Origin of the sequence: Rhizobium rhizogenes NBRC 13257 (genome assembly GCF_000696095.1) — a bacterium.
Taxonomy (GTDB): domain Bacteria; phylum Pseudomonadota; class Alphaproteobacteria; order Rhizobiales; family Rhizobiaceae; genus Rhizobium; species Rhizobium rhizogenes.
This window is the reverse complement of record NZ_BAYX01000009.1, coordinates 167,122-222,131: the sequence shown is the minus strand read 5'-3', so window position 1 is coordinate 222,131 and position 55,010 is coordinate 167,122. Positions and strand designations below refer to the sequence as shown.

Here is a 55,010-nt window from a genome sequence, read left to right as displayed (position 1 = left end):
CTTGGTGGAGATGGCGCCGATGGCGCCGGCAAAGGTGATCAGGCCCGACTGGAACGGATTGAGCCCAAAGCCGAGCTGTAGCATCAACGGCGTCAGGAACGGCATGGCGCCGATGCAGATGCGAAACAGCGTGCCGCCGGTAACGGAGGCGCGGAAGGTGGCGTTCTTCAACAGCGTCAGGTCAAGGATCGGCGCCGGGTGACGGCGCGCATGGCCGACATAGAGGAAGCCGCAGACGAAGCCGATAGTGACGGCCGAAATGCCGATTGCCGGCGGCAGTGCCGGCAGGCTGATGACCGACATGCCGAAGACGACGCCAGCGGCCGCGAAGGATGTCAGCAGGAAGCCGATGAAATCGAGCTTCGGCGGCTTCGTCGCCTCGACCTCCGGCAGGTAGATCGACGACAGGATAATGCCGAGGATGCCGACGGGAACGTTGATCAGGAAGATCCAGTGCCAGGACGCGTAGGTGGTGATGAAGCCGCCGAGCGGCGGGCCGGCCAGTGGCCCGACAAGGGCAGGGATGGACAGCAGCGCCATGGCGGAGACCAGGTCGCTCTTCCGTGTTGTACGCACCAGAACCAGACGCCCGACCGGCGTCATCATCGATCCGCCGACACCCTGCAGGAAGCGGGCGGCAACGAATTCCAGAAGGCCACCGGAGACGGCGCACAGGATCGAGCCGACGACGAAGACACCGATGGCAATCCGGAAGATGTTCTTCGCCCCGAAGCGATCCGCCATCCAGCCGCTGATCGGGATGAACACCGCCAGCGACACCATGTAGGAGGTCAGCGCCAGCTTGAGCGTGATTGGACCGACATGGAGATCATTCGCAATCGCCGGCAGCGCGGTTGCGATCACCGTGGAATCCATCTGTTCCATGAACAGCGCAACGGCAAGGATCAGGGGAACGATGCGATTCATAGGCAGATGCCTTGATGGGTGGTGTCTTCGGGAAAGGGCGCCGCTTGCGGCGGGCACTCGCTCTGTAGTCCTATGTACTGTCTCTGCCAATCCCCGAATCTACCGCGTGGCCTCCCGGGCATCACGTCTTCGTGATGCCTGATATGGCCCGGTATAGGTTACCAGGTTTGACATATGCTAAGCGCATGTAAATGCTAAACGCATAAAACGTCATTCGGTCTATTAGCGGATTTGGCTGGATATGTCATGGCCAAATTGCCAGCCGTGAAAGATCGTGTTTCAGCCTGCAACGACCGATGACGATGACAGGCGCGGCTTACGTTGCTACCATTGGAGAGAATGAGATCATGAGTGTTGTTCTGCCGCCCGAAACCCATCGGTTCAAGCTGGGGTCCTGCACCGTCACCGTCGTCAAGGATGGCGCAAACGTCATGGACAATCCCTGGGAAACCTTCGGTTCGAACCAGACGCCGGATACGGTGCGCAAGCTCCTGGCGCAGAACTTCCTGCCGACCGAGAAATTCGTCAACAGCTATGCGCCCGCCATCATCGACACCGGCTCCGACCTCATCGTCGTCGATACCGGCTTCGGTGCCGCCGGCCGCGCCCGCGGCTTGGGTCGGTTCCGTGAAGGCCTGAAGGCCGCTGGTTATACGCCGGAGCAGGTGACTGTGGTCGCCCTAACGCATCTGCATGGCGACCATATCAACGGGCTGCTGGAGGACGGTGCTCCGGCCTTTCCGAATGCGCGCTATGTCACCGGCGAGATCGAATACGGATTCTGGACCAACAAGGCCCGCGAGGGAACACCGGCAGAGGGCGGCCACAAGGCGGTGCTTGCCAATGTCGTACCCTTTGCCGAGAAGATGACCTTCCTCAAGGAGGGCGACCAGATCGTCAGCGGCATGACCGCGATGCTTGCTCCGGGCCACACGCCCGGCCATCTCGTCTTCCATCTCGAATCGGAGGGCAAGCAGCTAGTCATGACCGGCGATACGGCCAACCACTATATTCTGTCGCTCGGGCGCCCGGATTGGGAAGTTCGCTTCGATACGGACAAGGCGCAGGCCGCCAGGACCCGCCGCCGCGTCTTCGACATGATCGCTACCGACCGCATCCCTTTCCTCGGCTTTCACATGCCGTTCCCGGCTGTCGGTTTTGTCGAGAAGCAGCCGGAAGGTTTCCGCTATGTGCCGAAGACCTATCAGTTCGATCTGTGAGGATGGTCAGCGTAAAGATGCCGGGAAAAGCGTCCTGAGATTGGCTATGCATTTGCGCTCGGGCTGGCCTGCGGCTGCCCAGCGCATTTTACTATTCCCTTCCTGTCATAGACGTGTTACCAGCCCTCGCCAACTTCCAAGCAACACTTGCAAGATCGCCCGGTAGACGATTCGTTCCGGAGCTGTCCTGTTTTTTAAAGACGAAGGAATTGGCCATGGCTCGCATTATTGAAACGTCAACCGGGTTAGACGCCCTTACCTTCGACGACGTGCTCCTGCAGCCGGGACACTCCGAGGTCATGCCCGGCCAGACGAATATCGCCACCCGCATCGCCCAGGATATCGAGCTCAACCTGCCGATCATGTCGGCCGCCATGGATACGGTGACGGAAGGCCGTCTTGCCATCGCCATGGCCCAGGCCGGCGGCCTGGGTGTTATCCACCGCAATCTGACCCCTGTGCAGCAGGCCGAAGAGGTCCGCCAGGTCAAGAAGTTCGAAAGCGGCATGGTGGTCAATCCGGTGACGATCGGCCCCGACGCGACGCTCGCCGACGCGCTCGGCCTGATGAAGGCCCACGGCATTTCCGGCATTCCTGTCGTTGAGAAGTCGCAGCGCCTGGTCGGCATCCTCACCAACCGTGACGTCCGCTTCGCCTCCAATCCGGAGCAGAAGATCCACGAGTTGATGACCCACGAAAACCTGATCACGGTTGCCGACGGCGTGCAGCAGCAGGAAGCCAAGCGCCTGCTGCATACGCACCGCATCGAGAAGCTGCTGGTTGTCGACGGCGAAGGTCGCCTCATCGGTCTGATCACCGTCAAGGACATCGAAAAGTCGCAGCTTAATCCGAATGCCTCCAAGGACGCGCAGGGCCGCCTTCGCGCCGCCGCCGCCATCAGCGTCGGTGACGACGGCTTCGAGCGTGCCGAACGCCTGATCGATGCTGGCGTCGACCTGCTGGTCGTCGATACCGCCCATGGCCATTCGCAGCGCGTCCTCGATGCCGTCACTCGCGTCAAGAAGCTCACCAATTCGGTTCGCATCATGGCCGGCAACGTCGCCACCTATGACGGCACGCGAGCGCTGATCGATGCCGGCGCGGACGCCGTCAAGGTCGGCATCGGCCCCGGCTCCATCTGCACGACCCGTATCGTCGCCGGCGTCGGCGTGCCGCAGCTCGCGGCCATCATGTCGGCGGTCCAGGCCGCGCAGGATCAGAACATCCCTGTTATCGCCGATGGCGGCATCAAGTACTCTGGTGACCTGGCCAAGGCGATTGCCGCCGGCGCATCCGCCGCCATGGTCGGCTCGCTGCTGGCCGGCACCGATGAAAGCCCGGGCGAGGTCTATCTTTACCAGGGTCGCTCGTTCAAGGCGTATCGCGGCATGGGTTCCGTCGGAGCCATGGCACGCGGCTCTGCCGATCGCTACTTCCAGGCGGAAGTGCGCGACACGCTGAAGCTGGTGCCGGAAGGCATCGAAGGTCAGGTGCCCTACAAGGGCCCGGTCTCGGGCGTGCTGCACCAGCTCGCCGGCGGCCTCAAGGCTGCCATGGGTTATGTCGGCGGCGCCGATCTCAAGGACTTCCAGGAGCGCGCCACCTTCGTACGCATCTCCGGCGCGGGCCTGCGCGAAAGCCACGCCCATGACGTCACCATCACCCGCGAAAGCCCGAACTATCCGGGTTCCGGCGGCTGATCGATGCCGAATGGCGCTGAAGACAATGTCAGGTCCCTCCAGGGCCTGACGGCGATCCTTGCGGCCCTGTCGCTGGCGCTGTTTGCCTGGATCTATGCGGGCTTCGTCACCGCCTTCCGCAATGCATCGGCGGGCCAGCAGATGCTGGACGCGCGCATCGGCGGCTACGAGGCCGAAGATGTCGTTGCCATGGTGCGTTACCTCAAGGATCACTCCGATCCGGCTGATATCCTGCATTCCATGTATCTTGGGCCTGAATTGATCTTCCCGCTGGTGCTCGGCGGGTTCCTCTTCTGCCTGCTGCGGCTGGTCGGGCCGCGCGGAACCTTCTTCGGCCGGTCAATTCCATCGGCGGCGATTACCGCGATCTTTTGCCTGCCGATCGTCTATGGCGTGATGGATTATGCGGAGAATATCGCCGGGCTGCTGCTCTATCCGCCGGCCACGCCGTCGGACGGCACTGTGGCACTGCTCTCGGGCCTGTTGCCGATCATCGTGCGGCTGAAGTTCCTGTCGCTTGTCATCACCATCATTCTGCTGGCCCGTTTCTCGATTTTTCGTTACCTGTCTCCCGGCGGATCCAAGCCGTCCTGAGCGGTCGCTTCAGCCGCTTTGAAATCGTAAAGGAGTTGGAGGCGTGACCGGCTATGAAATGTTGTGGCCCATGGTGGCCCATGCGGGGCTTGTCTATATTCTCTACGGGCTATTGGGCCTGCGCCGCCGCGACCTCGTCAAGGCGGGTAAGATCCGGCTATCGCAGTTTCGTGAGAACCATGCCGCCAACGAGGCGGCGGAGAGCCTGGTAGTGCGCAACAGCATCGCCAACCAATTCGAGCTCCCCGTCCTTTTCCATGCCTGCTGTATCACGCTGTTCATCGCACAGGCGGATAATCTGCCGGCCGTAATCCTCGCCTGGGTCTTTGTCGCCACGCGCTACGCCCACGCCTATGTGCATGTCACCAGCAACAATCTGCGCTATCGCAGCCCGCTCTTCGCCCTTGGCTATATCGTCCTTGCCGGCATGTGGGCCTGGCTTGCCGTCTGGCTCGCCGTTACGCAGGCCATGCCGGCCTGAGCCGCCCGCAGCGTCGCTTTCACGCGAATACAAAGGCCGGAGCACACTTCGGCCTTTGTCGACTCGGCGGGAGTGCGCTATTACATATTGCATGTAAAATTGGACTTTTCCCCTTTACGTCCATTGAGTATGCCAGAGGCATAGCTTGCCCGCGTCTTCGGGCGTCGCTTTTGTGACAATGAAACGGGAAATGCATGAGCCCGGAAAAACCAGCCCGCATCGAATTCCGCAAGCAGCCGAAACAGGAGCGTAGCATCCAGCGCGTCGATGTCATCCTGGCGGCGGCGGCACAGCTTATCGCGGAAAAAGGCGTCAGCACCATGAAGATGACGGAGCTTGCTGCCGTGGCCGGCGTGCCGATTGGTTCCGTCTACCAATATTTTCCTGAAAAGGCGGCGATCGTCACGGCGCTGTTCGACCGCCACGCGGTTCTCGTTCAGCAGAAGACGAAGGAAGTCTTCGCCACCGTAACGTCACTCGACCATGCCGTCGATCTGGTTTGCGGCATGGTCGACTGGTACTACCGCGAATTTCGTGGCGATCCGACCTATATGGGCGTGTGGCTCGGGACGGAAATGGACGGGGATCTGCTGAAGCTCAACATCCAGCATAGCAATCGCGTCGCCGAGATCTTTCTCAAGGGTATCGAACCCTTCCTCCCGGCCGATAGCTCCATCGATCTGCAGGCTCGCACCCAGCTCTTCAGCCATCTGATCGGCGCCTCCGTCCGCCTCGCCATCATGAGCGACAAGGCGCTGGCGGTCCGCATGCTCAACGAATGGAAGCAGGTAATCCGGGCGACGCTGTTTGCGGAGCCAACGGCAGGCAATAGGCAGTAGGGTTTTAGCTACTGCCTATAATTCTCACCAACCCGGGAGAATATGTCCGGCGCGCAGACGCGGATAGGCGCGCGGAAAGGTCTTCACCTCGCCATCGAGATCGTCGTCGATCGCCGCCGGCGTGATGTTGTCGAGGCAGGCGGAGATATGGGCGGTGATGGCATTCATCAACGACACCGAAAGGCCCGGCCGCTTCATGATGCCGATCTGAACCGGCGGCAAAGGCGGGAAGCCGTCGGCCTGGGTCAGTACCTTCATGCCCGTGCGCAGCGCCGATTCCGGCATCACCGATACCGCCATGCCGGCAAGGACGGCAGATGCGACAACGGTGCAGGACCAGCTTGTGAACAGGACCTGATAGTCACGGCCGCCGGCGTCAAGCGCTGAGCAGGCAAGCTGACGCCACGGGCAGTCGCGTCGTCCGACGGCGAGCGGAATGGGCGCGTCGTCACGGAGCGGATGATTGGCCGATCCGACCCAGCACAGCGGCTCGGTCCGCACCACATCCGACATTCTCTCACGCGGATTATGGGTGACCAGCGCGATATCGAGTTCGCCGCGATGCATGCGCTCGGCGAGATCGACGGAGGGTTCGCAGACGATATAGAGCTCGACATTCGGATGCGTCTTGGCGAAGCGGCCGATGATCTCCGGCATGTAGCGGTCGGCATAATCGTCGGGCGTGCCGATGCGCAGCGTGCCCTCGAGCCGGTTGTCGTCGAAGGCGGCGATCGCCTCATTGTTCAGGCGGATGATGCGGCGGGCATAGTTGAGCAGCTTTTCGCCTTCGGCGGTCAGCCGGTTGCCGCGGCCGTCCTTGATGAAAAGCTGCTTGCCGACGCGCTCTTCCAGCCGGCGCATCTGCATGGACACCGCCGACTGCGTCTTGAACACACGGTCGGCCGCCTTGGTGAAGCTGCCGGAATCCACGATGGCGATGAAGGTCTGCAACTGATCGTTATCAAGCGGCGCGGACATGATCTCACCTATAAAAGAGTTTGATGCTTACCATTAGAAACATTCGTTGGACTGATCAATAGGTGTTTGGCATCTTCCTAATGCAAATCAGCATACCAATCGACAGACTTCCTGCTGAATTCCTCCCAGCCAACCCCTTTCCCGCACCACCGGGAAGGGGCTCGGCTAGCGCGTGCCTGAAGGAAAGGACCTTGAAATGAGCACGACAGACCGGACACTACATCTCGGCCACGCAAGGCCGTCGCTGCCCCTGACGGCACGCCTGACGCTTGCTTTCGATAAGATGGCAAAGGTCTGGCGCACATTCCGCAACCGCCGCGAGATCAATTATCTGCATGAGCTGAACGACAGCCAGCTAATGGATATCGGCCTGACACGCCAGGACCTGATGTCAGCGCTGACGACCTCAACCTTCTTCGAGGATCCGTCCTGTCAGTTGAGCAATTCGGCGCGTCACCGCGCGCGCCTCTTCGGCCTCGACAGCATTCGCCGCTGATGCCGGCCAGCCGTTTCCCCGCAGGGTGATAGCCAATAAGCCCTGCTTCTTGCCCGGTGTCCGGCCTCAGTGCCGACACCGGGTTTTTTCTTTTCAAAGAGCCGTGTCCTCAGCTTTCTCGACACTATCGAGGTAGGCTTGAACTGAAAATGGTTGTCGCTTAAATTATCGGCATCCGTCATTCCAACAGGATGTGTGCCGCAATGGATTTCAACCCGATCACAATGCCTTCCAGCCTTGTTACCGGGGAATTCCATATCCATGCCTGCATCCATCACACTTTCCAATCTTTCGTGGTCCACGCCTGACGGCCGGCCGCTTTTTTCCAATCTCGATCTGAGTTTCGGCGCCGAGCGCACCGGCCTTGTCGGCCGCAACGGCGTCGGAAAGACGACGCTCTTGAAGCTCATTGCCGGCGAGCAGCCCCCGCAATCCGGGGCTATATCCTTTGCGGGCAGCATCGGTGTGCTCCGCCAGAGCGTTCAGGTTGAGCCTGACGAAACCATCGCCGATCTCTTCCAGATACGGGACGCACTAGCGGTTCTTCACCGCGCCGAAGCGGGTGAAGCGACGACTGATGAGCTATCGTCGGCGGATTGGCTGCTGGAAACGCGTCTGGCTTCTGCTCTCGACCGCGCCGGCCTCGATGCGGAACCTTGGACGCGTCTTGCGGCGCTGTCGGGTGGCCAGCGCACGCGCGCCGGCCTTGCCGCACTGATTTTCACCAACCCCGATTTTCTTATTCTCGACGAACCGACCAATAATCTGGACCGTGAGGGCAGGGAGGCTGTGGTCGCGTTGCTCGCAAGCTGGCGCGGCGGCGCGATCGTCGTCAGCCATGACCGGGCATTGCTCGACACGGTAGACGCCATCGTCGAGCTGACGTCGCTCGGCGCCACGCGCTATGGCGGCAACTGGAGCCACTACCGCGAGCGCAAGGCACTCGAACTCGCAGCGGCGGAACACGACCTTGCCGATGCCGAAAGGCGCGTCGCCGAGGTTGTCCGCGCCGCGCAGGCGACGGTGGAGCGGCAGGCGCGAAAAGATCGTATGGGCAAAAAGAAGGCCGCCAAGGGTGGCATTCCGCGTATCCTGCTGGGCGGGATGAAGGAACGGAGCGAAATGACGGGCGGCGAGAATGCACGCCTTGCCGAACGCCAGCGGACGGAAGCGCTTGAGGAGGCCACTGCCGCCCGCCGTCGTATCGAAATCCTCCAGCCTTTGTCCGTCAGGCTTCCGCCGACCGGGCTGCCGGCCAACAAGATCGTCCTGAAGATCGACAGTGTAACCGCCGGCTATCGGCCGGACCAACCGATCATCCGCGATCTCTCCTTTGATATCACAGGCCCGGAGCGGATCGCCGTCACCGGCGCGAATGGTTCGGGCAAGACGACATTGCTGGCGCTGATCTCCGGAGAGCTTAACCCCTGGACGGGGAAGGTGCGTGTCATGACGACGTTTTCCATGCTCGACCAGCGGGTCAGCCTGCTCGATCCGTCTCTCTCGATCCGCGATAACTTCCGGCGGATAAACCCGCAATCGGATGAAAACGCCTGCCGCGCCGCCCTTGCCCGCTTCATGTTCAGGGCAGATGCCGCACTTCAACTTGTCTCCACGCTCAGCGGCGGGCAATTGCTGCGCGCTGGCCTAGCCTGCGTTCTCGGCGGCTCGACACCGCCTTCGCTGCTGATCCTCGACGAACCCACAAACCATCTCGATATCGATTCCATCGCCGCCGTCGAGGCGGGATTGCGAGCTTATGATGGCGCTCTTCTGGTGGTCAGTCACGATGAGGTTTTTCTGGAGAATATCGGGATCTCGCGTCGATTGGAGCTGTCGGCGCGGTCTAATTCAGGCTCTTGCGGAAATATGCATGTGTGAACGAGCCGGAATAGATGTAGCAAATCTTCTCCGGCTTATCCGCCATGAATTCGTCACAGGCTTTTTTGACGCCGGGCAAATGGTTCCAGCCATCCGGGTTGATGCTTGGATCGCAGTAATCGTCAATAAGACAAACGGCTCCTCTGGACAGGCGAGGATACACATACTTCAAGCTGACCAATATTGAATCGTAGAGATCGCCATCCAGATACGCAAAGCATATCTTATCCGGCAGGCCCTGTGAGAGCGTGTCCTCAAACCATCCTTTGTGGATGACGGGCGGCTCCAGGCCATGTGCGGCAAAATTATTGATCAGCACATCCTGAGATGTTGCCAGATCGCCTTTCTTGTAGGAGTTTCCGTCTTCGCTTCGTGCGGACGGAAGCCCCTCGAAGCTATCATAAACATGCAGTTTCTTATCGGAACTGAAGCTGTTTATGACTTTTGTGATGAGCACGGATGATTGGCCCTCATTGCAGCCAACCTCGACCAGATCTCCATCTATGTCATAGGCAAGTGCCTGTGAAACCAGATGGTACATGTTCATTCTCTGCTCCACATTCGTGGAAATTCCCGAACGGGTCGGCGAAAATTTAAGGCCGGTAAATTTGTAGATCGATCGGTCGATCATCTCGGCGGTGTTGGCGTTAAATCCGAACCGCCTGGTGAGCAAATTAAGAAACCTGTCGATATTGGACGATCGCCGTATCTGCCAGTCGAAGTCTCTCGTAATGAAGAAATTGTCCATATTGCCCTCCAATTTCATGGTTAAAAATCCATTACCTGACACAGGTGGAAAGGCGACCGTCAGTATGTTGGAGTATATTTCCCTGTCCTCATCAATATTGTTGTCTGCGCAGGGAAAAAGTCAAGAGTTTTGCACGAAAACTAGTATCGTTGCTTTATCTTGTGCTCTTCTTGCGTAAATCATATGCAAATCCGTGAAGCCGGAATTTCGGCTGACGGCATACGCAACCGCACGGCTGCAACCGCCATAAGGGAGCGGCATGTTGGCCATCGGCTTACTTCGTTTGATACCGATGACGGAACTCCAACGGCGGCACGCGGAGGCAATTGAGGAAAATTTATAAGCTTCGGACGGACTCAATCAACTTGCCAGGACGGAGGCCAATCATCGAAGCTCTCAACCGGCACTGAGTCACATAGGAGCGTATACAGTGGTTCTGCAGGAAAATCGTTCGGCCGGATAACCAGCGTTCCTTCGTGTGGATCAGCAGCCGTATAGACGAATTCCGCATCATCCCTCTTTTTCCAACGAAGATTGCGTTGCAGAAAAAACTTTGTGATCATGTCTTCCCCCGCGAGATCGGCCAAACGTCACGTCTATTTCGGCGCGGGCTTACCTTCCGCCGGCTTGTAGCTGTCGAAGATCGCTTCCATGTTCTTCTGATAGTTTTTCTGCACTTCCAGACCACTGTCGAACATGGCGTTGAACATCTCGGTATAGGCGGCCATGTCGACGCCGGGGGCGGCGGCCTTGGCTTTGGGCTCTTCCTTCGGCGGCTCCTGGGCCGTCGAGACGTTGCGCATCATGTCCTGAAACGCCTTGGCGAAGGGATTGTCGAGAAAGGGATTGGTAGCCGCCGGCTTTTCGCGCTCGACCGCCTGCGCGCCGAACATCAGTTCCATCGCCTGGGTAAAGGGATTGTCGAAGATGCTCGCCTGCGGCGTCGGCTGCTGCTTGGGCGCAAAGCCGATGCTCTGCAGCCAGTTCTGCATCATTTCGCCCATCGCCGTATTGAGGAATGGATTGGCCATCTGAGGCATCTGGCCGCTGGTTTCCTTGAACAGGCCGCCCATCAGCGCGTCGGCCATGACGGGCAACATGCGCTTGTAGATGTCCTGGCCGATGCCGGTCATCTGCGCGGCTTGCGCGGCCACGGCACGGGATACTTCCTTGGAACCGAACAAGCGCCCCAGCACATTATTGCCGTCGGCAATGCCCTGCGGCGTGAACGCCTTGCTCATGTCCTCAAAATATTTGGCATAGTTGCCGGAGGTGATGTCCTGCATCACGCCCATGAAGTTGTAGGGGTCGGTCGCGCTACGCTTGAAGCCGGAGGAAAAGGCGGGCATCAGCGCCGCCATTGCCTTGGTCGCCTGCTCCTGCGCAAGGTTGAATTGCTTGGCCATCGCCTCGGTGGCTGCGCCGTTCTGTGCTTGCATCATCATGTCGAAGAGTGGCAGCATCGAAGTTCCTTCCCCCGCAATGAGGCCGCTTCTGAATCAGGCGGCGCTTGATTCAGATAGTATAGCGGGAAAAAAGAGGGCGCATACCGGTTTCTATCGACCGGTCACCGCAGAATTGGAGCGGTCCTCAGTATTGATATTCCTCGAAGACCGGTTCGACCGACTGGTTCCAGCGACCGTGATAGAGCATCAGCAGATCGTCGGAAAGCGTGCCCTTCTTGGCGAGCACTTCTTCGAGTGGCGCCAGGAACACGCTTTCGTCCTGGCCGTCGCCGTTCAGCCGCGCGCGGCTCTTCAGGCCGCTGCGGGAAATGCCGATGACATCGCGGGCCACGTCGAACAGGCCATGGCCCTTGATCGCGGCCTTCAGCCCCTGCACGGGCACGATATCGCGCAGCGCGTTGACCTCTTCGAAGGTCCAGTCCTTGGTCAGTTCGTCGGCGGCGGCAAGAGCCGCGTCGTCATAAAGCAGGCCGACCCAGAAGGCCGGCAGGGCACAGATGCGCCGCCACGGGCCGCCGTCGGCACCGCGCATTTCCAGGAAGCGCTTGAGACGCACGTCGGGGAACAGCGTGGAGAGATGGTTGGTCCAGTCGCCCATGGTCGGTTCCCACTCGGCGATCTCGCCCTTCAACGCGCCGTTCATGAACTGGCGGAAGGTGACGTGGGTGCAGTCATGATAGCGACCGTCGCGAACGACGAAATACATGGGAACGTCGAGCGCCCATTCGACATAGTCATGGAAGCCGAAGTCGTCGCGGAAGGTGAAGTCGAGCAGGCCGCCGCGGCGGTTGTCGGTATCGCGCCAGATCTCGCCGCGCCAGGAAGAAAGGCCGTTCGGCTTGCCCTCGGTGAAGGGCGAGGAGGCAAACAGCGCCGTCGCCAGCGATTGCAGCTTCATCGATACGCGCATCTTGCGGCGCATGTCCTCTTCCGAGGAGAAGTCGAGGTTCACCTGGATCGTGCAGGTGCGGTACATCATGTCGAGGCCTTCAGTGCCGACCTTCGGCATGTAGCGGCTCATGATGTCGTAACGCGATTTCGGCATGCGCGGCGTCTCGGCGAGTGTCCATTTCGGACTGCCGCCGATGCCGAGGAAGCGGATGCCCATCGGCTCTGCGATCTCGCGCAGCGTCGCCAGATGCTGGTTCGATTCCTTACAGGTCTGGTGAATGGTTTCGAGCGGCGCGCCCGAGAGTTCGAACTGGCCGCCAGGCTCGATCGAGATGGCGCCCATGCCTGTGGGTTCAGCGAGTCCAATGATGTTGTCACGGTCTAGGATCGGATCCCAGCCGGACTTCGCCTGCAAGCCCTTCAGGAGCGCAGAAATGCTGGCGTCGCCGGCATAGGGCACAGGGCTGTTGTCGGCGCGGAAGAACACGAATTTCTCGTGCTCCGTGCCGATGCGGAACTGCTCCTTGGGCTTGTTGCCGTCGGCCAGATAGGCCGTCATGTCCGAGACCGAGGAGAGCGGGGTCTGGTCGGTGGTATCGCGCGCCATGGTATTACCTTGATCTCGGAAAGAAGCCCGCGCAAGACGCGGGCCGATTGGAAGGGTGATTGCAGCGAATTGAGGTACGGTGCAAGTGAATTTCTTTCAAGAGCCGTTCAAAAAAATAGGATCGTGCGTCCGCCAGGCACGCGGGGAGCGTAACTGCTGATGCCGGACGTGCTTGCACAAGCGTTCAAGACGCCTGCGGTCATTCAAGGATAGTCTTGCCTTTTCATTGATGGAAAGGGCACATCGATGTTTGAACAGGCTGGATCTTATCCGATCCTGACATTGCTTCTGGCATCTCTGGTCATTATGGGCAGTCCAGGTCCATCCACCATCAGTGCCACCGCGGTCGGCGCAGCCTACGGTTTCCGCCGGTCGTCCAGCTATGTGTTCGGTCTAATCGCCGGGACGATCGTCGTGTTGCTGGCGGTAGCGGTCGGCGTCGTCACGGTTCTACTGTCGGTGCCGCATGGCGCCTTGGCGCTTACCGTCGTTTCCACCCTTTACATTGCCTATCTGGCCTTCAGGATCGCGACAGCGCCGCCTCTTAGGCGCGGCAGCGACCAGGTCGCCAGACCCGCATTCACTGGCGGCTTTCTGCTGGCGGTCGCCAACCCCAAGGCATATTTCGCGATCGCCGCAGTCTTCGCCGGGGTAAGCCTTTTCAAGGACCAGGGCATGCTTGATGCGGCGATCAAGATCATCCTGCTCAGCTTGATGATCGTCATCATTCATCTGTGCTGGCTCCTCGTCGGATCTTCACTGTCTCGTTTCCTTCAGAACCCGGTCATTTCACGTATCGTGAACATCTCGTTGGCCGGAGTGCTGATTATCACGACCGCTCTCGCATTATCGGGCTGAAAACCAGTGCGGACCGGATAGCGGCCCTGTTTGCATGAACCTAATTCCAGTCCCCGATCGCCGCCTGGATAACCGCCATGGCTGCCACCGCCGCCGTGTCGGCGCGCAAGATGCGCGGGCCGAGCGGAATGGCGGTCACGAAATCGAGGCTGCGCAGCAGCGCGCGTTCCTCTTCCGAGAAGCCACCCTCCGGGCCGACCAGCAATGCCAGATGCTTCTCCGTGATCTTTGCCAGAAGCGGCAGTGGGTTTTGCCCGGCGTCGCCCTCGTCGCAATAGATGATGCGGCGCTCCCTCGGCCAGCGCTCGAGGAGATCGGCAAGTTTGACCGGTTCGGCGACATCGGGAATGTCGAGAATGCCGCATTGCTCGGCCGCCTCGATGACATTGGCCCTGACCTTGTCGAGATTGGTGATCTTGCCCTGTACATGCTGAGTCATGACCGGTTGCAGGAGGCCGGCGCCCATCTCCACCGCTTTCTGCACGAGATAGTCGAGCCTTCCGACCTTCAGAGGCGCGAAGAGATAGTGGAGGTCGGAAGGGGCAGGCTGCAGCCGTGTCTCCTCGATCGGCGTCATCAGGATACGCTTGCGCGAGGGAAAGGAGATGCGTGCTTTCCACTCGCCGTCGCGGCCGTTGAAGATCAACAGCTCCGCGCCGTCCTCCATGCGCAGCACATTGGCGAGATAGTTGAATTGTTCCTGATCGGCTTCGATGCCGGCATTTGCCTTGATATCCGAAACCACGAACAGCCGCTGCATGCGGAAATTGGCGCGCATGGGTAACCTCTTAAATGAAGAGCGCGACCATAGCCCAATATACCGTGGCTGCAAGCAGGGCCGAAACCGGCACGGTAATGGCCCAGGCGGCGATGATGGTCATGAAATGTGAGCGGCGCACGAGGCGCCGGCGATGGATTTCGTCGGGATTATGTTCGTCGGCCTCTTCCATGTCGCTCCAGACAATTCCGGAGGCTTCGGCCTTCTGTCGCATGTAGTCCAGTCGCCGTCTCGAGCGGCTGGTGTACCATTCGCGGAAGAAGCCCACGCCGAAGACCGCGCCGACGGCAATATGGGTAGAGCTGACGGGCAGGCCGAACCAGGAGGCGACGATGACGGTGAGCGCCGCCGACAGTGCCACGCAATAGGCGCGCATCGGGTTGAGCTTGGTGATCTGCGAGCCGATGAGGCGGATCAGGCGCGGGCCGTAAAGCAGGATACCGACGGAAATGCCGCAGCCGCCGATCAGCACGACCCAGAAGGGCACGGTCTGGCCGGTGGCGCCGGCGACGATGCTGAGGTTGTCGCCCTGGCGGACGCTGCGCACGATCGCCGCCAACGGGCCGATGGCGTTGGCAATGTCATTGGCTCCATGCGCAAAGGACATCAGCGCCGCCGAACAGATCAGCGGCAGACGGAAAAGCTTGCGCAATGCGCTGTTCTTGTTTTCCAGCCCGACGGACTGCGCTGCTACCAACGGTCTTGCGCCAAACCACGTCATCAGACCGACGCCGATGCCGATCGCAAGCGTCGGAAGGCCGGCGACCGTGTCCCTGGGCGCGAGCTGCAGGACAAGATAGGCGGTAAAGGCGCCGGCCATCAGGCCGATGAGAATGGGGATCCAGTACTTCGCCGCCGCGATCTTGTCGCTGCGATAGATGATGAAGGTCTTGATGAAGAACAGCATGCCGGCGGCGATCGTGCCACCCAGAAAGGGTGTCACCACCCAGCCGGCCGAGATCGCCGCCAGCACATGCCAGTTGACCATATCAGGCCCGACGGCGGCGGTACCCGCGCCCACCACGGCACCGACAATGGCATGCGTGGTCGATACCGGTGCTTTCAGCCAGGTGGCGAAATTGATCCAGAGCGCGGCCGATAGCAGCGCCGCCATCATCAGCCAGGCGAGCTTGCCGCTATTGATGATCCGGTCGGTATCGACGATATGGGTCGAAACGGTTTTGATAACGGGGCCGCCGGCGATCGTGGCGCCGAGAATTTCGAAGATGGCGGCCATGACCAGGGCCTGCGTCATGGTGATGGCGCGGGCACCGACCGCCGCGCCGACATTGTTGGCGACGTCCTTCGCGCCGATATTCATGGCCATGTAGCCGGCTAGTGCCACGGCGGCGATGACCAGCGTTGCGCCGGGCCGGTCCAGCACATAAATGCCGGCAACGAACATGGCGAGGCCAAGGAAGATCAGGCCAAGACCGGGAGCAATCAGCCGCTTCGTGACATGGTTTGCCGCATCCTCGACATAGGTGAGTTTGTCGAGATCCTTGTCTAGCGTCCGTTTTGTCAGTGTTACCGGTCGGTCTTCGGGCATGCCATTCTCTGAATCGAAACGTGTAGTTTTACGCTGCACAGCGCGTCGGGCAATGCCCAACGATCGTTCCGGCACAATTTATGTGTTGGGAATATCTAGCAGCTTACTTTGACTGCGCTGTGGCAGGCATTGCCGTCATCCGTTGCTGGAAAGCAAGGATGATGTCGCGCAGTTCCGGTTCGCGGACGCGCTTGGCAGCTTCATCGCAGGACGCCCACTCGATCGAGCGCTCGCCCTTTTCCTTGAAGTTCTTGGCGAGGTTGCTGACCTCAAGCGCATAGACCTGAACCCGGCAGGCCACCTGGATGCCGTCCTTCAGAACCTTGTCGTAGTTGAATGCGCCCAGCGGTTCGGTTTCCACAGTTCCATGCACGCCGGCCTCTTCGTAGGCCTCGCGGGCCGCCACTTCATGCGACAGCTTGCCCGGCATCGGCCAGCCCTTGGGAATGACCCAGCGGCCGGTGTCGCGGCTGGTCAGCAACAGCACTTCCAGCTCGCCCGTCTTCTTCTTCACCCGATAGCAGAGCGCGGCATATTGCTGTCGCGGCGGGCGCCGAAACATGAGCTGCACATCATTTGCAATACGGGTAAGAATGGCCAAGGGTCGGATCACCATAAAGAGCTTGAGTTGAGAATCGAATACATATTAGCATTGTGTGGAAAAATTATGCATTGCCTATGAATTCATATGGTGCTTCCCCACACCTTTATTGAGTGTTCAGTAGAAAAAAACGAACTGATTCGGCCTCTGATATTCGCCAGTGACTGTGCTGTAAGCGACATCGGATGCAGTTTACATGCCGCAGATGGTGCAATTGCTCGTCGGCTCTTCCTATCATGCTGAGAAACAAGATAAATCTTCGTTATGTTCGAACACTCCTCGCCACAACGCCTTCCGCCGCTGAACGCGCTACGCGCCTTCGATGCCGTTGCTCGTCGTGGTAGCATATTGCAGGCGGCGGACGAACTCGGTGTCGTGCGCGGTGCCGTGCGTCAACAGCTTGCCATCTTGGAGAGCCATTTCGGCGTTGCCTTGTTCCAGCGTGATGGTCGCCGCCTGGTGCTGACGGAGAAGGGCAGGGCCTTTGCCGAGTCCGTCGGCGTCGCCTTCGGTATTCTGACGCGGGCTTCGAGCGCGCTGACGGCGGATGATCGGCGCACCATTCGTCTTGGCGTCCCTTCCGCCTTCGCCGTCTGGTGGCTGATGCCGCGTGTCGCCGATCTGCAGGCGTCCCTTCCCTATGTGGATATAGACATCATCCCGATGACGACGGTTGAGCCGCTGGCGCGCCATCCCGGTCTCGACGCGGTGATCATGGGCGGCGAATATCGGCCGGCGCCGGACATCACCGCCATTCGTTTCATGGAGGATGAGTTCGGCCCGGTGGCGACGCCCGACCTTGCCGCACACATCAGTCTCGCGGCTGGCGCGGAAGCCCTTGCCGGCGCTGTCGCCCTGACAAGCCGTTCTACGCCGCGTCTCTGGGACGATTGGTTTGCCGAAAGCGGCCGGGCACCCATCCGTTTCGCCCGTAATCGTGAGTTCGAAGACCTGCTTCTGGCGATCGGTGCCGCCCGCTCCGGTGTCGGTGTTGCCATCGCCCCACGCACGGCCGTTGGCGAGGATATCGATCGTGGTAGTCTGATAGCACCCTATGGCTTTATCCGTAGACCGGCGGGATACAGCCTCAGCATCCGAAGCAGCGATGCGAAAGATGCGGCGCTTGTGGGATTGGTGGAATGGCTGGTGAGGCAGGGGCTGTCCGTGCCTGACGGTCCCGGCGAGACCTAAGAATACCGGCAAACGAGCATGGCAGATTTTCTGCCCTATCGTTCATTCCAATGTCCATCGACAGTCTGCCATTCTCCGTGAGAGATCGAAACACGACAGACCGGTGCCAGGAGCGCATGATGGACCAGCCTTCCTCTCTTTCCCGTATCGACTGGGTTGGCCGGAGCTGCCGGCTGCTTGCGGCCACGGCGGCGGAATTCCGCGAGACTCGACCTTTCGCCGGCCTGACGATCGGGACCGGCATTCATCTCGAGCCGAAGACGGTGGCATTGTTGATGACATTGCGCGCCGGCGGCGCCCGCCTTGTCTGCACCGGTAATCTCAACAGCACCCAGCCGGAAACCGTGGGCTATCTCCGTGCGCAGGGCGTGACCGTCTTTGCCACCCAGACCACCGACGCGGACGAGCATGGTGCCAGCCTCGACGCCATTCTCGCGGAGAAGCCGGACCTGCTGCTCGACAATGGCGGCGATCTCTTCGCGCGCGCCGCCGAGCGCCCCTATGCGAACCTCTTAGGGGGTACCGAGGAGACAACATCGGGTCGGACGCGACTGCTGCCGATGCGCGACAAGCTGGCCATGCCGATCCTTGTCATCAATGACAGCCCGATCAAGCAATTCGCCGAAAACAAGCATGGCGTCGGCCAGAGCCTGTTCGAGAGCTATCTGCGCTTCACCAACCGTTCGACCAACGGCAAGCGCGTCGCCGTCTTCGGCTACGGCGCTTGCGGCAAGGGAACGGCCGCCTGCTTCCGCAATGCATTTTCCGCTGTCAGCGTGGTCGATATCGACCCGGTGACGACACTCGAGGCGCATCTCGATGGCTTTGGCACGCCGCTGCGTGACGAGGGGATCCGCTCCGCCGATATCCTGATCACCGTCACGGGCTATCCTGCGATCATAACCGCAACCGATCTGCCGCTGATCAAGGACGGCGCGATCCTGATGAATGGCGGCCATTTCCCGCTCGAGATCGATGTCGAAGCTTTCCGGAACAGCCCGGAGGTTGCCGGCGTCGATCGCTACGAGGTCGAGCATATCGAGACCATTCGCATGCGGGACGGACGCGCTTTCCACATCCTCGGTGCCGGCCACATGGCCAACCTCGCCGGCCCGCGTCCCCTGGGGAATACCGTCGAATCCATGGATCTCGGCTTTGCGCTACAAGCCCGCTGCCTGGAGCGGGTCGGGAAGGGTGGGCTTGGCAAGGAAGCCTGCGTCATCCCCGTGCCGGCCGACATCGACGCCATGGTGGCGTCGGCCTTTCTCGACTTGGCGCGGTAGCGGAACCCTATCGCTCCCAATAGGGCACCGGCCCATAAAGTTCCGCCAGGAAATCGATGAAGACCCGAACCTTCGCCGGCAGGAACTGGCGGCTGGGGTAGACGGCCGAGAGCGTGACGTTGTGCGAGCCCTCATAGGCAGGCAGCACCTGCACCAGGCGGCCGTCCTTTAGTTCCGGGCCGATGTCCCAGGTGGAGCGCAGCGCGATGCCGAGGCCGGCGATGACGGCCTCGCGGATCACCTCGCTGGAATTGGTGATCAGCATGCCCTCCGGCCGGAAGGTCAGCGCACCCTTCGGCCCATCCAGCCGCCACGGATCGTGATTATGCGCCGGCAGGCATATGTGGCGGCGCAGGTCGTCGATATTCTCGGGCATGCCATGGGTGGCGACATAGGCGGGCGAAGCGCAGAGCAGGCGACGTACTGGCGCCAGACGCCGCGCAACGAGGCTGGAATCGGTAAGCTCGGCAATGCGGATGGCAAGATCATAGCCGCCGCCGACAATATCGGTGAACTCGTCAGTCAGGATGAGATTGATCGCCAGGTCCGGATGCGACTGCATAAAGGTTTTCAGATGCGGAGCGATGTGCAGACGGCCGAAGGAGGTGGGGGCGGAGATTTTCAACGTGCCCTGCATTTGCGCCGAGCGGCCGGCGATGTAAGCTTCCGCCTCCTCCAGCCCCGCAAGGATGGCGAGCACCCGGTCGTAAAAGCCCTGGCCTGCCTCCGTCAGCGAAATCTGCCGCGTCGTGCGCTGCAGGAGCCGCGTGCCGAGCCTGTCCTCCAGCCGCTTGATGCGCTTGGAAATGACCGCCGGCGAGAAGCCGAGCGCCCGACCGGCGAGCGACATGCTGCCCGTCGCGACGACGCTGGCGAAGATTTCGAGGTCTCCGAGGTTGGTCATGGTGTAACTTGTTCCCGTTTTGGCATAAATGCTTATCATTTGCGCCGATTTCGGGAAAGTGATAACCGTGATATGGCGTTAAAAAGAGGCTGTATCCCGATTTGGATGCAGGAGGAGAACGCCATGGCCGAGGCCATTTCATTTCTGGCGCCGCGCGCGGATGTGCTTGCCCGCCGTAGCGAGATCGTGGCCGATCTTGCCGATCTTCTTGCCCCTGAATGCCTGATCCACGAGCCACGCGAGCTGATGCCCTTCGAGACCGATGCCTTCGTCTCCTATCGCCGCATGCCGCTTGCCGTCGCCCTGCCGCGCTCGACAGCCGAGGTCGCCGCCGTGATGAAATACTGTCATCGCTACGGCATTCCCGTCGTGCCGCGTGGCGCCGGCACCTCGCTTTCCGGCGGCGCCATTCCGCAGGAAGATGCCGTAGTGCTCGGCCTTTCCAAGATGAACCGCATTCTCGACGTCGATTTCGCCAATCGCACAGCAACGGTGCAGGCCGGCGTCACCAATCTGAATATTTCCGAAAACGTCTCGGCAGACGGTTTCTTCTATGCGCCTGATCCGAGTTCGCAGCTTGCCTGCACCATCGGTGGCAATATCGGCATGAACTCCGGCGGCGCCCATTGCCTGAAATACGGTGTCACCACCAACAATCTGCTCGGCGTCAAGCTGGTGCTGACCGACGGAACGGTAATCGATCTCGGCGGCAAGGCGCTGGATGCGGCGGGTTATGACCTGCTCGGCCTTGTCTGCGGCTCGGAGGGGCAGCTCGGCATCGTCACGGAAGCGACGGTGCGGCTGATCGCCAAACCGGAAGGCGCGCGGCCCGTACTGTTCGGCTTCGATACGTCGGAACAGGCTGGCGCCTGCGTGGCCGATATCATCGCCGCCGGCATCGTACCTGTCGCCATCGAATTCATGGACAAGCAGGCGATCGAGATCTGCGAAGCCTTTGCCCATGCCGGCTATCCCCTCGATGTCGGCGCGCTGCTGATCGTCGAGGTCGAGGGCTCGGAAGCGGAGATGGACGACATGCTGAAAAGCATTGTCGACATCGCCCGCACTCACAAGGTCAAGACCGTGCGCGAATGCCAGTCTGCCACCGAGGCGGCGCTGATCTGGAAGGGCCGTAAGTCCGCCTTCGGCGCCACCGGCCGCATCGCCGACTATATCTGCATGGATGGCACCGTGCCGCTCAGCCAGCTCTCCTATGTCCTGCAGAAGACAACTGAGATCGTCGACCATTACGGCCTGCGCGTTGCCAATGTCTTCCATGCTGGCGACGGCAACATGCATCCGCTGATCCTGTTCAACGCCAATGATCCCGAGGATGCGGCCAAGGCCGAAGCGGCGGGCAACGATATCCTCCGGCTCTGTGTCGACGCCGGTGGCTGCCTGACGGGGGAACACGGTGTCGGCATCGAAAAGCGCGATCTGATGCGGCATCAATATGCGGAGGTCGATCTCGCCCAGATGATGTCGGTGCGCGCCGCCTTCGATCCTGGCTGGATCCTGAACCCCTCCAAGGTCTTCCCGCTGGACGGACGTAACGCAGCATGAGCAAATTTCTGCCGAAGACGGAAGATGAGGCCGCAGCCATCATCCGCGACCATGCGACCCGGGGTGCGGCTCTGGCGGTCATCGGCGGCAACACGCGCGCCGGCTTCGGCAATGCCGTCGCCACTGACGCGACATTGTGTTCGCAGGGACTGACCGGCATCGTCGCCTATAATCCGGGCGAGATGGTGATGACCGTACGGGCGGGAACGCCCGTTGCCGAAGTCGAGGCGGCGCTCGCCGAGAGCGGCCAGATGATGGCCTTCGAGCCGATGGATCACCGGCCATTGCTGGCCACCAAGGGCGAGCCGACGATCGGCGGCGTCTTTGCCGCCAATGTCTCCGGTCCTCGCCGTTTCATCAGCGGTGCTGCCCGCGACAGCCTGCTCGGCGTCCGTTTCGTCAACGGCAAGGGTGAGATCGTCAAGGCCGGCGGGCGGGTGATGAAGAACGTCACCGGTCTCGATCTGGTCAAGCTGATGGCCGGTTCGCACGGTACGCTCGGCCTCCTCACTGAAGTTACTTTCCGCGTGCCGCCACGACCGAAGACCGAGGAGACGATCGTCGTTTCCGGCCTGAACGACGCCGAGGCGGCAAATGCCATGGCGGCGGTGATGGCGCTGCCGCTCGACATATCGGGCGCCGCGCATCTGCCTTTGACCGTCCGCTGGACCTTTCTCGACGGCAAGCTGCCAGAAGGCGAGGCGACCGTGCTGCGCATCGAGGGCCTCTCAGGTTCGGTCTCGGTCAGGGCCGAAAAACTGGCTGCCGCCATGGGCCGTCTCGGCTCGGTTACGCGGCTCGCCGAGGCGGACAGCCGCAGGCTCTGGCGCGAGATCCGCGACGTGAAGCCCTATGCGGACGGCACGATGCGCCCTGTCTGGCGCGTTTCCGTCGCCCCCAGCATCGGTCATCAGCTCGTCGCCGCCCTTCGTCTCGATGCCGGCGTCGATGCCTATTACGACTGGCAGGGCGGCCTTGTCTGGATGCGGATGGAATCGGAGCCGGAAGGTGATCTCGTCCGCCGCTATATCCACGCCCTTGGCGGCGGCCATGCGACCTTGCTGCGCGCCACGCCTGCCGCCCGCGCGACGACATCGGCTTTCCAGCCGCAACCGGATGCCGTGGCGCTGTTGTCTGCGCGCGTGAAGGAAAAGTTCGATCCTGTCGGGATCTTTAATCCGGGGAAGATGACGTGATGGGGAAAACTGCCTGATGCAAACCAATTTCACCCTTGCTCAGCTTGCCGATCCGCATGTGGCCGAATCCGAGGCGATCCTGCGCAAATGCGTGCATTGCGGCTTCTGCACCGCCACCTGTCCGACCTATGTGACGCTTGGCAACGAGCTCGATAGCCCGCGCGGCCGCATCTATCTGATCAAGGATATGCTGGAAAACGGCCGGGCGGCCGACGCGGAAGTGGTGACGCATATCGACCGCTGTCTGTCCTGCCTCGCCTGCGTCACCACCTGTCCCTCCGGCGTCGATTACATGCATCTGATCGACCACGCCCGCGCTCATATCGAGGAAACCTACAAGCGGCCCTTGCTCGACCGGCTGACGCGCAACACGCTGGCGGCGGTGCTGCCCTATCCCGGCCGTTTCCGTCTGGCGCTCAACCTTGCGCGCCTGGCCCGGCCATTCAAGGGTCTGATGAGACGCATTCCGGCCCTGAAACCCTTCGCCGCCATGCTCGATCTCGCGCCGCGATCCATCCCGGCGCCGTCATCCTTTGCCAAGCCCGGGCGACATCAGCCGCAAGCGGAACGACGCGGGCGGGTGGCGATCCTGACTGGATGCGCCCAGCCGGTGCTCGATCCCGCCATCAACGAGGCAACCATCCGGCTGCTGACTCGCCTGGGCGTCGAAGTGGTGGTGCCGCAAGGCGAGAGCTGCTGCGGCTCGCTGGTGCATCATATGGGCCGCGAGGAGCAGGCACTGGCGAGTGTGCGCGCTAATGTCGATGTCTGGATGCGCGAGGTCGAGGCCGGCGGGCTCGACGCCATCATCGTGACGACCTCCGGCTGCGGCACGACGATCAAGGATTATGGCCACAAGCTGCGCCTCGATCCGGCCTATGCGGACAAGGCCGCAAAGATTTCGGCGCTTGCCAAGGACATCACCGAATATCTCTCCGGTCTCGACCTGCCCACGCATATGCCGCGTGGCATCACCGTCGCCTATCATTCCGCCTGTTCGCTGCAGCATGGCCAGAAGATCACCATGGCGCCGAAACTGCTGTTGAAGACGGCGGGCTTCACCGTGCGCGAGCCGGCGGAAGGGCATCTCTGCTGCGGCTCGGCCGGCACTTACAACATCATGCAGTCGGAAATCTCCGCCGAGTTGAAGGCGCGCAAGGTCAGGAACCTCGAGGCGACGAAGGCCGATGTGATCGCCACCGGTAATATCGGTTGCATCACGCAGATCGCGACGGGAACGGGCATACCGATCCTGCACACGGTCGAATTGCTGGACTGGGCCTATGGCGGCGAGATGCCAGCGAAACTGAAAGGTCTGGAGCTAACGGCGGCCTAGAATTTTCAGTGAGACGAAGACGGCCGATGCGACTGCCATTCCATCTCGAAGATCTCTGCGCCGATGGCGGTCAGACTGATCCGGTCCTGTCCCTCTTCGAAGAAGGTGCCGTCGAGTAGGCCGGCGACACCGTCATAGAATGAGCCTTCCACCAGGCTGGTGATGCTGGCCGTCTTGTATTTCTGCCCGGAAAAGTCAGTGACGGACATGCATTGCCGGCGTCCATCGGCGAACACGTCGATCAGCCGGGGAACGACGCCCGCGTCGTCCACTTCGTAGTAGATCATGACCGGTTCATCGTTTTCCGGATGGATCCAGTCGCATTGGTAATAGGAAAAGCTCATGGGCTATTGCTTAGCACAGGAACCCCAGAGCCGGAACCGGCCCTGGGGCGACAATGCTCCGTCCGTTCACATCAAAAATTGAACGACACACCGAAATTGATGGCGTTGGTGAAGACCTTGGTCTTCAGCGTATCGCCGCTGTCGATCGAGACATTGTCGACGAAATTGTAATTGCCCTTGTATTCGACGAAGGTCGCCCAGTGCTGGCTGATCTGGTAGCTGACGCCCGCCTGCGCCTGCAGTGAGGCTCCGCCGAACTGGTAATCGAAGGTCCGGCCGGAGGCGCGGGTGACTTCGACATGCGGCACGTTGATGCCGGCGCCGAGGCCGACATAGGGCGTCCATTTGCGGCCCGGATCCTGGAAACGATAGAGCGCATTCAGCGTCAGCATGTTCAGGCCGTCGGTGAACTCGAAATGCGACCAGCCGGGCGTATTGCCGAGATTGCCGTAGACCTTGGCGTGGGTGTAGTCGAGCGAGATACCCCAGTTCGACTTGTTGAAATCGTCGAGCCAGAAGATGCCGCGAAAGCCGAAATAGGGTGGCATCTTGAAGGATTTTCCCGACCAGTCGGGATCGAAATTGGCGCCGTCCGACGTCTTGACGTTGCTGCCGGTCGCGCCCTGGATACCCCCATAGGCTGAAAACTGCATTTCCGCCGAAGCAGAATTGGCGGCGAAGACAAAAGCTGAAAGCGCAAGCGCGGCAACAGCCGGCTGTTTGATGCGAAATGCACGACGCATATGAAGCCCCCGGATGCGAATGCCGCCATCTAAGCGTGCTTCTGTGACAGTTCTATTGCGGCGCGCTGTGGCTTGCCTCGGCTTAGGCGCGAAAACTGACATCAGACTGAAAGGGAACGACCATTTCGCCGCCCTCTGAGGCGATAAGTTTGGGAATGTTACACCTGCGCAACAGTGGAGTGGCCGCACTGGTATGCGGCCACTCCGTCGCTTAACTACCCGCCGAACATCGTCCGCAGAATGTCGACGCCGCGATCCTCGTAGCTGACTTCGCCCTGCTTGTTGCCGGGGCCGACGACGATGACCTTGGTGCCGATGGGCACGCGCTCGTAAAGATCGGTGACGTCCTTGTTCATCATGCGGATGCAGCCGGACGACATGTTGAGCCCGATGCTCCAGGGCTGGTTGGTGCCGTGAATGCGAAACGCCGTGTCGTTGCCGTTGCGATAGAGATACATGGCGCGGGCGCCGAGCGGATTGTCCTCGCCGCCTTCCTGATAGGCGGGCAGCTTATGACCCTTCTTGGCCTCGCGAGCGATCATTTCCGGCGGTGGCGTCCAGCCAGGCCATTCCGCCTTGCGGCCGACCTTGACGACCCCTGACCATCCAAAGCCGTCGCGACCGACGCCGATGCCGTAGCGCCGCGCCCGATTGCTGCCCTCGACGAGATAGAGAAATTTGTTGTTCGTATCGACGATGACCGTCCCCGGCGCCTCATTGGTTACCAACCGCACGACCCGCCGCTGAAACTGCGGCTTGACCTGTCCCTGCGGTGTGGTCGATACGCGGATCACATTGCTGGGCAGCGCCTGCGCGACATGAGGCGCAGAGGCTGTGAAGGCCGCGGCATCAGACGCCGCCGTGAGACACGACACGGCGATGCCCGCCGCCGCCACGACCGGTAGTATTGATTTCATCCGTGATTCCCCTCTCCGTTTACCAGCCAAGAAACTAGCGAAACGCGGGAGAGGATCAAGATCAAATTGCGTATGATAAAGACCGAGCCGCTGGAGCGGCTGTCTATTCTGACGAGGGCCAGCTTATTACTATCGGGTTATAGCAATCCGGCAATAGCATTGCCGCGCCCGACCAGTGCCGTGCGCAGCAATCTTGTTGCCCGTCACATGACGATGACCCGCGTCCCGACCTTCACGCGGTTGTAGAGGTCGATGACATCTTCATTGCGCAGGCGGATGCAGCCGGAGGACACGGCGCTGCCGATGCTCCAGGGAGCATTGGTGCCGTGGATGCGGTAGAGGGTGGAGCCGAGATACATGGCGCGGGCGCCGAGCGGATTGGCTTCGCCGCCATCCATGCGCGCCGGCAGATAGTGACCCTTGGCGGCTTCGCGCACCACCATTTCGCGCGGCGGTGTCCAGTCCGGCCATTCCTGCTTACGGGTGACGGTATGGGCGCCAGCCCATTCGAAACCGGGCTTGCCGACGCCGACGCCATAGCGTCGTGCCTGACCGCCGTCCATCACCAGATAGAGGAAGCGATTGTTGGTGTCGATGACGATGGTGCCCGGCTTTTCCTTGGTCTGGTAATCGACCACCTGCGGCAGGAATTGCGGATCGAGCTGGCCACGGATTGCCGGATATTGCGGCCTGACGACTGCGACCTGCTGCACGGCGGGGCGTGCGAACAGGCCGCGCGGCTGGATTGCGCGCTGCGCCTGCGGATTGGCCGCCTGCCGCGCCGCCGGGCGAACGGGATAGACGGCCGGCTGCACATTGCCGCCGCCGAGCTGCATCACCCAGGGGGCGGTGAGGTCAGGGCTGACGATCACGGGCGGGCGGGACTGGTAGCGATCATCGGCGAAGGCGCTGGATGAAAGCAGGCTCAATGCGCCCGCGGCAAATAAAATGCGTTGTCTCATCATCGGACAAACTCTCTACAAATGGGCCGAGGATGGGCGTAATTGCGCCCGGTCCCGAATATGGTGACATTTGCGCGCCAGCGAATGGTAAATGGCTGTTCATTAAAATGCCGCGAAACCGATAAACCTTTTGTCAGGGTTACGACTTGGTTTGGAAAGACGGTTTGCAAATGGTAAACCGTGAATCGAGATGATTTGCCTTCAAATTGTCCTCTCGATCTTAAGCATTTGATTGGCCTGATCTTATCCGATAGCTGTTTAGCTGTTTTCGCGATCACGCTCTGAAATAGGGGACGAAGCACGAATATGGCCGGAACGGGCATCATCACCGGTGAGGACGGTAAGGACCGCTGCCATTGGCACGGCAATCTGCCGGAATATCTGCTCTATCATGACCAGGAATGGGGCCGCCCTGTCATCGACGATATCAGGCTGTTCGAAAAGATCTGCCTGGAGGGTTTCCAGTCCGGCCTCTCCTGGCTGACGATCCTGCGCAAGCGCGAGAATTTCCGCGCCGCCTTCGCCGGTTTCGATTTCGACAAGGTGGCGACGTTCGGCGATGCCGATATCGAGCGCTGCCTCGTCGATGCCGGCATCATCCGCCATCGTGGAAAGATCGTCTCCACCATCAACAATGCCCGCCGCGCCATCGAGCTGCGCGCCGAATTCGGCTCGCTCGCCCGCTATTTCTGGGGTTTCGAGCCGACGGCCGAGGAGCGCCCCGTCTTGGTCGACTATGCGACCATCGCCGCCAATCCGACGACGCCAGTCTCCGTGCGGATCTCGAAGGATTTGAAAAAGCGCGGCTGGACCTTCGTCGGCCCGACCACGGTCTACGCTTTCATGCAGGCCATGGGCCTCGTCAACGATCACATCGAAGGCTGCTATTGCCGGAAAGAGGTGGAGGCGATGCGCAGCGCATTGGTGCGGCCATGAGACGTCTGGTTCTTGCTTTTTCCCTGCTTGCCTTCGCTCTGCCGGTCGGTCAGGTCGCCCATGCGCAGGCGACCCAGAGCAACGACAGCCCGAGGGGTGAGGAGCCGCAGCTCCAGTTTCCGCAACTCGACCGTGGCGAGACCGTGGAAAAGCTTGGCTTTCCCGCCGTGCTGGAGAAGCTGACCGGCTGGACGAAATTCGGCAAGGGCAAGGTCTATACGCTGCCGCTGAAGAAGGGCCAGCACGTCCGCGTCACCTTCAGCTCGAAAAGCAAATATGCCTTCATGGCGATCTTCGATCTTTCCTCGAACGATGATGAATCCTTCTTCGGCACCGACGAGGACGGCATGACCGCCGACGTCACCGTCAATGAAGACACGACATGGCTGATCAAGCCTTATTATTCCCGTGTTACCCGCCGCCGCGGCCTCGGCGCACCCTATGAGATCCTGATCGATCCCAATCCGCCGGCCACGCAGCAGCAGGACAAGCCCGCCGACCAAGGTCCGTCATTGTTCCCGCCACGGGCGAAACCGGTACAATGAAGGTCTCAGGATAGTCCCTCGATGATGCCGTGCAGTTCCCCAAGATATCCGATCTTGTGGAATCGCGGGGCCTGCGTCGGTTCTTCGACATGTTCGAAGAACCAGGTGAGCTCGTGCGGAATGAAGACGCCATAGCTGCCGGCGGCAAGCGCCGGCACGATGTCGGATTTGAGCGAGTTGCCGACCATCATCGCCCGTTCCGGGCCATCGCCGACTTTCGAGAAGATGCGGCGATAGGTGGAGGCGTTCTTGTCGGAGACGATTTCGACGGCATCGAAGAGATCGCCGAGGCCGGATTGCGCAAGCTTGCGCTCCTGGTCGAAGAGATCGCCCTTGGTGATCAACACCAGCAGATAGTTGCCTGAGAGAGTTTCAAGTGTCCCACGGACATCGGGAAGCGTTTCGACCGGGTGGGTGAGCAAATCGCGGCCGATGTCGAGGATTTGCGCGATCACCGTTGCCGGCACCTCGCCCCTGGTGATCTCGATCGCCGTCTCGATCATCGAAAGCGTGAAGCCTTTGATGCCGAAGCCATAGTGGTTCAGATTGCGCTTTTCGGCTTCCAGCAGTTTTTGGGAAATGTTCTCGCTTTCAGCATGGTCGGCGAGCAATTCGGCGAACTGCCGTTCGGTGAGCCGGTAGAATTGCTCGTTCTGCCAGAGCGTGTCGTCGGCATCGAAGCCGATGGTGGTCAGCGGGCGTTGCGGCATGGGCCTGTCCGTCCTTGCGGATTGGATGAAGGCGGGATTCTATCGCGCGATGATGGGGAGGCAAGAGCAAAGCTGAGGTAACCGTATTGTGATTGGCACCGGGTCTCGCGTTGAAATCAGATTCCGGTGCATTATGTCGATATCATCAAGGTAGCGGTAGGACCGCCCCTCGACGATCGTCTCCGGACCTCCCCAAGACAGCACGGATGAGTGGCTGTCGTGCCGAGGCCAATTGCCAAGAGATCAGGATTCACCGGCCGGAAGCCGCCTTCCGGCGGACCACAAGGGAATTTTCTCAGATGCGTTATAATCAGCTCGGTAATACCGGCATGTTCGTCTCCGAACTCTGCCTCGGCACCATGACCTTCGGCGAGGCCAATCCAGGCAGCACCTGGGGCGCCATCGCCGATGTCGACCAGGCACTGGCCGACAAAATCGTTGAAAACTCGCTCGCCGCCGGTGTCAACTTCATCGACACCGCCGACGTCTATTCCTTCGGAAATTCGGAAAAGCTGCTCGGCCAGGCGCTGAAGAATGTCGGCGTGCCGCGCAAGGACGTCATCATCGCCACCAAGGTCTATGGCGTCATGGGCGACAAGCCCAATGATCGCGGCGCCTCGCGCGGCCATATCATGGATTCGATCCAGGCCAGCCTCGAGCGGCTGCAGACCGACCATATCGACCTTTACCAGATCCATGCCACGGATACGGTCACGCCGATCGATGAGACCCTGCGCACGCTGGACGATCTCGTCTCGCGCGGACTGGTGCGTTATGTCGGCGTGTCCAACTGGCAGGCCTGGCGTATCGCCAAGGCGCTCGGCATTTCCGAACGCCGGGGCTTTGCTCGCTTCGAGACGGTGCAGGCCTACTACTCCATCGCCGGTCGTGATCTCGAGCGCGAGGTCGTGCCGCTGATGGCGGAGGAGAAGCTTGGTCTGATGGTGTGGTCGCCGCTTGCCGGCGGTCTGCTCTCCGGTAAGTTCGGCCCCGGCGCGCCGGGCAATGGCGAGGGCCGTCGCACCAGCTTCGACTTCCCGCCGGTCGACAAGGATCGCGCCTGGGCCTGCGTCGCCGCCATGCGGGACGTGGCCGAGAAGCATGGCGCCAGCGTCGCCACCGTGGCACTCGCCTGGATTTTGGCAAAACCCTTTGTCACCAGCATTATCATCGGCGCCAAGCGCCTCGATCAGCTCGAGCAGAACCTCGCCGCCGTCAAGCTGAAGCTCGATGCCGAGGATATCGCCAAGCTGGACGAGGTCAGCGCGCTTGCTCCGGAATATCCCGGCTGGATGCTCGCCCGCCAGGGTGCTGCGCGCATTCCGCAGCCTTTCGAACCGAAGGCTTAAACTGGGAATGAAAGCGCCGCCGCCTCTCGTAATGGAGGCGGCGGCGTTTATCGTCAGAGTTCGATGACGATCTTGCCGAAGGCACCGTGATCGAGATGGTCGAAGGCGGCGGGAACCTCGGAGAAGGTGTAGCGATGATCGATGACGGGCTTCAGGCCGATCCGGTCGACAGCGCGGACGAAATCCTCCAGTGCACGGCGATGGCCGACGGAGATGCCCTGAATGACCGGAGACTTCAGTAATACCGGTCCAGCCGGCCCCGATAGGTCAAATCCTTCGAGCACGCCGATAACCGAGATCCGGCCATGCACAGCCACTGCTTTCAGCGATTGGCCGAGATGCGGCCCGCCGGCAATTTCAAAGATGTGGTCGATGCCGCGATCATTGGTGAGGCGATAGACCGCCTCCACCCAATCCTCAGCGTTGCGATCGATGCCATGGCGGGCGCCAAGGGCCTTTGCCCGTGCCAGCTTTTCGGGGCCGGATGACGTCACGAAGACATCGGCACCTTGTGCCGCCGCGATCTGCAACCCGAACATCGACACCCCGCCGGTTCCCTGGACGAGTACGGTATCGCCGGGCTTGATCTTGCCGCGTTCTACCAGTGCGAACCAGGCCGTCAGGCCGGCGCAGGGCAAGGTGCTCGCCTCGCTATCGTCGATACTTGTCGGCGCGGCGACGAACCAGTCCTCGGGAAAGGCGACATATTCGGCAAGCACGCCGGGGTAAAAGCCGCCAAGCGACTGATAGGGCGGATTGCGTGCATTGCCGGGTGGCTTGTCGTCGATCCAGCCGGGGTGAAAGGTAGAGATGACCCGGTCGCCGGGTGCAAACCGCGTTACCCCTTCGCCGACCGCTTCGACGATGCCCGCCATGTCGGATGCGGGTACGAAGGGAAACTGGACGGGCAGTCCCATCCCGCTTTCCCGCATCAGCTTGTCGCGATAGTTCAGCGAAACCGCTTTGGTCCGCACAAGAACTTCGCCGCGGGCAGGCGAGGGCACGTCGGTCTCGGTGAGGCTGAAAGGGGCATTGACGCCGAAGGTGTCCAGTGTCCAGCGTCGCATGGTCTTCGTCATAATGATCTCCTGCGAGAAATTGAAAGCACGGAGGTCACTATATCGTTGCGAAATGGTCGCCAGTGGCGATATGATTTCCACTGACTGGTTCCTTCTGGGAAACAATAGCGATGAATGACATGCTCAACGGCATTCCGGAATTTGTGGAGGCGGTGGAGGCCGGCGGCTTCTCAGCGGCAGCGGCCCGCATGAACCTGTCGCGCTCGGCGATCGGCAAGACCATCGCCAAGCTTGAGAGACGCCTGAGCGTCAGGCTCTTTCACCGCACCACCCGCACGCAAAGCCTGACGGATGAGGGGCAGGCCTTCTACGAGCGCTGCCGCAGGGCGCTGGACGAGATACAGTCGGGCGAGGCGATGCTGGAATCCGGCAAACGCGAGGTGGCCGGACGCTTGCGCATCTCTATGCCCGTGCTTTTCGGCCGCCGCTGTATCGCGCCGTTGCTGATGGAGCTTGCCCGCGCTCATCCGAACCTCGAACTCGATCTTTCCTTCAGCGACCGTGTTGTCGATCTTCTCGACGAGGGCTTCGATCTCGCCATCCGCAACGGTCCGCTGCGGGATAGCGCCGGGCTGGTGACGCGCAGGGTGGCGCGGCATCGCATGGTGGTCTGTGCCTCGCCCGCCTATCTCGCAAAGCGGGGGACACCGCAGGCGATCGCCGACCTCGAGGATCATGATCTCATCGCCTATGCCCGCGCAGGCGAGGTGAAGATCTGGACCTTCCCGCGGGCCGATGGCGTCGACATCGAATATATGCCGAAGACACGGTTGCGGTTCGACGATCTCGAAGTGATGGCCGATGCCGCCGCCGCTGGAATGGGAGCCGCGTTGCTACCCTGCTGGCTGATACGAGGCCAGGTGCTGGCCGGCAATCTTGCTCCCGTGCTGACGGATCTGTCCGGCCTGACCTTCCATGCCTATGCTGTCTGGCCGCAGACGCCGCATCTGCCGCTCAAGACCCGCGCGGTCATCGATCTGCTCGCGGCGCGGCTGCCGCAGGTTATGGAGTGACGGAAGGCGGTGGCATCTGTTGCCGAGGCAAACGGGTGCCGTCCGCAAAGACCCGGTTCCAGACCAGGATCTGCACCGATTTCCGGAGCCCGGCTGACCAGAACGGATCCTCTTTCACCAGCCGGTCGACCTCTGCTGCATCATCCGCCTCGACCAGCCACAGGCCGCCAGCAAATGCATCGCCCTGCCGGCTGAGTGGCCCTGCCGTCTTGATAAGGGCCGCATTCGCCTGCAGGAAGTCGAAATGACGTTCCAGATATTTCTGCCGTATCTCGGCGGCCTGTTGCCGGTCGTCTTCAAACAAAACAGCGAATAATGTCATCGTAGTCTCCTTGCTGGACCTTCGGAGCCTATGACTGCAATAATGCAATTACATGCAGTAAATTTGCTGAAGAAAGCTGCAAAAGTGCACGATATCGACTGGAACGATCTGCGTTATGTTCTCGCTCTGGCGCGGGGCGGCTCCTTTGCGGCGGCGAGCCGGGAGATCAAGACGGACGCAACGACGGTCGGCCGCCGCTTGCGGATATTGGAGGAAAAGTTCGGTGCGGCGCTCTTTCAGCGCGACGCGGGTGGCGTAATGACACCGACGCCGGCGGGCGACATTGTCGTGGCGCGGGCTGAGGCGGTCGAGGCGGAGGTCATGGCGCTTTCAGGGGCGCTGGAGGCGGCGGATATCACAGCGCTCGGCAAGGTACGCCTGACGGCGCCGCCTTCCTTCATTAGCCGCCTGTTGATCCCGGCTACGGCCGAGCTTCTGTCACAGCATTCCGGGTTGCAGCTCGAACTCATCGGCGATGCCCGCAATTTCAATCTGACCCGCCGTGAGGCGGATATGGCGATCCGTCTTGCCCGTCCCTCCGATATCACCAACAGCAAAGTCGTGGCGCGGCGGATCGCGAGCCTTGACTACGCAATCTACGTCGCGGCCGGGAAACAGGACGATGCGGAAAGACTTCCCTGGCTGGTTTATGAGGAGGGGATGACGCATTTGCCGCATGCCCGCTGGATCGCCGAACAGGCAGAAAAATCGGGTGCCGCCGCTCTCGCCGTGAATGATGCGGAAGCCCTGCTTCAGGCCGCCGTCGCCGGATTGGGCCGGGCGCTGTTGCCCAAAATTCTGGCCGAACGTGTCGAGGGGCTTTATCGCGTCGACACCGATGATAGGAGCTTGCCCGTGCGGGAAGTATGGCTGCTGACGCATGCCGAGCTTCGCAACGCTATCAGGATCAGGGCGGTTGCCGGGTGGTTGGATCGGGTGTTTCACCGCTCGAAACCCGAAGAAATCTAGGCGCGACGAGAGGCGACGGAAATGCCGCCCCTCGATCTGTTGCAATCCGGCTTATTTGCCGTGCTTCTTCAGCCAGGCGTTCATGCCCTTGATTTCGGCTTCCTGCGCCTTGATGACGTTTTCCGCCAGTTTGCGCAGTTCCGGATCCTTGCCATATTTGAGCTCGATCTTGGCCATGTCGATGGCGCCCTGATGATGCGGGATCATGCCACGGACGAAATCCGTGTCAGCATCGCCGCTATAGGTGAGCATCATGTTGCTGTGCATTTTGCCCATGGCATCGTTGAACGCTTTGCTGGATGCGCCCTGGTCGCCCATCGGCTTGCTCATATCCATGCTTTTCATGTCTTCGGCGAGGGTGGGGAGCGAGAACGCGAGCGCAAGAACGCCGGCGAGGATGATGGATTTGGAAATAGACATGTGAATTCCTTCCGTTTCGGAACGGTATCTGAATTTCTGGCGAAGGGTCGCTTCGCAAGTGGGATGAAGTCAGATGCGTATCAGGCGAAGCGGGGAGGCGGTGCCGTCGGCGCGGGACGGGAATCGGCAAGCCGTTGGCCATGCGTGGGTGCCGGGTAGGAGAATGCCAACACACGGCCGTCATCCAGCGTCAGTGAAGGCGCAACGGCAAGACAGGCCGCACAGGATGGCACATGCGCCATGCCGCCGGCGCAGGGATTGTCCGGCTTCTTGTCCGCTTGCTTGGTCATCGGGCTATGATCGGCCATGCCATGCATGCCGGCCATAGTGTCATCCATGCTCATGCTGGCGGTTACCGACATCGTCATCTCGGAATCGCAAATCGGACAGGCCGCCAACGCCGGCATGGCGCCGTAGATCAGCCAGGCAATCAGCATTGTCAGAATGGCAAAGAGGCGCATGAGACGAAGATAGGATGAACTAAGACATATGCCAACGGGTCGTTGGTATTATTGCTCGTCAAATTTTTGACGAGCGGCAACATACAACAATCCTTGCCGCATCCCGCTGTATCCGCTAGTTAACCGCCACTGTTCCCGTACCGGATTACCCTACAGATGAGCGACAAACAGAAGAAACCGCAAAAGCTCAAGGCCCGCCTGCCGCGTGGCTTTGTCGATCGTTCGGCGAGCGATATTCGCGCCGTCAACGAGATGACTGCTAAGATCCGGGCAGTTTACGAGCATTATGGCTTCGATCCGATGGAAACACCGCTGCTTGAATATACCGATGCGCTTGGCAAATTCCTGCCCGACAGCGACCGTCCGAACGAGGGCGTGTTCTCGCTGCAGGATGATGACGAGCAGTGGATGTCGCTTCGTTACGACCTGACGGCGCCGCTTGCCCGTCATGTCGCTGAGAATTTCAACGAGATCCAGCTTCCCTATCGCACCTATCGCGCCGGCTACGTCTTCCGCAACGAGAAGCCGGGTCCGGGCCGTTTCCGCCAGTTCATGCAGTTCGACGCCGATACGATCGGCGCGCCCGGCGTACAGGCCGATGCCGAAATGTGCATGATGATGGCCGACACGCTGGAGGCTCTGGGTATCAAGCGTGGCGACTATCTCATCCGCGTCAATAACCGCAAGGTCCTCGACGGCGTTCTCGAAGCGATCGGCCTCGGAGGCGACGACAAGGCCGGTCAGCGCCTGAACGTGCTGCGCGCCATCGACAAGCTCGACAAGTTCGGCCCGGAAGGAGTCGCGCTGCTGCTCGGTCCCGGCCGTAAGGATGAGTCCGGCGATTTCACCAAGGGTGCCGGGCTCAATGCCGAGCAAATCGACAAGGTGCTCTTCTTCGTCGGCATCAAGGATTATGCCGAAAGTGCCGCCCAACTCGCGGAACTGGTCGCCGGCACGTCCAAAGGCGGCGAAGGCGTCGAGGAGTTGAACTTCATCGGCAGTCTCGTCACCAGCGCCGGCTATCAGTCCGACCGCATCAAGATCGATCCCTCCGTCGTGCGCGGCCTCGAATATTATACCGGCCCCGTCTATGAGGCCGAACTCACCTTCGACGTCACCAATGAAAAGGGCGAGAAGGTCGTCTTCGGCTCCGTCGCCGGCGGTGGGCGTTATGATGGGCTGGTGTCGCGCTTCATGGGCCAGCCGGTTCCGGCAACTGGCTTCGCTATCGGCGTGTCGCGCCTGATGACGGCACTGAAAAACCTCGGCAAGCTCGGTCAGGACGAGGTCATCGCGCCTGTCCTCGTCACCGTCATGGATGGCGATGTCGAGGCCATGGGCCGCTACCAGCGCTTCACGCAGCAGCTGCGCGCCGCCGGCATTCGCGCCGAGATGTTCCAGGGCAACTGGAAGAAGTTCGGCAACCAGCTGAAATATGCCGACCGCCGCGGCTGCCCGATTGCCATTATCCAGGGTGGCGACGAGCGTGCCGAGGGCGTCGTGCAGCTCAAGGACCTGATCGAAGGCAAGCGTCTCTCCGGCGAGATCGAGGACAATGCCAGCTGGCGCGAAGCCCGCGTTGCGCAGGAGACTGTGCCTGAGGCCGATCTGGTCGCCAAGGTGCAGGCGATTTTGGCGGCGCAGGCGGAAGATCGCAAGAGGGCGGAATAAATGCCCCTGATCGATCTTCCCGATTTCGCCGATGATCTCATTGCCGAATTTGCCGCCCGCAGGACGGATCGGGTCGACACGCCGATCATCCAGCCGGCCGAGCCGTTTCTCGACATGGCGGGCGAGGACCTGCGCCGCCGCATCTTCCTGACCGAGAGCGAGACCGGCGCCAGCCTCTGCCTGCGTCCGGAATTCACCATTCCCGTATGCCTGCAGCATATCGAGACCGCCACCGGCACGCCGAAGCGCTATTCCTATCTCGGCGAGATCTTTCGTCAGCGCCGCGAAGGCGGTCAGGAGTTCTATCAGGCAGGCATCGAGGATCTCGGCGATCGCGATATCGCCAGCGCCGATGCCCGTGCTGTCGGGGATGCTATTGCCATTCTCAACCGGCTGGTGCCCGGCAAGGCGCTGTCGGTGACGTTGGGCGATCAGGCTGTCTTCGAAGCCGTTGTGCAGGCGCTTGGCCTGCCGTCCGGCTGGCAGAAGCGGCTGATCCATGCTTTCGGTAATATGATGCAGCTCGAAACCCTGCTGGCGCGGCTTGCAAGCCCGCAGCCGGTCACCGGGCTTGATCCGCATGCGCTCGATTTCCTGACGCGCGGCGACGAGCAGGGGCTGGTCATGCACATCGACAGCACCATGCAGGCAACCGGCTATTCCACCAATGCCAGCCGCTCGCCGCTGGAAATCGCCCGCCGTCTGCGCGAAAAGCTGGTCCTGTCGGAAACCCGTCTCGACGACGAGGCCTTCCGCGTCCTGGAAGAGTTCCTGTCGCTGAGCGTACCGCTCGCCGACGCCTCCTCGGCGCTGGCCGGATTTGCCGATGCCGCCGGGCTGAAGCTCGGGACTGCGCTTGAGCGTTTCGACGCCCGCGTCGCTGCCCTTGCCAATGCCGGCGTCGACGCCGGCTCTATCGACTATCGCGCCGCCTTCGGCCGTCCGCTCGACTATTATACCGGTCTCGTTTTCGAGGTGACGATGGAGGGATCGGCGGCGGTACTCGTCGGCGGCGGTCGTTTTGATCGGCTGCTGACACTGCTCGGCGCAAAAGACCATATTCCGGCCGTCGGCTTCGCGCTCTGGCTCGACCGGATCGAAACCGCGAGGGCGGCCTGATGACCATCACCATTGCGCTTCCCTCCAAGGGCCGGATGAAGGATGATTGCTCCGCGATCTTCGAACGCGCCGGCATGCCCATCGTCGCCGTCGGCAATGACCGCTCCTATCGTGGCCGCATCGAAGGCTGGGATGATGTCGAGGTAGCCTTCCTGTCTGCCTCGGAAATCTCGCGCGAGATCGGCAGTGGCAGCGTCGATTTCGGCGTCACCGGCGAGGATCTGGTGCGCGAAGGCCTCGCGGATGCCGACCGTCGCGTCGAATTCTGCGCTCGCCTCGGGTTCGGCCACGCCGATGTCGTGGTCGCCGTGCCGGATATCTGGCTCGATGTCGATACCATGGCCGATCTTGGCGATGTCGCCGCCGATTTCCGCACCCGCCATGGCCGCAGGCTGACGGTTGCCACCAAATACTGGCGGCTGACGCAGCAGTTCTTCTCCAGCCAGCATGGCATCCAACTCTATCGCATCGTCGAGAGCCTGGGGGCAACCGAAGGTGCGCCGGCTTCCGGCTCGGCCGATATCATCGTCGATATCACCTCTACCGGCTCGACGCTGAAGGCGAACCATCTGAAGATCCTCTCCGACGGCATCATCCTGCGCTCCGAGGCCTGCCTTGTGCGTGCGCGCAAGGAGAGCCACGAGGGCGATCCCATGGTTCAGCGGATTATCGCTGCGGTGCAAAATGCGGGACCGAAGAGCAGCGATACCTGACGAATAGCACCTTGCTTGTCTGCTTCCGATTGCGCTTCCTATGCTTCGATAAGCTCGCTGGCTGACGTATAGCGAGCCATCCTGGCATTCGTCACGCCTCCCTGACGCTCTCATAGCCGGCCGCTTTGGCCACCTTCACCAATTTCCGGTCGAAGGTAACGAAGCCCTCGCAATGTGCTGATCGGCCGAGATGCAGCGCGTCGGCGAAATCCATCCCTTTTTCGGCCAGTTCGAGCGCTGCCGCGACAAGGGCGGCGTCCTCCACCGTCACGGTGGGAAGGCCGCCGAAGGCTCTCAGTGCGCGAGCGACGTCGGTCGGGCGATAGCCGTATGTGCTGCGCAGTACCCATTCAACTTCGAGCACGACGGTAGCGGCAACGAAGATGGCCTGGCCGTCAACGATCCCCCGGGCACGCGGGGATTGTTCGGGATGATCGCCGGTCAGGTAGCGAACGATCAGATTGGTATCAATAGCGATCATGGCGGCGTTGGGCTTCGGCCAGCACGCCGGCCTCCATGTCTTCGAGGGATTTCGGCTCGCCCTTGAAGGGCAGCAGTCCAAATACCTCATCCGGCCGAGTCGCGGCGAAGGCGGGTGCCAGCTTCAACAGCACGCCGTCCGCAGTTTCTTCGACGATCAGCCGCGTACCGGCATCCCATTCGTGCCGTTGGCGTATGGCTTTCGGCAAGATGACTTGTCCCTTGGTCGAGACGGTCGTGATGATCTGTTCGGCGTGCGCCATCGACCTGAATCCTTGGTGTAAGACAAAAGTAAGATAGTCTCGATCGTATCACGCTTCAAGGCCGAACCTCGTTTCATCGATACAGCCACGAAAAAGCCCGCCGTTGAAACGGCGGGCTCTTTTGGTCTGGGAGGTATCTGGCGATCAGGCGGTAGCGTAGGTGCCGCGGCGTGCGTCGAGCGAATAGACGCCCGGGCCGTTGGTGGCGAGCATGATGTAGGCGCCGGCGAGCGTGACGTTCTTCAGGAAGTTGACGAAGTTCAGTCCGTTGATCCAGCCATTGGCGGCGGCCGGGAAATCCGGAACGTTGACGGTCGGCAGGTGGAAGACGATGCCGGTGAAGATGCAGAAGGCGGCAAGCAGCCAGCCGACGATGCGGATCTGGAAGCCGAGGAGAACGCAGACGCCGGTGATGAATTCGAAGGCGCCGGCGAGATAGGTGAGAAGCGTGGCGGCGGGCATGCCGGCGCCAGCGATCATGCCGGCGGTGCCGGCCGGATCGGTCAGCTTGCCGAAGCCGGCGAAGATGAACATGAAGGCGAGCAGGATGCGCGCCACGAGGATGATGACATTATTGGTGTTGGACATGACGGTCTCCGGTAAGGGTGGTCGGCACTGTGAGTGACGATTTCTGGAACCATCTATTCGCGATTTCGCTGTGGTTGGAAAGATAAACAACTGCGCACGATTAGTTCACTATTGTTGAACAGTGACACTCTTCGATCACTCTTCCCATCCACGCGCTATCGGTTATGGTGGCGCGAATTCACTGCCAAATCATAATTTTCGGAAGGAAACCCCTTATGGCCGATCTCTCCTCATTTCCGATCACAAAGCGCTGGCCCGCCAGCAATCCTGACATCATCCAGCTCTACTCTCTGCCGACGCCGAACGGCGTCAAGGTTTCGATCGCGCTCGAGGAACTTGAACTCCCCTACGAGCCGCATCTGATTTCCTTCGGCACCAACGACCAGAAATCGCCGGAGTTCATTTCGCTGAACCCGAACGGCCGCATTCCGGCGATCATTGATCCCAACGGTCCCGGCGGCAAGCCGATCGGCCTGTTCGAATCCGGCGCCATCCTCGTCTATCTCGCCGAAAAGACCGGCAAGCTCATGCCGAAGGACGCGGCCGGGCGCTACGAGGTGCTGCAATGGGTGTTCTTCCAGATGGGCGGCATAGGTCCGATGTTCGGCCAATTCGGCCACTTCTTCAAATTCGCCGCCGACAAGGTCGCCAACAATTCCTATCCGGTGGAACGCTACCGCGATGAGGCCAAACGTCTGCTCAGCGTCCTGGAAGACCGCCTGAAGGGTCGTCAGTGGATCATGGGCGACGAATACACCATCGCCGACATCACCACCTTCCCCTGGGTTCGCGGCGTCGACGTCTTCTACGGCGGCCGTGATGTCCTCGAACTCGCAAGCTTCCCTTCGGTCATGGACTGGGTCGAGCGCTCGACTGCCCGCCCGGCGAGCCAGCGCGGGCTGAATATTCCGAAGCGGGATTGATGTTGAACTTGTCCGCGTGAGATCGAAGGCCGGTCCGAAAGGATCGGCCTTTTGCGTCCAGGCCTCTACTGCCGAGCCGCCAGCTGGCTGCCCGGTTCCAGCTTGAAGCGCGGGAACAGGAAGACGCCCACCATGCTGCCGGCGTGTTTCCCTTCCGTACCGATCGACTCGCCGACGCAGAAGATCGGTTGGCGATGCCCGGAGCTGCCAAGCACCATGGTGGAATAGCAGAAGCTGGAGGAGGTGGTCGCCGCCTGCTCGAACAGGTCGAGGATACGGGCGCGGTCATTGGCGTCGTAGCAATGCATCAGGCTCAACAGCCCGCATTCCGATGAGGTCAGCCCATGCAGCATGGTGCTCCACTGGCCGAGCTTGATGATGCCGCTCGCCAGATCGCCGGTCCAGCCTTCGGTGACGCAGAACTGCGCCAGAAGATCGGGATCGTGACCGTCGAACTCCAGGGATCCCGGAGCAAAAGGTGCGGCAAGGCTGGCTTTGGCGATCTTGAACAAGATGTTCCCCAACTTGAGGCGCGGGTTCCCCTGCGCGCGCTTCAATCGAAATTCCATGCACTATTGGGCGGAGCGGTGCTCCGCATATTGCCACAGCTACTGGCTGGCGAAGCCACCTCCGCGCCAAATACATCCGCTGTGGGCGTACTTTCGGACCGCCAACTTAGTTCACCAAGTTAACTTAAGTAATAAATCTACGCGTATTATCTATCAAAAAGGTTATGATCATACCAAATTGCGCATCATGCGCTGAAATCAAGTAGAAATCATACTTTTATCAGCAACCCCCACTCAAATCGCTGCGCTGCGATTTATAGGAGCTTTTCCGAAAACAGCAATGGGGCAAACTCTGTAAATTCCCACAGGTATGAAATCTTATGTTGCAAGTATCGTAACCGATTTGGCGCAAATAAAAAGGGCGGCCCGAGAGCCGCCCTTCGTCAATTCCGGATGCCGGATTGAACAGTCGTAATAAGGCTAAGGCCTTATTACATCATGTCCATTCCACCCATGCCGCCCATGCCGCCTGGCATGCCGCCAGGAGCGTCCTTCTTCGGCAGCTCGGCAATCATGGCTTCGGTGGTGATCAGCAGCGAAGCAACCGAAGCTGCGTCCTGCAGAGCCGTGCGAACGACCTTGACCGGGTCGACGATGCCCATGGCGATCATGTCGCCGTAGACGCCCGTCTGAGCGTTGTAGCCCCAGTTGTCTTCGTTCTTGTCGAGGATCTTGCCGACAACGATGGAGGCTTCATCACCAGCGTTTTCAGCGATCTGGCGGCAAGGAGCCTGCAGAGCGCGACGAACGATGTTGACGCCGGCTTCCTGGTCGTCGTTTTCACCCTTGACGGTGATCTTGACGGAGGAGCGCAGCAGAGCCGTGCCGCCGCCCGGTACGATGCCTTCCTGAACAGCAGCACGCGTCGCGTTCAGAGCGTCGTCGATGCGGTCCTTCTTTTCCTTGACTTCGATTTCCGTCGAGCCGCCAACGCGGATAACGGCAACGCCGCCAGCGAGCTTGGCAAGACGTTCCTGCAGCTTTTCGCGGTCGTAGTCAGAGGTGGTTTCTTCGATCTGAGCCTTGATCTGAGCAACGCGGCCTTCGATGTCGGACTTCTGGCCAGCACCGTCGACGATCGTGGTGTTTTCCTTGGAGATCGAAACCTTCTTGGAACGGCCGAGCATGTCGAGGGTAACCGACTCGAGCTTGATGCCGAGGTCTTCGGAGATGACAGTGCCGCCCGTCAGGATGGCGATGTCTTCCAGCATGGCCTTGCGGCGGTCGCCGAAGCCAGGAGCCTTGACAGCAGCGATCTTCAGACCACCGCGCAGCTTGTTGACGACGAGCGTAGCAAGAGCTTCGCCTTCGACGTCTTCAGCGATGATGAGGAGCGGCTTGCCGGTCTGAACGACGGCTTCCAGAACCGGAAGCATGGCCTGCAGGTTCGAGAGCTTCTTCTCGTGGAGCAGGATGAACGCGTCTTCGAGGTCGGCGATCATCTTTTCCGGGTTGGTCACGAAGTAGGGGCTGAGGTAGCCGCGGTCGAACTGCATGCCTTCGACGACTTCGAGTTCGGTTTCGGCGGTCTTGGCTTCTTCAACCGTGATGACGCCTTCGTTACCGACCTTCTGCATGGCTTCAGCAATATCGAGACCGATCTGCTTTTCGCCGTTTGCGGAGATGGTGCCGACCTGTGCGACTTCTTCCGAAGTGTTGATCTTCTTGGCCTTGGCCTGGAGATCCTTGACGACTTCAGCAACGGCGAGATCGATGCCGCGCTTCAGGTCCATCGGGTTCATGCCGGCTGCAACTGCCTTGGCGCCTTCGCGAACGATGGCCTGGGCGAGAACGGTTGCGGTCGTGGTGCCGTCGCCGGCGATGTCGTTGGTCTTCGAAGCAACTTCGCGGACCATCTGGGCGCCCATGTTTTCGAACTTGTCTTCGAGTTCGATTTCCTTGGCGACGGTGACGCCGTCCTTGGTGATGCGCGGAGCGCCGAAGGACTTGTCGATAACGACGTTACGACCCTTCGGGCCGAGCGTGACCTTCACTGCGTCAGCGAGGATGTCGACGCCACGAAGCATCTTTTCGCGGGCGCTGCGGCCGAATTTTACTTCTTTAGCTGCCATTGTTTGAAACTCCTGAATTCGCGTTGTCCGGGTTTATGGCCCGTCAGCTGTATCGGAAAAGGGGAACCGGCTAGATTAGCCGATGATGCCCATGATGTCGGCTTCCTTCATGATCAGAAGGTCTTCGCCGTTGAGCTTGACTTCGGTGCCGGACCACTTGCCGAACAGAACGCGATCGCCAACCTTGACGTCGAGTGCTACGACCTTGCCGGATTCATCGCGGGCGCCAGAGCCGACGGCGACGATTTCGCCTTCCTGCGGCTTTTCCTTGGCGGTGTCCGGAATGATGATGCCACCCTTGGTCTTTTCTTCAGACTCGACGCGACGAACGACGACACGGTCATGAAGGGGGCGGAAATTGGTGCTTGCCATTGTCTAATCCCTCGATCAAATGACTTCACGGATCAGCGGGGGATCCGTATGGGGCTTGTTAGCACTCAGCCTCGGCGAGTGCTAGCGACGGAGATTTAGGGTTGGGCTCCAAACGAGTCAAGGACGCTCGTGACGAATTTTTCAGCAAAAAGCGAAGGCAGAGAGCGTTGACTGGCGCGGCCGGAGTTTCGACGACGGGCGACATAGCGCCTAAACCGGTCTTTTCTGAGGCTATACGCGTCTGGGCGCGCATCGGTATTCTGAGCTTTGGCGGCCCCGCCGGGCAGATCGCGCTGATGCATCGCGTTCTGGTCGACGAGAAGCGCTGGGTCGATGAGGAGCGCTTCCTGCATGCGCTGAGCTACTGCATGCTGCTGCCGGGACCGGAGGCGCAGCAGCTTGCCACCTATATTGGCTGGCTGCTGCATGGTTGGCGCGGTGGCTTGGTTGCGGGGCTCCTGTTCATCCTGCCGGGCTTTGCCGTCATCCTGGCGCTGTCGGCCTTCTATGCGCTGTTTCACGACACCAGCCTGTTGGCGATCGTCTTCTTCGGCATCAAGGCCGGCGTGCTGGCAATCGTGCTGCAGGCGCTGATGCGGCTGAGCAGCCGGGCGCTGAAGACGCGGTTTCACGTCGGCGTCGCCATCACCAGCTTCGTGCTGCTGTTCGTCTTCGACCTGCCGTTCCCGCTGGTGGTGCTTCTGGCCGGTCTTGCGGGCTACGGCCGGGTGCTCCACCGCGTCTACCGCGACGATCAATGGCGACCGCGATTGCCTCGGTTTTCGCTTACGGGCACCGGCAAAAGCCTTCTGCGAAGTGTCCGCGTGCGGAAAACCCTTCTCACCCTTTTGTGCTGGCTGGCGATCTGGCAGGCGCCGCTATTGCTGATCCACGGCTGGGACGGTCCGAAGGACATCATCGCTGAAACGCTGAGCGGCGAAACCAATGTCTTCGGCGCGATCTTCTCCTTCTTCTCCCGCATGGCTGTCGTCACCTTCGGCGGCGCCTATGCGGTGCTGGCCTATGTGGCGCAGACGGCCGTGCAGCACTATGCCTGGCTGAAGCCGGGCGAGATGCTGGACGGGCTGGCGCTGGCGGAGACGACGCCGGGGCCTCTGGTGCTGGTTCTCTGTTTCGTCGGCTTCATGGCCGGTTTCCGCAATCCCTTCGGTTTCGACCCGCTGACGGCGGGCTTCCTCGGCGCCAGTCTCGCGGCCTGGGCGACGTTTGCGCCGAGCTTCCTCTTCATCTTTGCCGGAGCACCCTATATCGAGCGGTTGCGCGGTCACGCCGGTCTGTCGGCCGCCCTTGCCGCCATCACGGCGGCGATCGTCGGCGTCATGGCCAATCTGTCGCTCTGGTTCGGCCTGCATGTGCTCTTTGCCGATGTCGGCCGGCTGGTCCTTTGGAGCCGTCGTGTCGGGGTTCAGGGTAGCGACTACGTCAATGTCCCCATCGCCGGCATCGCCTGGCCGGCTTGGGCGACGATCGACGTCTCGGCGCTGCTGCTTTTTATACTCGCCGTCGTGCTGGTCTTCCGCCAGAAGGCGGGCGTGGCGACCGTGCTCGGCGTCTCCGCTTTGGCCGGCTGTCTGCTCCACCTTGCCGGCTGAAGCGCATGCGGCGCGTGGGCAATGCAAAAACCTGTGCTGCGCTCTTGTAATTTGCCGGCCGGTTTGCGATGTCAGCCCGTGATTTCTTTGAGTGCGAGGACTGCATGGGCAAGCGTATCGAAAGCTTTCGCGAGATCGGCGGACATTATGATGTCGCGCTCTGCGATGTCTGGGGTGTGCTGCACAATGGCGTCTCCGCCTATCCGGACGCGCCGGCTGCTTTGCAAGCCGCACGCGATGAGGGCCTGACGGTCGTCCTCATCACCAATTCCCCCCGCGTGGCACCCAAAGTGGTCGAGCAGTTGCGCCAGATCGGCATTCCCGACAGCGCCTATGACCGCATCGTTACCTCCGGCGACGTCACCCGCCGGCTAATCGCTGAGGGACCGAAGAAGGTCTTCCTGCTCGGTCCCGAGCGCGACACCGGCATTCTCGAGGGGCTGGACGTGGTGCGCGTGGAGGCTGAGGAGGCCGAGAGCATCGTCTGCACCGGCTTCTTCGATGACGAGACCGAGACGCCCGACGACTACACCGACATGTTGACAGCCTGGGCGGCGCGCAAGGTGCCGTTGATCTGCGCCAATCCTGATCTCGTGGTCGAGCGCGGTCACCGCATGATCCCTTGCGCCGGCGCCATGGCTGCTTACTACGACCGCCTTGGCGGCGAGACGCGGATTGCCGGCAAGCCGCATCAGCCGATCTACGATGCTTCGATCGCAGCCGCCCGCGAAGTGCGTGGCGAGTTCCCGCTGTCGCGCGTCGTTGCTATCGGCGATGGCATGCCGACCGACGTGCGCGGCGCGCTCGATTATGGTCTCGATCTTCTTTATATCAGCCATGGCATTCATGCCCGCGAATATGTCGTCGACGGTCACACCGACGAGGCAGCGCTTGGCGCCTTTCTGGCGCGCGAACAGGCGTCGCCGAAGTGGTGGATGCCGCGCCTTGTCTGAGGAGAGTGGTAGCCGATGACCGTTTTCCATCGCAACGAAACCCGCGAGCCGCTGCCCGACACTCTGAAGGGCGGCGTCATCGCCATCGGCAATTTCGACGGCGTGCATCGCGGCCATCAATCCGTGCTCGATCGCGCGCTGGAGATCGCCCGGGAGCGCGGCGTGCCGGCTCTGGTGCTGACCTTCGAGCCGCATCCGCGCACCGTCTTCAAGCCCGATCATCCGGTTTTCCGCGTGACGCCCGCGCCGCTGAAGGCGCGCTTGCTTGAGGCAATGGGTTTCAACGCCGTCATCGAATATCCTTTCGATCGGGCCTTTTCGCAGCGTTCCGCTGATGAGTTCGTCCATTCGATCCTGATCGACTGGTTGCATGCGTCCGAAGTCGTTACCGGCTTCGATTTCCATTTCGGCCATGATCGTCAGGGCGGCCCGGCCTTCCTGATGAACGCCGGCAGCAAGCATGGTTTCGGCGTGACGCTGATCGACGCCTTCCGCGATGAAAATGCCGACGTGGTCTCGTCGAGCCGCATCCGGACATTGCTCACCGAAGGGGAGGTGGCCGAGGCCGCCGGCCTGCTTGGTTATCGCTATACGGTCGAGGCCGAAGTGATCGGCGGCGAACAGCTTGGCCGCACGCTCGGCTTCCCGACTGCAAACATGCGGCTGCCGCCCGAAGTGGAGCTGAAACCCGGCATCTACGCCGTGCGCTTCCGCGCCGCCGATGGGATCATCCGCGATGCCGTCGCCAGCTATGGTCGGCGTCCGACCGTGACCGACAATGGCGCGCCGCTGCTCGAAACCTTCGTCTTCGACTTCAGCGGCGATCTCTACGGCCAGATCTGTTCCGTTTCCTTCTTCGGCTATCTCCGCCCCGAACTGAAGTTCGACGGCCTCGATCCGCTGGTGGCGCAGATCAGGAAGGACGAAGAAGAGGCGAGGGCACTGCTCGCCGGCGTCCGTCCGCTCGGCGACATCGACCGGGCCATCGCCTTTTCCTGACGTTGCGCAAAGGGTTGGGTGGGTAAAGTTTACCGCGAAGCCGCAGTTTTTTGCCTTGAGCCAACCGTCATCGTTTTCCGCCCTTTGTCATTGTCCGTGCGGCTTGGCTCTACGCTCGATTTCGGGCGTGCATGCAACGCCGCTGACGGGCTGTTGAATTCGTGTCCGACACGGGTCATGGTTCGTGGCCGGTTCTTGGGAGGAACAATCGTTGACACTGCGCCACCAGATCATCGCGCTTGCGCTCGTACCTCTCGTTTTTTCTATCCTGGCTATTACCGCCTTCATTACCTGGCAATCGGCCAACCTCACCAGGAGCAATATCGAGACGTTCGAACAAAACATGCTGAAGGCGAAAGAGGCGGAAATCGTCAACCTTACAAACCTCGCTGTGTCGGCCATCCAGGTGATCTATCGGGACGCAAAGCCGGACGACCAGGCGGCGAAGGACAAGGTTGCGGCGATCCTGACGTCACTTGATTACGGTGCGGACGGATATTTTTTCGTCTACGACTATGACGGAAACAATGTCGTCCACCCGCGCGAGGGTTTTCGCAACGGGCGCAATTGGCTTGATTTGACCGATCCGGACGGTGACAAGGTCATCGCCGAACTCATCAAGACGGCCAAAGGGGGCGGTGGTCTGCACCAATACAAATGGGAGAAGCCTTCCACCGGCCGTATGGCCGATAAACTGTCATTTGTGGTCAGCCTTGATAAATGGCACTGGGTTGTCGGAACCGGCGTCTATCTGGACGATATTTTCACTCAGACTGCGGCGGCCAATGCCGGCATGCGGGCAAATATAAGAAGAACCTTCATCGTCGTCACGCTGATTGCCGTTCCTGCCGTTCTGGTCGTTTTCACGACCTGCATGCTGCTGACATTCCGCGAGCGGCGGATGGCCGATAGCCGGCTCAAGGAGCTGACGCAAAGGGTGATCGATACCCAGGAGGAGGAGCGCGCACGTCTTGCCCGCGAATTGCACGACGGTGTGTCGCAGAATCTCCTCGGAGTGCGCTACGTCATGGATCTCGCCAGCCGCAAGGTCAGGGCCCAGGCTGACGATGCTGCCACGACGATCGAGAAGGGGGTGGATGCCCTCAACAGCGCGATCAAGGACATCAGGCGGCTTTCGCATGATCTTCGCCCCCGCGTGCTCGATGATCTCGGCTTGACAGCGGCACTGACCGCGCTCGCGGACAATTTCGCCGAGCGGACCGGGATTGCAACGGAGATCGAATCCGCGGGCTTCTCCAGCATGTTAAAGCCAGAAGCCAGCACCGCACTCTACCGTGTCGCACAGGAGGCTTTGAACAATGTCGAACGTCATTCCGGCGCGACGCTTCTCGCGATCAAACTTTGGAGTGAGCGGGGGCGTGCACGCTTGAGGATTTCGGACAATGGCACGGGCTTTGAGGCTGCGGGAGAAGGCGAGGGAGGGCTTGGGCTGAGGAACATGCAGGAACGCATGGCGCATTTCCATGGTCTCCTTCTCGTTCAAAGCACGGCTGACGGCACGACACTGACGGCGATGTTGCCAAAATCGGCCAATGCTGCGCCGGGCACAAGGGTGGATGCCGCATGACAAGAGACAGGATCAGCGTTCTCCTGATCGACAATCACCCCGTGGTGCTCGATGGACTGAAAGCTGTGCTCGAGACCTTTGACCATATCGAGGTGGTTGGTACGGCAAGCCTTGCGCAAATCGGCTTGGAGATAGCGCGACAGAGGCGCCCACAAGTGACTTTGATGGATATCAACATGCCGAAGCTCAGCGGTATTGATGCCATCGAACTGTTTCGTCGCGAGCTTCCGGATACGCGGATCGTGATGCTGTCCATGCACGATAGCCGCGAATACATCTCCTCGTCGATCATGCACGGTGCAGTCGGATATATTCTCAAGGACGTGTCGACGGACGAAGTCGTCTGCGCGATTGAGACCGTGGCGAGTGGCGGAACTTATTTTTCGTCGGGTGTTCGCGACATATTGATGGCGGACGAGGCAGGAATGGAAGCCAGCCCTCTTACGCCGCGTGAGCATCACATTCTGGGTTTGATCGTCACAGGCAGGAGCAATCGCGAGATTGCCGAAGAGCTCGGGATCACGCCTGCGACGGCCGAAACGCATCGCAAGAATTTGAAGAGGAAGCTCGGCATCGCAACGACAGCCGGGCTGATCCGCTACGCCCTTGACCACGGGATCGCGACGAGAGTGGTCTAGTGGTCGTCTCTACCCACTAATGGGTAGGCCTCGGTACTTCGCATGTGAGACTATCTTGTCCAAGCGGCAGGCTCGCCCTAGGACTTCACCAGCGGCTGGCCGATGGCCGCCGCCGGGAGGAATTTACATCCGTCAGTCCGTTTCCGCATAGCCAGAAGCGCATTGGCTTCGGCGCGCCAGTATTCCATACTGCTATCACGGCCCGACGCACCGCCTTCCACTCTGACAACTGCAACGAGGCGGCGCCTGCGCACCGCTTGGGAGGTATCGGAAATGGATAAACGCTTTGGGACGGCGGCCTGCTGGCTGCTCGTCATTCCCTATATCGGCCTGCTCTGGGTCCCCTTCTATAACAGTCATGATCCGGTTCTCTTCGGTTTCCCCTTCTTCTATTGGTACCAGCTTGCCTGGGTGCCCATCACCGCTTTCCTGACCTGGATCGCCTACCGGAGCATGCGCCATGATGACTAATATCGACCCGACGGCACTTGCCGTCTTCATCTTCTTCATGGTGCTGGTAACCGTCATGGGCTTTGTTGCCGCGCGTTGGCGCAGGCCGAAGACCCTTGCCCATATCGACGAATGGGGCCTTGGCGGCCGCAGCTTCGGCACCTGGATCACCTGGTTCCTCGTCGGCGGCGATTTTTATACCGCCTATACCGTCATTGCAGTTCCGGCCCTGGTTTACACGGTCGGTGCCTATGGCTTCTTCGCGCTGCCCTATACGATCGTCGTCTATCCCTTCGTGTTCATGGTGATGCCGCTTCTCTGGAGGCGGGCGAAGGATCATGGCTACGTCACGGCGGGCGATGTCGTGCATGGCCAATATGGTTCGCGGGCGCTCGAGCTGGCGGTTGCCGCGACCGGCGTCATCGCCACCATGCCCTATATCGCCCTGCAGCTCGTCGGCATGACGGCAGTGTTCAAGGCGCTGGGGCTTCATGGCGAATTCCCGCTCGCCGTCGCCTTCATCATCCTGGCGCTTTACACCTATTCGGCCGGCCTTCGCGCCCCGGCGCTGATCGCCTTCGTCAAGGACATCATGATCTACATCGTGGTGATCGCGGCCATTGCGCTCATCCCGGCCAAGCTCGGCGGCTACGCCAACGTCTTCGCCTCCGCCGATGCCGCTTTCCAGGCCAAGGGGGCTGGCAGCCTGGTGCTCGGCGGCAACCAGTATGTCGCCTATGCGACGCTGGCGCTCGGCTCGGCGCTTGCTGCCTTCATGTATCCGCATACGCTGACCGGCATTTTCGCCTCCAACAGCGGCAACACCATCCGCAAGAACGCGGTGATGCTGCCGGCCTACACGCTGCTGCTCGGCCTGCTGGCCCTGCTCGGCTATATGGGCCACGCGGCGAACCTGAAGTTGGATAGCCCCAACGATGTCGTGCCAGCGCTGTTCCAGTCGCTGTTCTCCAGCTGGTTTGCCGGTTTCGCCTTCGCCGCCATCGCGATTGGTGCATTGGTGCCGGCAGCCGTGATGAGCATTGGCGCCGCCAATCTCTTCACCCGCAACTTCTGGAAGGCTTACATCAATCCGCAGGTTTCCGATGCCGGCGAGGCAAAGGTCGCCAAAATGACCTCGCTCGTCGTCAAGGTCGGCGCGCTTCTCGTCATCATCTTTCTGCCGACGCAGTTCGCGCTCGATCTGCAATTGCTCGGCGGCATCTGGATCCTGCAGACGCTACCGGCGCTGGTCTTCGGCCTCTATACCAAGTGGTTCCGCGCGCCGGCTCTGCTTGCCGGCTGGGTCGTCGGCTTCTTCGGCGGCACCTATCTCGTCTGGGATGCCGGCTGGAAGCCGCTGCACATGGTCTCCCTCGGAGATACGAGCTTCACCGTCTACACGGGACTGCTGGCGCTGGCCGCCAATATCGTCGTGTCGGTGATCCTCAATGCGGTCATGCCGGCGCGGGCGACCGCACGCGCCTGATCGGACCGGCTCCTCAATCGGCCGCGGGCGGAAACGCCCGCGGCTTTTCTGTGCCTTGTGGCGGTGGATTCCTCTTCCTTTCCGCTCAAAAAGCGCTTATGAACCGCCCATTATGACCCAATTTCGGCTGAGCCTATCGATACGAATTATTGGCCCGGCCTTCCGCGCGCTTTAAGCTGCCGGAAGGTCCGGGTTCTTGGCGCCCGTTCCCGAGGCGCTACCGCCGCCGAAAAAATCCCCCTATGGCTGCGCCTTCTTGGCGCGATATGCCCGAGACGCCGAGGCAATTGTCTGAACCATGACCGATACCGCTGAAAAACTCGACTATTCGAAGACCCTCTACTTGCCCGAGACCGATTTCCCGATGCGTGCGGGCCTGCCGCAGAAGGAGCCGGAGCTGGTCAAGCGCTGGCAGGAGATGGATCTCTACAAGGCGCTGCGTGCGTCGGCTGCCGGCCGTGAGAAGTTCGTGCTGCATGACGGCCCGCCCTATGCCAACGGTAACATCCACATCGGCCACGCGCTGAACAAGATTCTCAAGGACGTCATCACCCGCTCGTTCCAGATGCGCGGCTATGACAGCAACTACGTTCCGGGCTGGGATTGCCATGGCCTGCCGATCGAGTGGAAGATCGAGGAAAAGTACCGCGAGAAGGGCAAGAACAAGGACGAGGTTCCGGTCAACGAATTCCGCCAGGAATGCCGTGACTTTGCCGCCGGCTGGATCAAGATCCAGTCCGAGGAGTTCAAGCGTCTCGGCATCGTCGGCGATTTCGACAATCCGTACCTGACGATGAACTTCCACGCCGAATCCCGCATCGCCGGTGAATTGCTGAAGATCGCCAAGACCGGTCAGCTTTATCGCGGTTCGAAGCCGGTCATGTGGTCGGTGGTCGAGCGCACGGCGCTGGCGGAAGCCGAAGTCGAATATGCCGATGTCGAGAGCGACATGATCTGGGTGAAGTTCCCGGTCGTCGAAGGTCCGGCAGCACTTGCCGACGCCTTCGTCGTCATCTGGACCACGACCCCCTGGACGATCCCCGGCAACCGGGCGATCGCCTATTCGTCGCGGGTCTCTTATGGCCTCTACGAAGTGACGGAAGCCGCCAATGATTTCGGTCCGCGTCCGGGCGAAAAGCTGGTCTTCGCCGACAAGCTCGCCGAGGAAGCCTTCACCAAGGCAAAGCTGCAATACAAGCGTCTGGGCGACGTGACCGCCGAGGACTTCGGTGCGATCATCTGCGCCCATCCGCTGGCCTCGCTCGGCTACGACTTTAAGGTTCCCTTGCTCGACGGCGATCACGTCACCGACGATGCCGGCACCGGCTTCGTGCACACCGCACCGAGCCACGGCCGCGAGGACTTTGACGTCTGGATGGCCCATGCCCGCGCGCTGGAAGCCCGGGGAATCTCGCCACGTATCCCGTTCCCGGTCGATGACGCCGGCTTCTACACCGCCGATGCCCCCGGCTTCGACGGCGGCCGCGTCATGGACGACAACGGCAAGAAGGGCAATGCCAACGATCTGGTCATCAAGGCCCTGATCGAGACGAACACGCTCTTCGCCCGAGGACGCATGAAGCATTCCTATCCGCATTCCTGGCGCTCGAAGAAGCCGGTCATCTTCCGCAACACGCCGCAATGGTTCGTCTATATGGACAAGGACCTTGCCGACGGCACGACGCTGCGGTCGCGCGCGCTCAAGGCGATCGACGATACCCGCTTTGTGCCCGCCACTGGCCAGAACCGCCTGCGCGCCATGATCGAGCAGCGCCCGGATTGGGTGCTCTCGCGCCAGCGCGCCTGGGGCGTGCCGATCGCGATCTTCGTCGACGATGACGGCGAGATCCTGCAGGACGATGCCGTCAACGCCCGCATCCTCGAAGCTTTCGACGCGGAAGGGGCTGACGCCTGGTTTGCCGAAGGCGCGCGCGAGCGCTTCCTTGGCGAAAAGGCCAACGAGCCGTGGACGCAGGTCATGGATATCCTCGACGTCTGGTTCGACTCGGGCTCGACCCATACCTTCACGCTGGAAGACCGCCCGGACCTGAAATGGCCGGCGGACGTCTATCTCGAAGGCTCCGACCAGCATCGCGGCTGGTTCCATTCGTCGCTGCTCGAAAGCGCTGCGACGCGTGGCCGTGCGCCCTATGATACGGTCGTCACCCATGGCTTCACCATGGACGAACAGGGCCGCAAGCAGTCGAAGTCGCTCGGCAACGTCGTAGCGCCGCAGGATGTGATGAAGGATAGCGGCGCGGATATCCTGCGCCTGTGGGTCATGACCACCGACTACTGGGAAGACCAGCGTCTCGGCAAGGCCATCATCCAGACGAATGTCGATGCCTATCGCAAGCTGCGCAACACCATCCGCTGGATGCTCGGCACGCTGGCGCACGACAAGGGCGAGGTGATCGCGTACGCCGATATGCCGGAGCTGGAGCAGCTGATGCTGCACCGTCTGGCCGAGCTCGATGAGCTCGTGCGCGAAAGCTACGACGCCTTCGACTTCAAACGCATCGCCCGCGCCCTCATCGATTTCTCGAATGTCGAGCTTTCGGCCTTCTATTTCGATGTCCGCAAGGATGCGCTTTATTGCGATGCTCCGTCGAGCCTGCGCCGCCGCGCGGCCCTTGCCGTCATCCGCACGATCTTCGATTGCATGGTGACTTGGCTTGCGCCGATGCTGCCGTTCACGACGGAAGAGGCCTGGTTGTCGCGCAATCCGTCGGCGGTCTCGGTGCATCTCGAACAGTTCCCCGCCGTTCCCGCCGAATGGAAGAACGAGGCGCTGGCCGAGAAGTGGAAGAAGATCCGCGCCGTGCGCAGCGTCGTCACCGGTGCTCTGGAAATCGAGCGCAAGGACAAGCGTATCGGCTCCTCGCTGGAAGCTGCTCCTGTTGTCTACGTCGCCGATCAGGAGCTTCTGAAGGCGCTGGAAGGGCAGGATCTGGCCGAGATCTGCATCACCTCCGGCATCACCGTCAATGGTGGCGAAGGGCCTACTGATGCCTTCCGTCTGGATGATGCCGCCAAGGTGAGTGTCGTGCCGGCATTGGCCGAAGGTCGCAAATGTGCCCGTTCCTGGCGCATCACCACCGATGTCGGGTCCGATTCGGAATATCCCGACGTCTCGGCACGCGACGCCGCGGCCCTGCGTGAACTCGCGGCCGTCAACTGAAGAAAATTGCCGGGTGAATTGCCTTCGAGGCGTTCATCCGGTAAAAGCTGCCTGAAAATGGCCCGATTTTTGCGGCAGTTGGCATGAATTGGGGTCTGCTATAGATGTACCGGCATGGCTGGGAAGGGTTTTCATGAGAGCGATGCATAGGGTTCGTGTTGGCGTCAGCTTGGCGGCACTCGTGGTTGGCTGCGGTTTGATGTCCGGCTGCTTGAGCAGCCCGAGCTACGGCACGGACAAGACTGCCGGCGTGCAGCTTCTCGACGACCTCGGCGATATCGCCTCCGTTTCGGCCGCCACGCCGAAGGACAAGGGCGTGACCTACCCGAACCGCCCCGGTCTGGTTCTGCCCGCTGCAAACCAGAGGGAAGCGCTGACCGCGCCGCAGCAGACGCTGGCGAGCAAGGATAACCCGGCTTGGCTCGAATCGCCGGAAGACGCGCGCAAGCGTCTGGCTGAAGAGGCCGACCAGAAC

Annotated in this window: 55 protein-coding genes (2 of these 55 only partly in view); 31 read left to right on the top strand and 24 right to left on the bottom strand. The window is 60.9% G+C overall.

Translation table 11 applies throughout. From position 1 onward, the window contains the following. On the bottom strand, window positions 1–927 hold the 5' portion of the coding sequence (locus tag RRH01S_RS21855; protein ID WP_007699962.1) for an MFS transporter. The gene continues 498 nt to the left of window position 1, outside the view; 927 of the gene's 1,425 nt are visible here — the first part of the coding sequence; it begins with the start codon at window positions 925–927; its stop codon lies off the left edge, out of view. A 347-nt stretch (window positions 928–1,274) separates the two neighbouring features. On the opposite strand from RRH01S_RS21855, the gene RRH01S_RS21850 reads away from it, so the two are divergent. The 5 genes from RRH01S_RS21850 to RRH01S_RS21830 all read left to right on the top strand — a co-directional run bounded on the left by RRH01S_RS21850 (window position 1,275) and on the right by RRH01S_RS21830 (window position 5,761). Next, a complete protein-coding gene (locus RRH01S_RS21850) occupies window positions 1,275–2,147 on the top strand; it encodes an MBL fold metallo-hydrolase (protein WP_110924648.1) in 873 nt (290 codons plus the stop codon). A 215-nt stretch (window positions 2,148–2,362) separates the two neighbouring features. Further along, window positions 2,363–3,847, top strand: a complete 1,485-nt coding sequence (guaB, locus tag RRH01S_RS21845) for an IMP dehydrogenase (RefSeq protein ID WP_007699958.1) — start codon at window positions 2,363–2,365, stop codon at window positions 3,845–3,847. Window positions 3,848–3,850: 3 nt separating this feature from the next. Beyond that, complete coding sequence (locus tag RRH01S_RS21840) at window positions 3,851–4,441, top strand: hypothetical protein (protein WP_034520356.1); 591 nt, start codon at window positions 3,851–3,853, stop codon at window positions 4,439–4,441. A gap of 43 nt (window positions 4,442–4,484) precedes the next feature. Beyond that, window positions 4,485–4,922, top strand: a complete 438-nt coding sequence (locus RRH01S_RS21835) for an MAPEG family protein (protein WP_034520358.1) — start codon at window positions 4,485–4,487, stop codon at window positions 4,920–4,922. Between the two features lie 194 nt (window positions 4,923–5,116). Continuing rightward, window positions 5,117–5,761 carry a TetR family transcriptional regulator gene (locus RRH01S_RS21830; protein WP_007699950.1) on the top strand — a complete coding sequence of 215 codons (645 nt, stop codon included), beginning with the start codon at window positions 5,117–5,119 and terminating at the stop codon, window positions 5,759–5,761. 24 nt (window positions 5,762–5,785) lie between these two features. On the opposite strand, the gene RRH01S_RS21825 is transcribed toward RRH01S_RS21830, so the two are convergent. Beyond that, on the bottom strand, window positions 5,786–6,739 hold the full coding sequence (locus RRH01S_RS21825) for a LysR substrate-binding domain-containing protein (protein WP_007699948.1): 954 nt from the start codon (window positions 6,737–6,739) through the stop codon (window positions 5,786–5,788). A 196-nt stretch (window positions 6,740–6,935) separates the two neighbouring features. Between RRH01S_RS21825 and RRH01S_RS21820 the strand changes: the two genes are divergently transcribed. Next, window positions 6,936–7,235 (top strand): YjiS-like domain-containing protein, encoded by a 300-nt coding sequence (locus RRH01S_RS21820; protein WP_007699945.1) that lies wholly within the window; start codon window positions 6,936–6,938, stop codon window positions 7,233–7,235. 261 nt (window positions 7,236–7,496) lie between these two features. Next, window positions 7,497–9,116: an ABC-F family ATP-binding cassette domain-containing protein gene (locus tag RRH01S_RS21815; RefSeq protein ID WP_034520361.1), complete on the top strand. Its 1,620-nt coding sequence runs from the start codon at window positions 7,497–7,499 to the stop codon at window positions 9,114–9,116. Here RRH01S_RS21815 and RRH01S_RS21810 read toward each other — a convergent pair. The 3 genes from RRH01S_RS21810 to RRH01S_RS21795 form a co-directional block, all read right to left on the bottom strand. Further along, window positions 9,082–9,864: a TylF/MycF/NovP-related O-methyltransferase gene (locus RRH01S_RS21810; RefSeq protein ID WP_034520363.1), complete on the bottom strand. Its 783-nt coding sequence runs from the start codon at window positions 9,862–9,864 to the stop codon at window positions 9,082–9,084. The genes RRH01S_RS21815 and RRH01S_RS21810 overlap by 35 nt on opposite strands. 596 nt (window positions 9,865–10,460) lie before the next feature. Further along, window positions 10,461–11,327: a DUF937 domain-containing protein gene (locus RRH01S_RS21800; RefSeq protein WP_007699933.1), complete on the bottom strand. Its 867-nt coding sequence runs from the start codon at window positions 11,325–11,327 to the stop codon at window positions 10,461–10,463. A gap of 127 nt (window positions 11,328–11,454) precedes the next feature. Beyond that, window positions 11,455–12,828 carry a glutamate--cysteine ligase gene (locus RRH01S_RS21795; RefSeq protein ID WP_034520366.1) on the bottom strand — a complete coding sequence of 458 codons (1,374 nt, stop codon included), beginning with the start codon at window positions 12,826–12,828 and terminating at the stop codon, window positions 11,455–11,457. Window positions 12,829–13,074: 246 nt separating this feature from the next. Here RRH01S_RS21795 and RRH01S_RS21790 point away from each other — a divergent pair, with 246 nt between their 5' ends. Then, window positions 13,075–13,686: a LysE family translocator gene (locus RRH01S_RS21790; protein ID WP_007699931.1), complete on the top strand. Its 612-nt coding sequence runs from the start codon at window positions 13,075–13,077 to the stop codon at window positions 13,684–13,686. A gap of 40 nt (window positions 13,687–13,726) precedes the next feature. On the opposite strand, the gene RRH01S_RS21785 is transcribed toward RRH01S_RS21790, so the two are convergent. The 3 genes from RRH01S_RS21785 to RRH01S_RS21775 all read right to left on the bottom strand — a co-directional run bounded on the left by RRH01S_RS21785 (window position 13,727) and on the right by RRH01S_RS21775 (window position 16,629). Further along, the gene (locus RRH01S_RS21785; protein ID WP_007699930.1) at window positions 13,727–14,464 is read right to left on the bottom strand and encodes a 16S rRNA (uracil(1498)-N(3))-methyltransferase; all 738 of its coding nucleotides are present in this window, start codon (window positions 14,462–14,464) and stop codon (window positions 13,727–13,729) included. A gap of 10 nt (window positions 14,465–14,474) precedes the next feature. Next, window positions 14,475–16,013, bottom strand: a complete 1,539-nt coding sequence (locus tag RRH01S_RS21780; RefSeq protein ID WP_007699929.1) for an inorganic phosphate transporter — start codon at window positions 16,011–16,013, stop codon at window positions 14,475–14,477. Window positions 16,014–16,116: 103 nt separating this feature from the next. Then, window positions 16,117–16,629, bottom strand: coding sequence for an NUDIX hydrolase (locus RRH01S_RS21775; RefSeq protein ID WP_007699928.1), 513 nt, complete (start codon window positions 16,627–16,629; stop codon window positions 16,117–16,119). Window positions 16,630–16,878: 249 nt separating this feature from the next. Here RRH01S_RS21775 and RRH01S_RS21770 point away from each other — a divergent pair, with 249 nt between their 5' ends. Then, complete coding sequence (locus RRH01S_RS21770) at window positions 16,879–17,805, top strand: LysR substrate-binding domain-containing protein (RefSeq protein WP_007699927.1); 927 nt, start codon at window positions 16,879–16,881, stop codon at window positions 17,803–17,805. A gap of 119 nt (window positions 17,806–17,924) precedes the next feature. After that, complete coding sequence (locus RRH01S_RS21765; RefSeq protein WP_034520370.1) at window positions 17,925–19,088, top strand: adenosylhomocysteinase; 1,164 nt, start codon at window positions 17,925–17,927, stop codon at window positions 19,086–19,088. Window positions 19,089–19,095: 7 nt separating this feature from the next. Here RRH01S_RS21765 and RRH01S_RS21760 read toward each other — a convergent pair whose 3' ends face one another. Beyond that, the gene (locus tag RRH01S_RS21760; RefSeq protein ID WP_007699922.1) at window positions 19,096–19,992 is read right to left on the bottom strand and encodes a LysR family transcriptional regulator; all 897 of its coding nucleotides are present in this window, start codon (window positions 19,990–19,992) and stop codon (window positions 19,096–19,098) included. A 123-nt stretch (window positions 19,993–20,115) separates the two neighbouring features. Here RRH01S_RS21760 and RRH01S_RS21755 point away from each other — a divergent pair, with 123 nt between their 5' ends. From RRH01S_RS21755 to glcF, 3 genes are read left to right on the top strand one after another with little or no spacing between them, the layout of a single operon-like run. Further along, entirely contained in the window at window positions 20,116–21,555 is a 1,440-nt protein-coding gene (locus RRH01S_RS21755) for an FAD-binding oxidoreductase (protein ID WP_007699918.1), read from the top strand. Beyond that, window positions 21,552–22,751: an FAD-binding protein gene (locus RRH01S_RS21750; RefSeq protein WP_007699916.1), complete on the top strand. Its 1,200-nt coding sequence runs from the start codon at window positions 21,552–21,554 to the stop codon at window positions 22,749–22,751. The genes RRH01S_RS21755 and RRH01S_RS21750 overlap by 4 nt, the downstream gene beginning before the upstream one ends. A gap of 16 nt (window positions 22,752–22,767) precedes the next feature. Continuing rightward, window positions 22,768–24,087, top strand: coding sequence for a glycolate oxidase subunit GlcF (gene glcF, locus RRH01S_RS21745; protein WP_007699915.1), 1,320 nt, complete (start codon window positions 22,768–22,770; stop codon window positions 24,085–24,087). 5 nt (window positions 24,088–24,092) lie between these two features. Here glcF and RRH01S_RS21740 read toward each other — a convergent pair whose 3' ends face one another. The 4 genes from RRH01S_RS21740 to RRH01S_RS21725 all read right to left on the bottom strand — a co-directional run bounded on the left by RRH01S_RS21740 (window position 24,093) and on the right by RRH01S_RS21725 (window position 27,053). Beyond that, entirely contained in the window at window positions 24,093–24,431 is a 339-nt protein-coding gene (locus tag RRH01S_RS21740; protein WP_007699914.1) for a DUF6881 domain-containing protein, read from the bottom strand. A 71-nt stretch (window positions 24,432–24,502) separates the two neighbouring features. Further along, the gene (locus tag RRH01S_RS21735) at window positions 24,503–25,174 is read right to left on the bottom strand and encodes an outer membrane protein (protein WP_007699913.1); all 672 of its coding nucleotides are present in this window, start codon (window positions 25,172–25,174) and stop codon (window positions 24,503–24,505) included. A 215-nt stretch (window positions 25,175–25,389) separates the two neighbouring features. Continuing rightward, window positions 25,390–26,091 carry a L,D-transpeptidase gene (locus tag RRH01S_RS21730; protein ID WP_042474176.1) on the bottom strand — a complete coding sequence of 234 codons (702 nt, stop codon included), beginning with the start codon at window positions 26,089–26,091 and terminating at the stop codon, window positions 25,390–25,392. 203 nt (window positions 26,092–26,294) lie between these two features. After that, window positions 26,295–27,053: a L,D-transpeptidase gene (locus tag RRH01S_RS21725; protein ID WP_374188762.1), complete on the bottom strand. Its 759-nt coding sequence runs from the start codon at window positions 27,051–27,053 to the stop codon at window positions 26,295–26,297. 306 nt (window positions 27,054–27,359) lie between these two features. On the opposite strand from RRH01S_RS21725, the gene RRH01S_RS21720 reads away from it, so the two are divergent. Together RRH01S_RS21720 and RRH01S_RS21715 are read left to right on the top strand one after the other, a co-directional pair. Continuing rightward, on the top strand, window positions 27,360–27,989 hold the full coding sequence (locus tag RRH01S_RS21720) for a DNA-3-methyladenine glycosylase I (RefSeq protein WP_007699907.1): 630 nt from the start codon (window positions 27,360–27,362) through the stop codon (window positions 27,987–27,989). Continuing rightward, on the top strand, window positions 27,986–28,534 hold the full coding sequence (locus RRH01S_RS21715) for a hypothetical protein (protein WP_007699893.1): 549 nt from the start codon (window positions 27,986–27,988) through the stop codon (window positions 28,532–28,534). The genes RRH01S_RS21720 and RRH01S_RS21715 overlap by 4 nt, the downstream gene beginning before the upstream one ends. A gap of 5 nt (window positions 28,535–28,539) precedes the next feature. On the opposite strand, the gene RRH01S_RS21710 is transcribed toward RRH01S_RS21715, so the two are convergent. Continuing rightward, entirely contained in the window at window positions 28,540–29,244 is a 705-nt protein-coding gene (locus tag RRH01S_RS21710) for an HAD family hydrolase (RefSeq protein WP_042474172.1), read from the bottom strand. A 299-nt stretch (window positions 29,245–29,543) separates the two neighbouring features. Here RRH01S_RS21710 and RRH01S_RS21705 point away from each other — a divergent pair, with 299 nt between their 5' ends. Beyond that, on the top strand, window positions 29,544–30,593 hold the full coding sequence (locus tag RRH01S_RS21705) for an aldo/keto reductase (RefSeq protein ID WP_012651000.1): 1,050 nt from the start codon (window positions 29,544–29,546) through the stop codon (window positions 30,591–30,593). Window positions 30,594–30,646: 53 nt separating this feature from the next. On the opposite strand, the gene RRH01S_RS21700 is transcribed toward RRH01S_RS21705, so the two are convergent. Next, the gene (locus RRH01S_RS21700) at window positions 30,647–31,672 is read right to left on the bottom strand and encodes a zinc-dependent alcohol dehydrogenase family protein (protein WP_007699878.1); all 1,026 of its coding nucleotides are present in this window, start codon (window positions 31,670–31,672) and stop codon (window positions 30,647–30,649) included. Between the two features lie 110 nt (window positions 31,673–31,782). On the opposite strand from RRH01S_RS21700, the gene RRH01S_RS21695 reads away from it, so the two are divergent. Beyond that, complete coding sequence (locus RRH01S_RS21695; protein ID WP_007699876.1) at window positions 31,783–32,685, top strand: LysR family transcriptional regulator; 903 nt, start codon at window positions 31,783–31,785, stop codon at window positions 32,683–32,685. Here the strand turns inward: RRH01S_RS21695 and RRH01S_RS21690 are convergent. Next, entirely contained in the window at window positions 32,675–33,007 is a 333-nt protein-coding gene (locus tag RRH01S_RS21690; protein WP_034520377.1) for a YciI family protein, read from the bottom strand. The genes RRH01S_RS21695 and RRH01S_RS21690 overlap by 11 nt on opposite strands. A 63-nt stretch (window positions 33,008–33,070) precedes the next feature. Here RRH01S_RS21690 and RRH01S_RS21685 point away from each other — a divergent pair, with 63 nt between their 5' ends. Then, entirely contained in the window at window positions 33,071–33,976 is a 906-nt protein-coding gene (locus RRH01S_RS21685; protein ID WP_229202571.1) for a LysR family transcriptional regulator, read from the top strand. Window positions 33,977–34,027: 51 nt separating this feature from the next. On the opposite strand, the gene copM is transcribed toward RRH01S_RS21685, so the two are convergent. Both copM and RRH01S_RS21675 read right to left on the bottom strand, forming a co-directional pair. Beyond that, window positions 34,028–34,396 (bottom strand): CopM family metallochaperone, encoded by a 369-nt coding sequence (copM, locus tag RRH01S_RS21680; RefSeq protein WP_012651004.1) that lies wholly within the window; start codon window positions 34,394–34,396, stop codon window positions 34,028–34,030. Window positions 34,397–34,476: 80 nt separating this feature from the next. After that, the gene (locus RRH01S_RS21675; RefSeq protein WP_234711716.1) at window positions 34,477–34,833 is read right to left on the bottom strand and encodes a hypothetical protein; all 357 of its coding nucleotides are present in this window, start codon (window positions 34,831–34,833) and stop codon (window positions 34,477–34,479) included. A gap of 180 nt (window positions 34,834–35,013) precedes the next feature. On the opposite strand from RRH01S_RS21675, the gene hisS reads away from it, so the two are divergent. From hisS to hisG, 3 genes are read left to right on the top strand one after another with little or no spacing between them, the layout of a single operon-like run. After that, window positions 35,014–36,528 carry a histidine--tRNA ligase gene (gene hisS, locus RRH01S_RS21670; protein ID WP_007699851.1) on the top strand — a complete coding sequence of 505 codons (1,515 nt, stop codon included), beginning with the start codon at window positions 35,014–35,016 and terminating at the stop codon, window positions 36,526–36,528. Further along, window positions 36,529–37,647 carry an ATP phosphoribosyltransferase regulatory subunit gene (locus RRH01S_RS21665; protein WP_034520383.1) on the top strand — a complete coding sequence of 373 codons (1,119 nt, stop codon included), beginning with the start codon at window positions 36,529–36,531 and terminating at the stop codon, window positions 37,645–37,647. After that, the gene (hisG, locus tag RRH01S_RS21660) at window positions 37,647–38,360 is read left to right on the top strand and encodes an ATP phosphoribosyltransferase (protein WP_012651007.1); all 714 of its coding nucleotides are present in this window, start codon (window positions 37,647–37,649) and stop codon (window positions 38,358–38,360) included. The genes RRH01S_RS21665 and hisG overlap by 1 nt, the downstream gene beginning before the upstream one ends. A 91-nt stretch (window positions 38,361–38,451) precedes the next feature. On the opposite strand, the gene RRH01S_RS21655 is transcribed toward hisG, so the two are convergent. The 3 genes from RRH01S_RS21655 to RRH01S_RS21645 all read right to left on the bottom strand — a co-directional run bounded on the left by RRH01S_RS21655 (window position 38,452) and on the right by RRH01S_RS21645 (window position 39,691). Beyond that, on the bottom strand, window positions 38,452–38,841 hold the full coding sequence (locus tag RRH01S_RS21655) for a type II toxin-antitoxin system VapC family toxin (protein WP_012651008.1): 390 nt from the start codon (window positions 38,839–38,841) through the stop codon (window positions 38,452–38,454). Next, on the bottom strand, window positions 38,828–39,103 hold the full coding sequence (locus RRH01S_RS21650) for an AbrB/MazE/SpoVT family DNA-binding domain-containing protein (protein ID WP_007699840.1): 276 nt from the start codon (window positions 39,101–39,103) through the stop codon (window positions 38,828–38,830). Before RRH01S_RS21650 ends, RRH01S_RS21655 begins: the two co-directional genes overlap by 14 nt. A gap of 144 nt (window positions 39,104–39,247) precedes the next feature. Beyond that, window positions 39,248–39,691 (bottom strand): DoxX family protein, encoded by a 444-nt coding sequence (locus RRH01S_RS21645; RefSeq protein WP_007699838.1) that lies wholly within the window; start codon window positions 39,689–39,691, stop codon window positions 39,248–39,250. Between the two features lie 215 nt (window positions 39,692–39,906). Here RRH01S_RS21645 and RRH01S_RS21640 point away from each other — a divergent pair, with 215 nt between their 5' ends. Then, window positions 39,907–40,614, top strand: a complete 708-nt coding sequence (locus RRH01S_RS21640; RefSeq protein ID WP_034520387.1) for a glutathione binding-like protein — start codon at window positions 39,907–39,909, stop codon at window positions 40,612–40,614. Window positions 40,615–40,679: 65 nt separating this feature from the next. Here the strand turns inward: RRH01S_RS21640 and RRH01S_RS21635 are convergent, their stop codons facing one another. The 3 genes from RRH01S_RS21635 to groES form a co-directional block, all read right to left on the bottom strand. After that, the gene (locus tag RRH01S_RS21635) at window positions 40,680–41,183 is read right to left on the bottom strand and encodes a hypothetical protein (protein WP_007699833.1); all 504 of its coding nucleotides are present in this window, start codon (window positions 41,181–41,183) and stop codon (window positions 40,680–40,682) included. Between the two features lie 431 nt (window positions 41,184–41,614). Continuing rightward, window positions 41,615–43,255, bottom strand: coding sequence for a chaperonin GroEL (groL, locus tag RRH01S_RS21630; protein ID WP_034520390.1), 1,641 nt, complete (start codon window positions 43,253–43,255; stop codon window positions 41,615–41,617). 75 nt (window positions 43,256–43,330) lie between these two features. Then, window positions 43,331–43,627 (bottom strand): co-chaperone GroES, encoded by a 297-nt coding sequence (groES, locus tag RRH01S_RS21625; RefSeq protein WP_004109735.1) that lies wholly within the window; start codon window positions 43,625–43,627, stop codon window positions 43,331–43,333. Between the two features lie 167 nt (window positions 43,628–43,794). On the opposite strand from groES, the gene chrA reads away from it, so the two are divergent. From chrA to RRH01S_RS21580, 9 genes are all read left to right on the top strand, one after another. Beyond that, complete coding sequence (gene chrA / locus RRH01S_RS21620) at window positions 43,795–45,240, top strand: chromate efflux transporter (protein WP_034520530.1); 1,446 nt, start codon at window positions 43,795–43,797, stop codon at window positions 45,238–45,240. A 104-nt stretch (window positions 45,241–45,344) separates the two neighbouring features. Continuing rightward, window positions 45,345–46,193, top strand: a complete 849-nt coding sequence (locus tag RRH01S_RS21615; RefSeq protein WP_034520392.1) for a TIGR01459 family HAD-type hydrolase — start codon at window positions 45,345–45,347, stop codon at window positions 46,191–46,193. 15 nt (window positions 46,194–46,208) lie between these two features. Then, on the top strand, window positions 46,209–47,192 hold the full coding sequence (locus tag RRH01S_RS21610) for a bifunctional riboflavin kinase/FAD synthetase (RefSeq protein WP_007699815.1): 984 nt from the start codon (window positions 46,209–46,211) through the stop codon (window positions 47,190–47,192). 211 nt (window positions 47,193–47,403) lie between these two features. Next, complete coding sequence (mctS, locus tag RRH01S_RS21605) at window positions 47,404–48,780, top strand: two-component system sensor histidine kinase MctS (RefSeq protein WP_042474167.1); 1,377 nt, start codon at window positions 47,404–47,406, stop codon at window positions 48,778–48,780. Continuing rightward, on the top strand, window positions 48,777–49,418 hold the full coding sequence (mctR, locus tag RRH01S_RS21600; protein WP_034520394.1) for a two-component system response regulator MctR: 642 nt from the start codon (window positions 48,777–48,779) through the stop codon (window positions 49,416–49,418). Before mctS ends, mctR begins: the two co-directional genes overlap by 4 nt. A 273-nt stretch (window positions 49,419–49,691) precedes the next feature. Then, window positions 49,692–49,889 carry a DUF3311 domain-containing protein gene (locus tag RRH01S_RS21595; protein ID WP_007699805.1) on the top strand — a complete coding sequence of 66 codons (198 nt, stop codon included), beginning with the start codon at window positions 49,692–49,694 and terminating at the stop codon, window positions 49,887–49,889. Further along, the gene (mctP, locus tag RRH01S_RS21590) at window positions 49,879–51,354 is read left to right on the top strand and encodes a monocarboxylate uptake permease MctP (protein ID WP_012651013.1); all 1,476 of its coding nucleotides are present in this window, start codon (window positions 49,879–49,881) and stop codon (window positions 51,352–51,354) included. Before RRH01S_RS21595 ends, mctP begins: the two co-directional genes overlap by 11 nt. Before the next feature lie 298 nt (window positions 51,355–51,652). Further along, window positions 51,653–54,535, top strand: coding sequence for an isoleucine--tRNA ligase (gene ileS / locus RRH01S_RS21585; RefSeq protein WP_034520395.1), 2,883 nt, complete (start codon window positions 51,653–51,655; stop codon window positions 54,533–54,535). Between the two features lie 133 nt (window positions 54,536–54,668). Next, window positions 54,669–55,010: the 5' portion of a hypothetical protein gene (locus RRH01S_RS21580; protein WP_007699796.1), read on the top strand. 291 nt of this gene lie beyond the right edge of the window; 342 of the gene's 633 nt are visible here — the first part of the coding sequence; it begins with the start codon at window positions 54,669–54,671; the stop codon falls past the right edge of the window.

Excerpts from the sequence above, each read along its gene's own strand:
- RRH01S_RS21765 (WP_034520370.1), top strand. The coding sequence starts at position 17,925 with ATGGACCAGCCTTCCTCTCTTTCCCGTATCGACTGGGTTGGCCGGAGC.
- RRH01S_RS21700 (WP_007699878.1), bottom strand. The coding sequence starts at position 31,672 with ATGACGAAGACCATGCGACGCTGGACACTGGACACCTTCGGCGTCAAT.
- RRH01S_RS21820 (WP_007699945.1), top strand. The coding sequence starts at position 6,936 with ATGAGCACGACAGACCGGACACTACATCTCGGCCACGCAAGGCCGTCG.
- mctP (WP_012651013.1), top strand. The coding sequence starts at position 49,879 with ATGATGACTAATATCGACCCGACGGCACTTGCCGTCTTCATCTTCTTC.
- copM (WP_012651004.1), bottom strand. The coding sequence starts at position 34,396 with ATGTCTATTTCCAAATCCATCATCCTCGCCGGCGTTCTTGCGCTCGCG.
- RRH01S_RS21640 (WP_034520387.1), top strand. The coding sequence starts at position 39,907 with ATGGCCGATCTCTCCTCATTTCCGATCACAAAGCGCTGGCCCGCCAGC.
- mctR (WP_034520394.1), top strand. The coding sequence starts at position 48,777 with ATGACAAGAGACAGGATCAGCGTTCTCCTGATCGACAATCACCCCGTG.
- RRH01S_RS21725 (WP_374188762.1), bottom strand. The coding sequence starts at position 27,053 with ATGAGACAACGCATTTTATTTGCCGCGGGCGCATTGAGCCTGCTTTCA.
- RRH01S_RS21645 (WP_007699838.1), bottom strand. The coding sequence starts at position 39,691 with ATGTCCAACACCAATAATGTCATCATCCTCGTGGCGCGCATCCTGCTC.
- RRH01S_RS21770 (WP_007699927.1), top strand. The coding sequence starts at position 16,879 with ATGTTCGAACACTCCTCGCCACAACGCCTTCCGCCGCTGAACGCGCTA.
- RRH01S_RS21710 (WP_042474172.1), bottom strand. The coding sequence starts at position 29,244 with ATGCCGCAACGCCCGCTGACCACCATCGGCTTCGATGCCGACGACACG.
- RRH01S_RS21735 (WP_007699913.1), bottom strand. The coding sequence starts at position 25,174 with ATGCGTCGTGCATTTCGCATCAAACAGCCGGCTGTTGCCGCGCTTGCG.
- groES (WP_004109735.1), bottom strand. The coding sequence starts at position 43,627 with ATGGCAAGCACCAATTTCCGCCCCCTTCATGACCGTGTCGTCGTTCGT.
- RRH01S_RS21690 (WP_034520377.1), bottom strand. The coding sequence starts at position 33,007 with ATGACATTATTCGCTGTTTTGTTTGAAGACGACCGGCAACAGGCCGCC.
- RRH01S_RS21610 (WP_007699815.1), top strand. The coding sequence starts at position 46,209 with ATGACCGTTTTCCATCGCAACGAAACCCGCGAGCCGCTGCCCGACACT.
- RRH01S_RS21595 (WP_007699805.1), top strand. The coding sequence starts at position 49,692 with ATGGATAAACGCTTTGGGACGGCGGCCTGCTGGCTGCTCGTCATTCCC.
- RRH01S_RS21780 (WP_007699929.1), bottom strand. The coding sequence starts at position 16,013 with ATGCCCGAAGACCGACCGGTAACACTGACAAAACGGACGCTAGACAAG.
- RRH01S_RS21815 (WP_034520361.1), top strand. The coding sequence starts at position 7,497 with ATGCCTGCATCCATCACACTTTCCAATCTTTCGTGGTCCACGCCTGAC.
- RRH01S_RS21790 (WP_007699931.1), top strand. The coding sequence starts at position 13,075 with ATGTTTGAACAGGCTGGATCTTATCCGATCCTGACATTGCTTCTGGCA.
- RRH01S_RS21655 (WP_012651008.1), bottom strand. The coding sequence starts at position 38,841 with ATGATCGCTATTGATACCAATCTGATCGTTCGCTACCTGACCGGCGAT.
- RRH01S_RS21675 (WP_234711716.1), bottom strand. The coding sequence starts at position 34,833 with ATGCTGATTGCCTGGCTGATCTACGGCGCCATGCCGGCGTTGGCGGCC.
- RRH01S_RS21850 (WP_110924648.1), top strand. The coding sequence starts at position 1,275 with ATGAGTGTTGTTCTGCCGCCCGAAACCCATCGGTTCAAGCTGGGGTCC.
- RRH01S_RS21760 (WP_007699922.1), bottom strand. The coding sequence starts at position 19,992 with ATGACCAACCTCGGAGACCTCGAAATCTTCGCCAGCGTCGTCGCGACG.
- RRH01S_RS21705 (WP_012651000.1), top strand. The coding sequence starts at position 29,544 with ATGCGTTATAATCAGCTCGGTAATACCGGCATGTTCGTCTCCGAACTC.
- RRH01S_RS21800 (WP_007699933.1), bottom strand. The coding sequence starts at position 11,327 with ATGCTGCCACTCTTCGACATGATGATGCAAGCACAGAACGGCGCAGCC.
- RRH01S_RS21650 (WP_007699840.1), bottom strand. The coding sequence starts at position 39,103 with ATGGCGCACGCCGAACAGATCATCACGACCGTCTCGACCAAGGGACAA.
- RRH01S_RS21810 (WP_034520363.1), bottom strand. The coding sequence starts at position 9,864 with ATGGACAATTTCTTCATTACGAGAGACTTCGACTGGCAGATACGGCGA.
- RRH01S_RS21785 (WP_007699930.1), bottom strand. The coding sequence starts at position 14,464 with ATGCGCGCCAATTTCCGCATGCAGCGGCTGTTCGTGGTTTCGGATATC.
- hisS (WP_007699851.1), top strand. The coding sequence starts at position 35,014 with ATGAGCGACAAACAGAAGAAACCGCAAAAGCTCAAGGCCCGCCTGCCG.
- RRH01S_RS21635 (WP_007699833.1), bottom strand. The coding sequence starts at position 41,183 with ATGGAATTTCGATTGAAGCGCGCGCAGGGGAACCCGCGCCTCAAGTTG.
- RRH01S_RS21715 (WP_007699893.1), top strand. The coding sequence starts at position 27,986 with ATGAGACGTCTGGTTCTTGCTTTTTCCCTGCTTGCCTTCGCTCTGCCG.
- RRH01S_RS21755 (WP_007699918.1), top strand. The coding sequence starts at position 20,116 with ATGGCCGAGGCCATTTCATTTCTGGCGCCGCGCGCGGATGTGCTTGCC.
- groL (WP_034520390.1), bottom strand. The coding sequence starts at position 43,255 with ATGGCAGCTAAAGAAGTAAAATTCGGCCGCAGCGCCCGCGAAAAGATG.
- glcF (WP_007699915.1), top strand. The coding sequence starts at position 22,768 with ATGCAAACCAATTTCACCCTTGCTCAGCTTGCCGATCCGCATGTGGCC.
- RRH01S_RS21730 (WP_042474176.1), bottom strand. The coding sequence starts at position 26,091 with ATGAAATCAATACTACCGGTCGTGGCGGCGGCGGGCATCGCCGTGTCG.
- RRH01S_RS21615 (WP_034520392.1), top strand. The coding sequence starts at position 45,345 with ATGGGCAAGCGTATCGAAAGCTTTCGCGAGATCGGCGGACATTATGAT.
- RRH01S_RS21720 (WP_007699907.1), top strand. The coding sequence starts at position 27,360 with ATGGCCGGAACGGGCATCATCACCGGTGAGGACGGTAAGGACCGCTGC.
- RRH01S_RS21825 (WP_007699948.1), bottom strand. The coding sequence starts at position 6,739 with ATGTCCGCGCCGCTTGATAACGATCAGTTGCAGACCTTCATCGCCATC.
- RRH01S_RS21695 (WP_007699876.1), top strand. The coding sequence starts at position 31,783 with ATGAATGACATGCTCAACGGCATTCCGGAATTTGTGGAGGCGGTGGAG.
- RRH01S_RS21795 (WP_034520366.1), bottom strand. The coding sequence starts at position 12,828 with ATGGCGCGCGATACCACCGACCAGACCCCGCTCTCCTCGGTCTCGGAC.
- RRH01S_RS21840 (WP_034520356.1), top strand. The coding sequence starts at position 3,851 with ATGCCGAATGGCGCTGAAGACAATGTCAGGTCCCTCCAGGGCCTGACG.
- guaB (WP_007699958.1), top strand. The coding sequence starts at position 2,363 with ATGGCTCGCATTATTGAAACGTCAACCGGGTTAGACGCCCTTACCTTC.
- RRH01S_RS21830 (WP_007699950.1), top strand. The coding sequence starts at position 5,117 with ATGAGCCCGGAAAAACCAGCCCGCATCGAATTCCGCAAGCAGCCGAAA.
- RRH01S_RS21775 (WP_007699928.1), bottom strand. The coding sequence starts at position 16,629 with ATGGTGATCCGACCCTTGGCCATTCTTACCCGTATTGCAAATGATGTG.
- RRH01S_RS21750 (WP_007699916.1), top strand. The coding sequence starts at position 21,552 with ATGAGCAAATTTCTGCCGAAGACGGAAGATGAGGCCGCAGCCATCATC.
- RRH01S_RS21740 (WP_007699914.1), bottom strand. The coding sequence starts at position 24,431 with ATGAGCTTTTCCTATTACCAATGCGACTGGATCCATCCGGAAAACGAT.
- hisG (WP_012651007.1), top strand. The coding sequence starts at position 37,647 with ATGACCATCACCATTGCGCTTCCCTCCAAGGGCCGGATGAAGGATGAT.
- ileS (WP_034520395.1), top strand. The coding sequence starts at position 51,653 with ATGACCGATACCGCTGAAAAACTCGACTATTCGAAGACCCTCTACTTG.
- RRH01S_RS21665 (WP_034520383.1), top strand. The coding sequence starts at position 36,529 with ATGCCCCTGATCGATCTTCCCGATTTCGCCGATGATCTCATTGCCGAA.